At 58.7% G+C, this 55,976-nt stretch carries 59 protein-coding genes and 1 tRNA gene (2 of these 60 cut by a window edge); 44 read left to right on the top strand and 16 right to left on the bottom strand.

What is annotated here, in order from left to right; genetic code table 11:
• The 4 genes in view from IFT47_RS04450 to IFT47_RS04435 are tightly spaced (at most 49 nt apart) and all read right to left on the bottom strand, a layout consistent with a single transcriptional unit that may run on beyond the window.
• Nucleotides 1–211: the beginning of a GlxA family transcriptional regulator gene (locus tag IFT47_RS04450; RefSeq protein ID WP_192170717.1), read on the bottom strand. Its footprint begins 752 nt before the window's first position; 211 of the gene's 963 nt are visible here — the first part of the coding sequence; its start codon is at nt 209–211; its stop codon lies beyond the left edge, outside the window.
• Nucleotide 212: 1 nt separating this feature from the next.
• Nucleotides 213–539 carry a hypothetical protein gene (locus IFT47_RS04445; protein ID WP_163023052.1) on the bottom strand — a complete coding sequence of 109 codons (327 nt, stop codon included), beginning with the start codon at nt 537–539 and terminating at the stop codon, nt 213–215.
• Nucleotides 540–588: 49 nt separating this feature from the next.
• Nucleotides 589–1,050: a GNAT family N-acetyltransferase gene (locus IFT47_RS04440; RefSeq protein ID WP_192170718.1), complete on the bottom strand. Its 462-nt coding sequence runs from the start codon at nt 1,048–1,050 to the stop codon at nt 589–591.
• Nucleotides 1,051–1,091: 41 nt separating this feature from the next.
• Nucleotides 1,092–1,988, bottom strand: a complete 897-nt coding sequence (locus tag IFT47_RS04435; protein ID WP_192170719.1) for a chemotaxis protein CheV — start codon at nt 1,986–1,988, stop codon at nt 1,092–1,094.
• A gap of 288 nt (nt 1,989–2,276) precedes the next feature.
• Between IFT47_RS04435 and hmpA the strand changes: the two genes are divergently transcribed.
• From hmpA to cyoE, 7 genes are all read left to right on the top strand, one after another.
• On the top strand, nt 2,277–3,458 hold the full coding sequence (gene hmpA / locus IFT47_RS04430; RefSeq protein ID WP_192170720.1) for an NO-inducible flavohemoprotein: 1,182 nt from the start codon (nt 2,277–2,279) through the stop codon (nt 3,456–3,458).
• 334 nt (nt 3,459–3,792) lie between these two features.
• Entirely contained in the window at nt 3,793–4,302 is a 510-nt protein-coding gene (locus tag IFT47_RS04425) for a disulfide bond formation protein B (protein WP_192170721.1), read from the top strand.
• A 469-nt stretch (nt 4,303–4,771) separates the two neighbouring features.
• Nucleotides 4,772–5,707 (top strand): ubiquinol oxidase subunit II, encoded by a 936-nt coding sequence (gene cyoA, locus IFT47_RS04420; protein WP_192170722.1) that lies wholly within the window; start codon nt 4,772–4,774, stop codon nt 5,705–5,707.
• Nucleotides 5,708–5,710: 3 nt separating this feature from the next.
• Nucleotides 5,711–7,729, top strand: coding sequence for a cytochrome o ubiquinol oxidase subunit I (cyoB, locus tag IFT47_RS04415; RefSeq protein ID WP_192170723.1), 2,019 nt, complete (start codon nt 5,711–5,713; stop codon nt 7,727–7,729).
• A gap of 3 nt (nt 7,730–7,732) precedes the next feature.
• Nucleotides 7,733–8,365, top strand: a complete 633-nt coding sequence (locus IFT47_RS04410; RefSeq protein WP_074886388.1) for a cytochrome o ubiquinol oxidase subunit III — start codon at nt 7,733–7,735, stop codon at nt 8,363–8,365.
• Nucleotides 8,366–8,713 (top strand): cytochrome o ubiquinol oxidase subunit IV, encoded by a 348-nt coding sequence (gene cyoD / locus IFT47_RS04405; RefSeq protein ID WP_192170724.1) that lies wholly within the window; start codon nt 8,366–8,368, stop codon nt 8,711–8,713.
• 10 nt (nt 8,714–8,723) lie between these two features.
• Nucleotides 8,724–9,614, top strand: coding sequence for a heme o synthase (gene cyoE / locus IFT47_RS04400; protein WP_074886382.1), 891 nt, complete (start codon nt 8,724–8,726; stop codon nt 9,612–9,614).
• A gap of 79 nt (nt 9,615–9,693) precedes the next feature.
• On the opposite strand, the gene IFT47_RS04395 is transcribed toward cyoE, so the two are convergent.
• The 4 genes from IFT47_RS04395 to IFT47_RS04380 form a co-directional block, all read right to left on the bottom strand.
• On the bottom strand, nt 9,694–10,680 hold the full coding sequence (locus IFT47_RS04395) for an ATPase (RefSeq protein WP_192170725.1): 987 nt from the start codon (nt 10,678–10,680) through the stop codon (nt 9,694–9,696).
• Between the two features lie 49 nt (nt 10,681–10,729).
• Nucleotides 10,730–11,515: a transporter substrate-binding domain-containing protein gene (locus IFT47_RS04390; RefSeq protein ID WP_192170726.1), complete on the bottom strand. Its 786-nt coding sequence runs from the start codon at nt 11,513–11,515 to the stop codon at nt 10,730–10,732.
• Between the two features lie 67 nt (nt 11,516–11,582).
• On the bottom strand, nt 11,583–12,206 hold the full coding sequence (locus IFT47_RS04385) for a DedA family protein (RefSeq protein WP_192170727.1): 624 nt from the start codon (nt 12,204–12,206) through the stop codon (nt 11,583–11,585).
• Nucleotides 12,207–12,350: 144 nt separating this feature from the next.
• Nucleotides 12,351–13,238: a LysR family transcriptional regulator gene (locus IFT47_RS04380; protein ID WP_244655826.1), complete on the bottom strand. Its 888-nt coding sequence runs from the start codon at nt 13,236–13,238 to the stop codon at nt 12,351–12,353.
• Nucleotides 13,239–13,371: 133 nt separating this feature from the next.
• Here IFT47_RS04380 and IFT47_RS04375 point away from each other — a divergent pair, with 133 nt between their 5' ends.
• On the top strand, nt 13,372–14,115 hold the full coding sequence (locus tag IFT47_RS04375) for an SDR family oxidoreductase (RefSeq protein ID WP_192170729.1): 744 nt from the start codon (nt 13,372–13,374) through the stop codon (nt 14,113–14,115).
• Between the two features lie 422 nt (nt 14,116–14,537).
• On the opposite strand, the gene IFT47_RS04370 is transcribed toward IFT47_RS04375, so the two are convergent.
• On the bottom strand, nt 14,538–15,314 hold the full coding sequence (locus IFT47_RS04370; protein ID WP_192170730.1) for a DUF5677 domain-containing protein: 777 nt from the start codon (nt 15,312–15,314) through the stop codon (nt 14,538–14,540).
• A 642-nt stretch (nt 15,315–15,956) separates the two neighbouring features.
• Here IFT47_RS04370 and IFT47_RS04365 point away from each other — a divergent pair.
• The 3 genes from IFT47_RS04365 (at nt 15,957) to IFT47_RS04355 (ending at nt 19,405) form a co-directional block, all read left to right on the top strand.
• Nucleotides 15,957–17,417: a hypothetical protein gene (locus IFT47_RS04365; protein ID WP_192170731.1), complete on the top strand. Its 1,461-nt coding sequence runs from the start codon at nt 15,957–15,959 to the stop codon at nt 17,415–17,417.
• A 230-nt stretch (nt 17,418–17,647) separates the two neighbouring features.
• A complete protein-coding gene (locus tag IFT47_RS04360) occupies nt 17,648–18,973 on the top strand; it encodes a hypothetical protein (protein WP_192170732.1) in 1,326 nt (441 codons plus the stop codon).
• Nucleotides 18,974–19,129: 156 nt separating this feature from the next.
• Nucleotides 19,130–19,405: a hypothetical protein gene (locus IFT47_RS04355; RefSeq protein WP_192170733.1), complete on the top strand. Its 276-nt coding sequence runs from the start codon at nt 19,130–19,132 to the stop codon at nt 19,403–19,405.
• 282 nt (nt 19,406–19,687) lie between these two features.
• On the opposite strand, the gene IFT47_RS27515 is transcribed toward IFT47_RS04355, so the two are convergent.
• From IFT47_RS27515 to IFT47_RS04345, 3 genes are all read right to left on the bottom strand, one after another.
• Nucleotides 19,688–20,242 carry a hypothetical protein gene (locus IFT47_RS27515; protein WP_244655827.1) on the bottom strand — a complete coding sequence of 185 codons (555 nt, stop codon included), beginning with the start codon at nt 20,240–20,242 and terminating at the stop codon, nt 19,688–19,690.
• Nucleotides 20,220–20,615: a S49 family peptidase gene (locus IFT47_RS27925; protein ID WP_342345346.1), complete on the bottom strand. Its 396-nt coding sequence runs from the start codon at nt 20,613–20,615 to the stop codon at nt 20,220–20,222. Before IFT47_RS27925 ends, IFT47_RS27515 begins: the two co-directional genes overlap by 23 nt.
• Before the next feature lie 797 nt (nt 20,616–21,412).
• A tRNA-Leu gene (locus tag IFT47_RS04345) sits at nt 21,413–21,497 on the bottom strand.
• A gap of 108 nt (nt 21,498–21,605) precedes the next feature.
• Between IFT47_RS04345 and queA the strand changes: the two genes are divergently transcribed.
• The 6 genes from queA to IFT47_RS04315 all read left to right on the top strand — a co-directional run bounded on the left by queA (nt 21,606) and on the right by IFT47_RS04315 (nt 27,723).
• Entirely contained in the window at nt 21,606–22,685 is a 1,080-nt protein-coding gene (gene queA, locus IFT47_RS04340) for a tRNA preQ1(34) S-adenosylmethionine ribosyltransferase-isomerase QueA (protein ID WP_192170734.1), read from the top strand.
• A 14-nt stretch (nt 22,686–22,699) separates the two neighbouring features.
• A complete protein-coding gene (gene tgt / locus IFT47_RS04335) occupies nt 22,700–23,815 on the top strand; it encodes a tRNA guanosine(34) transglycosylase Tgt (RefSeq protein ID WP_192171046.1) in 1,116 nt (371 codons plus the stop codon).
• Nucleotides 23,816–23,868: 53 nt separating this feature from the next.
• Nucleotides 23,869–24,207: a preprotein translocase subunit YajC gene (yajC, locus tag IFT47_RS04330; RefSeq protein WP_037012510.1), complete on the top strand. Its 339-nt coding sequence runs from the start codon at nt 23,869–23,871 to the stop codon at nt 24,205–24,207.
• A 62-nt stretch (nt 24,208–24,269) separates the two neighbouring features.
• A complete protein-coding gene (secD, locus tag IFT47_RS04325) occupies nt 24,270–26,138 on the top strand; it encodes a protein translocase subunit SecD (protein ID WP_192170735.1) in 1,869 nt (622 codons plus the stop codon).
• 9 nt (nt 26,139–26,147) lie between these two features.
• The gene (gene secF / locus IFT47_RS04320) at nt 26,148–27,059 is read left to right on the top strand and encodes a protein translocase subunit SecF (protein ID WP_192170736.1); all 912 of its coding nucleotides are present in this window, start codon (nt 26,148–26,150) and stop codon (nt 27,057–27,059) included.
• A gap of 118 nt (nt 27,060–27,177) precedes the next feature.
• Nucleotides 27,178–27,723: a glycine zipper 2TM domain-containing protein gene (locus IFT47_RS04315; protein WP_133776208.1), complete on the top strand. Its 546-nt coding sequence runs from the start codon at nt 27,178–27,180 to the stop codon at nt 27,721–27,723.
• Between the two features lie 117 nt (nt 27,724–27,840).
• Here the strand turns inward: IFT47_RS04315 and suhB are convergent, their stop codons facing one another.
• Nucleotides 27,841–28,656: a type III secretion system regulator SuhB gene (suhB, locus tag IFT47_RS04310; protein ID WP_074886357.1), complete on the bottom strand. Its 816-nt coding sequence runs from the start codon at nt 28,654–28,656 to the stop codon at nt 27,841–27,843.
• A 235-nt stretch (nt 28,657–28,891) separates the two neighbouring features.
• On the opposite strand from suhB, the gene trmJ reads away from it, so the two are divergent.
• From trmJ to IFT47_RS04195, 23 genes are all read left to right on the top strand, one after another.
• Nucleotides 28,892–29,665: a tRNA (cytosine(32)/uridine(32)-2'-O)-methyltransferase TrmJ gene (trmJ, locus tag IFT47_RS04305; protein WP_074886355.1), complete on the top strand. Its 774-nt coding sequence runs from the start codon at nt 28,892–28,894 to the stop codon at nt 29,663–29,665.
• Nucleotides 29,665–30,447, top strand: coding sequence for a serine O-acetyltransferase (cysE, locus tag IFT47_RS04300; protein ID WP_192170737.1), 783 nt, complete (start codon nt 29,665–29,667; stop codon nt 30,445–30,447). Before trmJ ends, cysE begins: the two co-directional genes overlap by 1 nt.
• A 168-nt stretch (nt 30,448–30,615) precedes the next feature.
• Nucleotides 30,616–31,107, top strand: coding sequence for a Fe-S cluster assembly transcriptional regulator IscR (gene iscR / locus IFT47_RS04295; RefSeq protein ID WP_172610826.1), 492 nt, complete (start codon nt 30,616–30,618; stop codon nt 31,105–31,107).
• A 44-nt stretch (nt 31,108–31,151) separates the two neighbouring features.
• Nucleotides 31,152–32,366 (top strand): IscS subfamily cysteine desulfurase, encoded by a 1,215-nt coding sequence (locus IFT47_RS04290; protein ID WP_172610828.1) that lies wholly within the window; start codon nt 31,152–31,154, stop codon nt 32,364–32,366.
• A gap of 89 nt (nt 32,367–32,455) precedes the next feature.
• Nucleotides 32,456–32,842, top strand: coding sequence for a Fe-S cluster assembly scaffold IscU (gene iscU / locus IFT47_RS04285; protein WP_062383507.1), 387 nt, complete (start codon nt 32,456–32,458; stop codon nt 32,840–32,842).
• Nucleotides 32,843–32,893: 51 nt separating this feature from the next.
• Nucleotides 32,894–33,217: an iron-sulfur cluster assembly protein IscA gene (gene iscA / locus IFT47_RS04280; protein ID WP_065990022.1), complete on the top strand. Its 324-nt coding sequence runs from the start codon at nt 32,894–32,896 to the stop codon at nt 33,215–33,217.
• Nucleotides 33,218–33,225: 8 nt separating this feature from the next.
• Nucleotides 33,226–33,744: a co-chaperone HscB gene (gene hscB, locus IFT47_RS04275; protein WP_192171047.1), complete on the top strand. Its 519-nt coding sequence runs from the start codon at nt 33,226–33,228 to the stop codon at nt 33,742–33,744.
• Between the two features lie 48 nt (nt 33,745–33,792).
• Entirely contained in the window at nt 33,793–35,655 is a 1,863-nt protein-coding gene (gene hscA, locus IFT47_RS04270; protein ID WP_192170738.1) for a Fe-S protein assembly chaperone HscA, read from the top strand.
• A 3-nt stretch (nt 35,656–35,658) separates the two neighbouring features.
• Nucleotides 35,659–36,000 (top strand): ISC system 2Fe-2S type ferredoxin, encoded by a 342-nt coding sequence (gene fdx, locus IFT47_RS04265; RefSeq protein ID WP_192170739.1) that lies wholly within the window; start codon nt 35,659–35,661, stop codon nt 35,998–36,000.
• Between the two features lie 13 nt (nt 36,001–36,013).
• The gene (iscX, locus tag IFT47_RS04260) at nt 36,014–36,214 is read left to right on the top strand and encodes a Fe-S cluster assembly protein IscX (RefSeq protein WP_074886338.1); all 201 of its coding nucleotides are present in this window, start codon (nt 36,014–36,016) and stop codon (nt 36,212–36,214) included.
• Nucleotides 36,215–36,304: 90 nt separating this feature from the next.
• The gene (ndk, locus tag IFT47_RS04255; RefSeq protein WP_007916882.1) at nt 36,305–36,730 is read left to right on the top strand and encodes a nucleoside-diphosphate kinase; all 426 of its coding nucleotides are present in this window, start codon (nt 36,305–36,307) and stop codon (nt 36,728–36,730) included.
• Nucleotides 36,731–36,757: 27 nt separating this feature from the next.
• Nucleotides 36,758–37,906 (top strand): 23S rRNA (adenine(2503)-C(2))-methyltransferase RlmN, encoded by a 1,149-nt coding sequence (gene rlmN / locus IFT47_RS04250; RefSeq protein WP_192170740.1) that lies wholly within the window; start codon nt 36,758–36,760, stop codon nt 37,904–37,906.
• A 26-nt stretch (nt 37,907–37,932) separates the two neighbouring features.
• Entirely contained in the window at nt 37,933–38,691 is a 759-nt protein-coding gene (pilW, locus tag IFT47_RS04245; RefSeq protein WP_192170741.1) for a type IV pilus biogenesis/stability protein PilW, read from the top strand.
• Complete coding sequence (locus tag IFT47_RS04240; RefSeq protein WP_192170742.1) at nt 38,691–39,725, top strand: RodZ domain-containing protein; 1,035 nt, start codon at nt 38,691–38,693, stop codon at nt 39,723–39,725. The genes pilW and IFT47_RS04240 overlap by 1 nt, the downstream gene beginning before the upstream one ends.
• Before the next feature lie 3 nt (nt 39,726–39,728).
• Nucleotides 39,729–40,838: a flavodoxin-dependent (E)-4-hydroxy-3-methylbut-2-enyl-diphosphate synthase gene (ispG, locus tag IFT47_RS04235; RefSeq protein WP_065990008.1), complete on the top strand. Its 1,110-nt coding sequence runs from the start codon at nt 39,729–39,731 to the stop codon at nt 40,836–40,838.
• A 21-nt stretch (nt 40,839–40,859) separates the two neighbouring features.
• On the top strand, nt 40,860–42,149 hold the full coding sequence (gene hisS / locus IFT47_RS04230) for a histidine--tRNA ligase (protein ID WP_192170743.1): 1,290 nt from the start codon (nt 40,860–40,862) through the stop codon (nt 42,147–42,149).
• 38 nt (nt 42,150–42,187) lie between these two features.
• Entirely contained in the window at nt 42,188–42,829 is a 642-nt protein-coding gene (locus tag IFT47_RS04225; RefSeq protein WP_192170744.1) for a tetratricopeptide repeat protein, read from the top strand.
• Nucleotides 42,822–43,973, top strand: a complete 1,152-nt coding sequence (bamB, locus tag IFT47_RS04220) for an outer membrane protein assembly factor BamB (RefSeq protein ID WP_065990004.1) — start codon at nt 42,822–42,824, stop codon at nt 43,971–43,973. The genes IFT47_RS04225 and bamB overlap by 8 nt, the downstream gene beginning before the upstream one ends.
• A gap of 149 nt (nt 43,974–44,122) precedes the next feature.
• On the top strand, nt 44,123–45,595 hold the full coding sequence (gene der, locus IFT47_RS04215) for a ribosome biogenesis GTPase Der (protein ID WP_065990003.1): 1,473 nt from the start codon (nt 44,123–44,125) through the stop codon (nt 45,593–45,595).
• A 119-nt stretch (nt 45,596–45,714) separates the two neighbouring features.
• Complete coding sequence (locus IFT47_RS04210) at nt 45,715–46,863, top strand: pyridoxal phosphate-dependent aminotransferase (RefSeq protein ID WP_192170745.1); 1,149 nt, start codon at nt 45,715–45,717, stop codon at nt 46,861–46,863.
• On the top strand, nt 46,851–47,642 hold the full coding sequence (locus IFT47_RS04205; RefSeq protein WP_192170746.1) for an amidohydrolase: 792 nt from the start codon (nt 46,851–46,853) through the stop codon (nt 47,640–47,642). Before IFT47_RS04210 ends, IFT47_RS04205 begins: the two co-directional genes overlap by 13 nt.
• Before the next feature lie 58 nt (nt 47,643–47,700).
• Nucleotides 47,701–48,141 carry a hypothetical protein gene (locus IFT47_RS04200; RefSeq protein WP_192170747.1) on the top strand — a complete coding sequence of 147 codons (441 nt, stop codon included), beginning with the start codon at nt 47,701–47,703 and terminating at the stop codon, nt 48,139–48,141.
• A 126-nt stretch (nt 48,142–48,267) separates the two neighbouring features.
• Nucleotides 48,268–48,675, top strand: coding sequence for a hypothetical protein (locus tag IFT47_RS04195; protein ID WP_192170748.1), 408 nt, complete (start codon nt 48,268–48,270; stop codon nt 48,673–48,675).
• Between the two features lie 81 nt (nt 48,676–48,756).
• Here IFT47_RS04195 and leuA read toward each other — a convergent pair whose 3' ends face one another.
• On the bottom strand, nt 48,757–50,439 hold the full coding sequence (gene leuA, locus IFT47_RS04190; protein WP_192170749.1) for a 2-isopropylmalate synthase: 1,683 nt from the start codon (nt 50,437–50,439) through the stop codon (nt 48,757–48,759).
• A gap of 382 nt (nt 50,440–50,821) precedes the next feature.
• Between leuA and IFT47_RS04185 the strand changes: the two genes are divergently transcribed.
• On the top strand, nt 50,822–51,142 hold the full coding sequence (locus IFT47_RS04185; protein WP_192170750.1) for a peptide ABC transporter substrate-binding protein: 321 nt from the start codon (nt 50,822–50,824) through the stop codon (nt 51,140–51,142).
• Between the two features lie 83 nt (nt 51,143–51,225).
• Here IFT47_RS04185 and IFT47_RS04180 read toward each other — a convergent pair whose 3' ends face one another.
• Entirely contained in the window at nt 51,226–52,023 is a 798-nt protein-coding gene (locus IFT47_RS04180; RefSeq protein ID WP_244655834.1) for a peptidoglycan DD-metalloendopeptidase family protein, read from the bottom strand.
• Between the two features lie 48 nt (nt 52,024–52,071).
• Complete coding sequence (xseA, locus tag IFT47_RS04175; protein ID WP_172610852.1) at nt 52,072–53,451, bottom strand: exodeoxyribonuclease VII large subunit; 1,380 nt, start codon at nt 53,449–53,451, stop codon at nt 52,072–52,074.
• A 136-nt stretch (nt 53,452–53,587) separates the two neighbouring features.
• Between xseA and IFT47_RS04170 the strand changes: the two genes are divergently transcribed.
• The 3 genes from IFT47_RS04170 to guaA form a co-directional block, all read left to right on the top strand.
• Nucleotides 53,588–54,136 carry a sugar ABC transporter ATPase gene (locus IFT47_RS04170; protein WP_192170752.1) on the top strand — a complete coding sequence of 183 codons (549 nt, stop codon included), beginning with the start codon at nt 53,588–53,590 and terminating at the stop codon, nt 54,134–54,136.
• A gap of 126 nt (nt 54,137–54,262) precedes the next feature.
• Complete coding sequence (gene guaB, locus IFT47_RS04165) at nt 54,263–55,732, top strand: IMP dehydrogenase (protein ID WP_172610855.1); 1,470 nt, start codon at nt 54,263–54,265, stop codon at nt 55,730–55,732.
• 98 nt (nt 55,733–55,830) lie between these two features.
• Nucleotides 55,831–55,976, top strand: the beginning of a protein-coding gene (gene guaA / locus IFT47_RS04160) for a glutamine-hydrolyzing GMP synthase (protein WP_122535040.1). The gene runs 1,432 nt beyond the window's last position; only the first 146 of its 1,578 coding nucleotides appear in the window; it begins with the start codon at nt 55,831–55,833; its stop codon lies beyond the right edge, outside the window.

Genomic DNA, 55,976 nt, shown 5'->3' with positions numbered 1-55,976 from the left:
CGAACTGCTTCGGCGCGTCCGCCAGGGAATACTGCGCACCCAGTGGCATGCCGTTGGACGCAATGATCGGGTAGGGCGCCGCGCCGAGGGTGATGATCTCGTAGCCATCACCGTCGGGCAGGAAACGGTTGGCTTCGGCGAAGACGTCGAGCGGGCCGGCCACGTCCAGGGCCTGCACGTTGGGAAACAGCACAATCGCGACGCGCTTCATCCTACTTCTTTGGCAACGTGGTGACGTTATCCCACTCGGTAATCAGCGCTTTCTTGTTCTTGCGGTCGTAGAGGCACAGCTCGGTGCCGGTCTTGTTCTTCATGAACGCCTGTTTGTACTGACCTTTGATCAGCAGCGCGTTGAAACCGACGCTGTCATCGAAGGCCGCATCGGCGCCGGCCGGTTTGGCGTTCTTCAGGGAACTGGCGCTGACACAACTGTCGACCAGGGTTTTGTTGAAGGCGGTCCAGGCGTCCGGGCTGGAGGCATTGGCCTGGCCGGCAGCGGCAGCGGTGAGAACGAGCAACAGCGCGGTGTGCATCTTCACGGGTACGCATCTCCATGGCGTGAGCGGGTGAGCGAGGCTCGGCGCAGATTCAGCGCGGTTCGAGTTCGTGGCGCTGAATATATTGCATACCGGCGCGCTCATACAGCCGGCGTGCGGCCAGATTGCTTTCCATCACCTTGAGGTCGACATGACCTTCACCGCGCTGGCGGAAAGCTTTGAACACCTGATTCAGCAGCGTGAGACCCAGGCCTTGACGGTGCGCGCGGGGGGTGACCACCAGATTGCGGATGAACGCGCTGGTCCAGCATTGCGCAACAGCCACCACACCTTCAGCGTCCTCAAGAACGAAACACAGCGCCGGATCAAACTCGGGATCAGTCTCGAAGGCATCGAGCCAAGTGGCATAGTCTGCAACACGACCGCCGCCGTGCTCGCGACCCAGCACCAGCAACTGGTGAACGGCCGGGGCGTTCTGCCCGGTGAATTCAACCTGACGCACGGCGGCGGGCCAGCCCGGATCATGGTGTGCCGGGCCGAGGTCGCGGCGCATCAACCAGTAATGCGCGGTGGAGGCATCGCCTGCGGCCGGTCTCAGATTCCCTGAGCTTCGACCGTGCGGGCGGCTTCGATCAAGCATCGTGTCAGCTCGGGCGAGGAGAACTTGGTCAGAACAGCGTTGGCGCCGGCAGCATCGGCTTTTTCGGCATTCATCGCGCTGTCCAGCGAAGTGTGCAGCAGCACGTACAGTTCCTGGAAGTCCGGCGTCTCCCGAAGCGTGCGGGTGAGCGCGTAGCCGTCCATCTCCGACATCTCGATGTCGGACACCACCACGTTGATCTGCTGTGCGGTGCCCTGCAAATCGAGTAACTGATCAATGGCTTCCCGCGCACTGCGGGCGGTGTGGCATTCGATGCCCAGATTACGCAGGGTAATCACCGATTGTTGCAGCGCCACCTGACTGTCATCGACCACCAGGATGCGCGCCTTCGCCAGCACCTTGGCGTCATCGGCGCTGAGCTCGGCGCGTTCGGCGACGATCCGTGCGGGCGCGATGCCGTGAATGACCTTCTCGATGTCCAGCACCTGAACCAGCGTCCCGTCCACCTGCGTCACGCCGGTGATGAACGACTTGTTGCCGGAGCCAAAGGGCGGCGGACGAATGTCGGTGGTCAGGCAGTGAACGATCTTGCTGACGGCCTGAACATGCAACCCCTGCTTCGACCGGCTGACATCGGTGACGATCAGGCAGCCGCCGTCGGGGTCCACCAACGGGCGCTCGCCAATGGCACGACTCAGGTCAATCACCGACAGCGGGTTGCCACGCAAGGTCGCGACCCCTTTGACGTGTGGGTGGGATTCCGGCAAACGCGTAAGGGGAGGGCAGGGGATGATTTCACTGACCTTGAGCAGGTTGATTGCCATCAGCTTTCCGCTGCGTAACGTGAACAGCAGAAGCGAGAGTGAATCTGCGCGGACGTTCTTGGACATATAAACCTTCTGTGATGCGATGCCTGGCCGCGTGGGTTCGGCCAACAGCTTTCGATGACGGTTTATCGACCTGATGAAGTCAGGCTTTAGCCCTTTCGATTTTACCCGGCCGGCTGGCCTGTCAGCATTGCAGTCAATTTGACCGTACTCAGGTCATTTTGACGCGCGATTCGACGAGGTCATATTGACTGTGCGTTGGCCAGGCCCTTGATTTCAGGCCTTGGGGTCGCTGGCACGATTCCTGAACTACCGAGGTAACGCTTACTCATCAGCTCTCGGGAGTTACTTATGTTGTCCGCATCGGATCGTGCCATCGTCAAGTCAACAGTGCCACTGCTGGAAAGCGGCGGAGAGGCGCTGATTACCCATTTCTACCAAATGCTCCTCGATCGATACCCGCAAGTGCGTCCACTGTTCAACAAGGCGCATCAGGCCAGTGGTGAACAGCCTCGCGCCCTGGCGAACGGGGTGTTGATGTACGCCCGCCACATCGATCAGCTTGATGAACTGGGCGATCTGGTCGCCAAGATCATCAACAAACACGTGGCGCTGCAGATCCTTCCCGAGCACTACCCGCTCGTTGGCGAGTGCCTGCTTGAGTCGATTCGCGAAGTGCTGGGGAAGGAAGTCGCCACTGACGAGGTCATCACTGCGTGGGGCAACGCCTACGGGCAACTGGCCGACATTTTGATCGGCGCGGAAAAAGCCATCTACGACGAGAAAGCCCAGGCAGCAGGCGGCTGGCGTGGTGAGCGTGAATTCAAAGTGGTCGCCAAAACGCCGGAGAGCGCGGAAATCAACTCGTTCTACTTTGCGCCGGCAGATGACCAGCCGATCCTGCAATTCACCGCCGGCCAGTACATCGGCATGCAACTGCACGTGAACGGCGAAGAGATCCGCCGCAATTACTCGTTATCGGCCCTGGCCGGGAACAATCAGTACCGCATCAGCGTGAAACGCGAGCCTGATGGAGTCGCCTCCAATTATCTGCACGATCAGCTGCAGGTCGGCGACAGCATTAATCTGTACCCGCCCTCCGGAGAATTCACCCTGACCGACAGCGACAAACCGCTGGTGCTCATCAGCGGTGGCGTCGGCATCACGCCAACCCTGACCATGCTCGAAGCGGCATTGCCGACTCAGCGGCCGATTTACTTCATCCACTGCGCACGCAACGGCTCAGTCCACGCGTTTCGCGACTGGATCGACAGCCTGGCGAGCAAGCATCCCCAGCTCAAGCGTTTCTATTGCTACGCGGAAGATGATGGCGTCAGCCCGGCGGCCCATGCGACGGGTCTGCTCGATCAGGCGCGCCTGGAGCAATGGCTGCCGGAGAATCGCGACGTCGATGCGTACTTCCTGGGGCCTAAAGGCTTCATGGCGGCGATCAAGCGTCAACTGAAAGCGGCCGGCGTGCCCGATGCACAGGCGCGGTATGAATTCTTTGGTCCTGCGTCAGCATTGGAATAATCGCTGCGACAATTAGACGCATCCTACATATATAGAAGGATTGCGGGCTGTGACCCATTGCTGCGACAAAAAGCCGCACGCCTCTATATATAGGCAGGAAACAGGAGAGCTCACACTAGCGTTTGAATTGGAATGTTAACGCTCGGCTAATGCAGCCGTGTTCACCATTGCGCGGGTTAAGGCGGTGGACCGGGATGCGGTCACGTTCGGTCGCGAATGGCACTGCGTGAACGGGGTGTCGTGACGGTGATAGAATCGCCGCCTTTGCGGGGCGTCCGGGCCGCAACGCTCCACATCCGTCGATCCGGATGACTCCAATTCAAAGGGTATGTGAATGACTGAAGAGATGTTGTACCTGCGGCGTGAAAAGCAGTTTCTGGTGTTGCTGGGCATCATCTGCCTGGCGTTGATCGGCGGCGCCTTGTACATGCAGGTGGTGCTGGGCGAAGCGCCTTGCCCGCTGTGCATCCTGCAGCGGTATGCGCTGTTGTTCATCGCGGTGTTCGCGTTCATCGGCGCGGCAATGCCGGGCCGTCTGAGCCTGACCATCTGCGAAGCGCTGGTGGTGTTGAGCGCCGTGGGCGGGCTGGTTACCGCCGGGCGTCACGTGTACATCCAGACCCACCCGACCGAGAGCTGCGGCATCGATGTGCTGCAGCCGATTGTCGACGGTCTGCCCCTGGCGTCTCTATTTCCGCTAGGCTTTCAGGTAGGTGGTTTCTGCGAGACGCCATATCCGCCAGTTCTCGGTTTGTCTTTGGCGCAATGGGCGTTAGTGGCGTTTGTACTGACTGTTGTGCTGGTTCCTGCGGGAATTATTCGTAACCGGATGAAAGCACGCTGATTACAAAGTGTTGCGTAACAAAGCCCCGGAAATCCTTCAACAGAACCGGGGCTTTGCTCAGTTTCAGGGTGCGGCATAACACCGCATTTTTACCGAACGTGAAATTAACTGTTGCGCAGAAACTTATAGTCAATAAAACTTTACGTATCTACAATCGCCCCCAATTCACGCCCCCCCTCATTTGCGGGACGGTGTAAATCGAGGTTATGGAGCGTCTTTTCGCTCTAGTAGACGCGGTTCGAATGGCCTCCCGAGTCACGTTCTGAATGTCTGCGCCAAGGGATAGGGTCCGCATTAGCGGGTGCCACCATTCGAATAAGAAACCAAAGCTCAACCCGGATTTGTTGTGAGGCCCCATGCTTCCTGACAGGCCCCTTTTCAATCCAAGCATTTGCCAGCACCTGGCAGGGTGAAGTGTTGGCGGTCGAAACCCAACTGCGATGCGAAAGCTGCTTTTAGAGGTCGTGAGATGAGTAAAAAAAGGTACCCCAGGTTTTTTGGCTTCTTGGCCCTTTTCAGCATGCTCCTGCTCAGCGGGTGCGATTACACCCTGCTGGATCCCAAAGGCCATGTGGGCGTTCAAGAGCGTGACCTGATCATCACTGCTACCTTGCTGATGCTGCTGGTGGTGGTGCCGGTCATTTTCATGACCATCATCTTCGCCTGGAAGTATCGCGCTACCAACAAGAGCGCGACGTACACGCCTGACTGGGCGCATTCGACCCGGATTGAGCTGGTGGTCTGGCTGGTTCCATTGGCCATCATCATCGTGCTCGGCTATGTGACCTACAAGTCGACCCACGCGCTGGACCCTTACCGTCCGCTCGAGTCAGACGTCAAGCCGCTGACCATTGAAGTGGTCGCACTGGACTGGAAATGGCTGTTCATCTATCCGGAACAGGGCATCGCCACCGTCAACAAGATCGTGTTCCCGGCCAACACGCCGATCAATTTCCGCATCACTTCCGATTCGGTCATGAACTCGTTCTTCATCCCTGCACTGGGCGGCCAGATCTACGCGATGGCCGGCATGCAGACCAAGCTGCACCTGATCGCCAATGAAAACGGCGAGTTCGATGGTATCTCCGCCAACTACAGCGGCGCAGGTTTCACCGGCATGAAATTTAAGGCGACTGCCACCTCACAGGCTGATTTCGACGCTTGGGTTGCTGACGTCAAGAATTCACCTAAAACACTGGCAACGGCCGAATACGCCGCGCTGGCCAAGCCTAGCGAACGTAACCCCGTTGAACTCTACTCCTCGGTCACTCCGAACCTGTTCCAGATCATCATCGACAAGTATGAAGGTATGAAGCCGGGCAAGATTGTCCATGAGAAGAAAGAAGTAGCAGGTACGGAAGGGATGGACATGGGTAAGCATTCAGCTGCGCAGGCAGAGGAGTAAACGATGTTTGGTAAATTAAGTCTGGACGCGATTCCGTTCCACGAGCCGATAGTCATGATCACGGTCGCCATGATCGCGATCGGTGGTGCGGCATTGCTGGGTCTGATCACGTACTTCAAGAAGTGGACTTACCTCTACACCGAGTGGCTGACGTCTGTCGACCACAAGAAAATCGGTGTCATGTACATCATCATTGCAATGGTCATGCTGCTGCGCGGCTTTGCCGACGCCGTACTGATGCGTTCGCAATTGGCCATGGCCACTGAAGGCTCACCCGGCTACCTGCCGCCTGAGCACTATGACCAGATCTTCACCGCTCACGGTGTGATCATGATCATCTTCATGGCGATGCCGTTCTTCACCGGCCTGATGAACATCGTCGTGCCTCTGCAGATTGGCGCTCGCGACGTTGCCTTCCCGTTCCTGAACTCCTTGAGCCTCTATCTGCTGATCTCCGGCGTGATTCTGGTCAACGTGTCTCTGGGCGTCGGCGAGTTCGCACGTACCGGTTGGGTGGCCTATCCACCGCTGTCGGAACTGGGCTATAGCCCGGGCGTGGGTGTGGATTACTACATCTGGGCACTGCAGCTGTCAGGACTGGGGACAACGTTAACCGGGGTCAACTTCCTGGTCACCGTGCTGAAGATGCGTACCCCTGGCATGAAACTGATGGACATGCCGATCTTCACCTGGACCTGCACCTGGGCCAACGTCCTGATCGTGGCTTCGTTCCCGATCCTGACCGGCACCCTGGCGTTCCTGACCCTCGACCGTTATCTGGACTTCCACATCTTCACGAACGAGTTGGGTGGTAACCCGATGATGTACGTGAACCTGTTCTGGGCGTGGGGTCACCCCGAGGTTTACATCCTGATTCTGCCGGCGTTCGGGGTCTTCTCCGAAGTCATCTCGACGTTCACTGGCAAGCGTCTGTTCGGCCACCACTCGATGATCTACGCCTCCGGTGCGATCTCGATCCTGGGCTTCATGGTCTGGCTGCACCACTTCTTCACCATGGGTTCGGGTGCAAGCGTCAACGCCTTCTTCGGTCTGGCGACGATGCTGATTTCCATCCCGACGGGTGTGAAACTGTTCAACTGGCTGTTCACGATCTACCAGGGACGTCTGCGCTTCACCGCGCCAGTCTTGTGGACTCTGGGCTTCATGGTCACCTTCTCCATCGGTGGTATGACCGGCGTACTGCTGGCTATCCCGGGTGCCGACTTCGTTCTGCACAACAGCCTGTTCGTGATCGCGCACTTCCATAACGTGATCATCGGTGGTGCTGTGTTCGGTTACATCGCCGGCTTCGCGTTCTGGTTCCCTAAAGCGTTCGGCTTCAAGCTGAACGAGAAGTGGGGCAAGGCAGCGTTCTGGTTCTGGATCTCGGGTTTCTACGTCGCCTTCATGCCGCTCTACGCACTGGGCTTCATGGGCATGACCCGTCGTCTGAACACCACTGACAACCCGGACTGGACGCCATACCTGCACGTCGCGTTCGTCGGTGCGTTGCTGATCGCTGTCGGTATCGCCTGCCAGCTGATCCAGATCTTCGTGAGTATCCGTGACCGCGAGCAGAACCGCGATCTGACCGGTGACCCATGGAATGGCCACACCCTGGAATGGTCCACCTCGTCGCCACCGCCTTTCTACAACTTTGCAGAAATGCCGAAAGCCAACGAGATCGACCCGTGGTATGCCGCCAAGCGTGATGGCGAGGCCTACAAGGTTCCGGCCAAGTACTCCGACATCCACATGCCGAACAACACGGCAACGGGCATGGTGATGGGCCTCCTGCTGACCGTCTTCGGTTTCGCGATGATCTGGCACATCTTCTGGCTGGCGGGCGTCAGCCTGATTGGCACGATCGTTTACTTCGTGATTCACGCGGCACGTGACGATCAGGGCTACATGGTTCCTGCATCCGAAGTGGCACGCATAGAAGGCGAGCAACACGCGATCCTGGCTCGTGTTCGCAATGGTCAGACAAACACTCCTGTCAACAAGCTGGAGCAGGCATAAACAATGTCGAACTTAGTATTTGATGGTGCGAAGGGTCACGACCACGGTCATGACCACGAGCACGACCATGGTCACCATGACGCCGGCGAGATGAAGATCTACGGCTTCTGGATCTACCTGATGACCGACTGCATTCTGTTTGCGTCGATCTTCGCCATTTACGCGGTACTGGTTAACAACGTAGCGGGTGGCCCTGCGGGCCACGACATCTTCGAACTGCCTTACGTGCTCGGCGAAACCGCCTGCCTGTTGCTCAGCTCGATCACCTACGGCTTCGCCATGCTGGCGATGCACAAGGGCAACAAGTCGGGCGTTCTGGGTTGGTTGTTCGTGACCTTCCTGTTCGGCCTGGGCTTCATCGGCATGGAGATTAACGAGTTCCACCTGCTGATCTCCGAAGGTTACGGTCCTAACCGCAGCGGCTTCCTGTCGGCGTTCTTCACGCTGGTCGGCACCCACGGTCTGCACGTGACCAGCGGCCTGATCTGGATGGCGATCATGATGTATCAGGTCTCCAAGCACGGTTTGACCGGGACCAACCAGACTCGCCTGAGCATGCTCAGCCTGTTCTGGCACTTCCTGGACGTTGTCTGGATCTGCGTGTTCACCGTTGTCTATCTGATGGGGACCATTTAAATGGCGAATTCACATCACTCCCATGACGCCGCCAGCCATGAACCTGCCGCCCACGGCAGCTTCAAGTCGTACATGGTCGGTTTCGTACTGTCGATCATCCTGACCGCGGTTCCTTTCGGTCTGGTGATGTTCCCGACGATCTCGAAAGTGGCGACGCTGTGGGTCGTTCTGATCTTCGCAGTCGTGCAGGTTCTGGTTCACCTGGTGTACTTCCTGCACCTTGACCGCTCGGCGGCACAGCGCAACAACGTCATCGCGTTTGCCTTCGCTGGCCTTGTGATCGTGCTGCTGGTTGGTTTGAGCACCTGGATCATGTTCAGCATTCACACCGCCATGATGGCGAAGTGAGGAAAACCTGATGTCACTGAAGCACTTTATCCAAATCACCAAACCGGGGATCATTTTCGGTAACGTGCTTTCGGTGGCAGGTGGCTTTTTTCTGGCTTCCAAGGGGCATGTCGATATCGGCTTGTTCCTGGCAGCCGTGATCGGGACTTCACTGGTAGTGGCTTCTGGCTGCGTGTTCAACAACTGCATCGATCGCGATATCGATGTGAAGATGGAGCGCACCAAGAATCGGGTGCTGGTGCAAGGATTGGTGTCAGTGAAACTGGCACTGATCTATGCCACCGTGCTGGGTGTTGTCGGCGTCGGCCTGCTGTACACCAAGGCCAACGCACTGGCGGCACTGTTCGCCGTAATCGGCTTCGTGATCTACGTCGGCTTTTACAGCCTGTACCTGAAGCGCAGGTCGGTTCATGGCACGTTGGTGGGCAGCCTGTCGGGCGCGATGCCTCCGGTCATTGGTTACGTCGCGGTCAGCAACACGTTCGATCTCGCGGCGCTGACCTTGCTGGTGATGTTCAGCCTTTGGCAGATGCCTCATTCGTACGCTATCGCGATTTTCCGCTTCAACGACTATCGGGCTGCCTCGATTCCGGTCCTGCCGGTCAAGCGCGGTATCCGGGTCGCCAAGCGGCACATCCTGATCTACATCCTGGCTTTCCTGCTGGCGACCTTGATGCTGACCTTCGGCGGTTACGCCGGGCTCAATTATCTGGCCGTTGCAGCGGCGATGGGCATGTACTGGTTGTACATGGCCTGGACCGGCTACAAAGCCAAAGACGACACTGTTTGGGCACGCAAGCTGTTCGTGTTCTCCATCTTCACCATCACAGCCTTGAGCGTGGCGATGTCGCTGGATTTTCAGGTAACTAAGGAACTGTTGGTTACATACGCAGCGCCTTAGTTGCTTGAATGAAACGAAAAAAACCCGGTTGCTCGCGAGAGAAACCGGGTTTTTTTTCGAACTGAATAAAGTCTTTGGCTTAGCGGGTTGACCCTTTGGCAGAGGCCTCTTCGGCATCCTTTGCCGGCCCGAGGACAACGGCCAGATGGCGCAAGTCTTCGATCTGCACGCTGACGCTTTTCCCTGAAGGGCTGGCGACCAGTGTGCCCAGGGCGAAGACCGTGAAGAATCGCACCTCATCAGCGTGACTCAGCAGCTCACTGAGGTAGCGGCTGGAGCGGTAGGCCTGCATCTGCGCGGGGGATACGTACAATGTCACCAGCTTGCCTTGCAGGCGATCGAAGAATTTGAATTTGAAGCCGATCCCGTAGCGCTCGACCAGTCCGCCGCCATACAGCACCCGACGCTCGTCTTTCAGCTGAGCAAACTTGATATGGCGGAAATAGGCGCGCAAGGACACCTCGCCCTGACCCGGAACGCGAAGGGTCAACAGCGCGAGTTCTTCCTTGGTCAACGAGGCCTGGGCCTGACGGAAGCTGTCGACCAGCCGCTCCAGATCGCTGGTTCGGTTCTGCTTGTCCTGTCTGGCCTTGAGCGCGTCGGCGGGAGTCGTGGCGTCTTCGGGCTTCTCAGGCGGTTCGGCGTCAGGCTTGTCTGTCGGCGACGTGGATTTTACGCGTTCCTTCGGGGTGGGATCGAAGACGTCGATGTAGTCATCCAGCTTACGCTTGACCTTGCGCAACTCGCTTTCAGCTTCGGTTTCGTTTTCCTGCGCAACCGGCGTCTTGACGAATTCATCCACCCATTCGCAATCGGCGTGATGTTCGTATTTCGGGTTGGCCCGGTAGTGCGCGGCGACGAAGGTCGGGTGCTCCTGAGGCTTCACGTCATAGCGAACCCCAGTGATTTTGACACCCAGAGCGCGGCACGACTCGGACGAACACAGAAAGCTGAAGCGCGCACGGGGTAGCTCTTGAGAAAAATACTCGCGTCGCGCCGCCACGATGGACAGCTCTTGCTGCAGCTCGACGCAGAACGCGCGGGTAATGGTTCTGTTGGTTTTCATGGATACGGCGGGGTCCTGTGCCGAAGTCTTCCGGATGTGCTGCGCACTGTCATTCCGTTGGCATCGCCAGCCATTCGCCGACCACTTTCTTGTAAGCCCCGGTGGCTTTGGATAGGTGCAGCCACTGATCGACATAGGCCTTCCAGGCCACGTCATCCCGGGGCAGCAGATAGGCCTTTTCGCCGTACTGCATGTAGTGCGACGGATTGACCGTGCACAAGCCGGGCATGCGTTTCTGCTGATACAGCGCTTCGGACGCGTCGGTGATCATCACGTCGGCTTGCTTGTCGAGCAGCTGTTGGAAAATGGTTTTGTTGTCGTGGAAGGCCAGGCTGGCATTGGGCAGATAAGCGTGGGCGAAGGCTTCGTTGGTGCCGCCTTGTGGTTCGATCAATCGAACGCCGGGCTGATTGATCTGCTCGAGGGTCTGGTACTTCGACTCGTCTTCGCAGCGCACCAACGGCACTTTGCCGTCGATGTCCAGCGTGCTGCTGAACGCCGCCTTCTTCTGCCGCTCCAGAGTGACCGAGATGCCACCGACGGCGATGTCGCATTTGCCGGCGGTGAAGTCGGGCATCAGGGTTTTCCACGTGGTCGGGACCCACTCAATCTTCACGCCCAGGCTCTGCGCCAGAGACTGAGCCAGCTCGATGTCGATGCCTTCGTACTGGCCGTCGGGCTTGAGAAACGTGTACGGCTTGTAATCGCCGGTCGTGCAAACGGCCAGTTGGCCCTTCTGCATGACGGTGTCCAAATGGGACGGCGCCTCAGCGGCCTGAGCCTGGATGCTGCCGACCATGCTCAACAGCAAACCGGCGGTGATGCGTGTGTTCATCGAGTCGATCCCTCTGCTTCAAATGCCTGTCTGCCGTTATAGAGGCGGTCAGCGCAGATGGGAAGCGTTATCCCGCAGAGGAGGGCGGGACGTCCTTTGCCCGCTTGGCCGCCTGCCTGGCAGGCCGTGTTTTTGCGCGACGATGCCGATACAGCGCGACGGCCGCGCCCACCACTACCACGCCCAGGAAGATCGGCAGCCGATAAGGCTTCAAGTTGCCGAACATAGTCTCAAGAAAGCCCCCCGCCCAGTAGCCGGCCGCGAGAAACAGACTTGCCCAGACTGCGGCGCCAAGCAGGTTGATGATTGCAAAACGAATGGGCGACAAGCGACTCGCGCCGATAACCAGAGGCCCGATCAGACGCATGCCGTAGAGAAAGCGCACCGAGAAAATGGACGCCGTGGGGTAGCGCTTGATCAGGTCGGACACGCGGTCGATGGTCGCTTGCTGGCGGTGCAGGCGCGGCAGCAGGCGTGGCCCGAAGTAGCGCCCGGTCCAGAACAGAATCTGATCGCCGAGCATCCCGCCCGACGTGGCGTAGATGAGCACTTGCTGCCATTGCAGGACGTGCTGGTGCGCCGCCAGCCCGCCGAGGATCAGGATGGTCTCCCCCTCGAGCAGGCAGCCGATGAACACGGCCCAGTACCCGTAGTTTGAAAGCAGATAGTTGAAGTCGATGTGTTCGAACATGGAAGACCGGTGGTTTTCGGTGAATGGGTGGCTGCTTAAACATCTGGCAGCGTGCGCGCCCAGGAGGCGTATCGCACGGCGTTCGACCGAAGCCGGTCGTCATCGGTTCGGTCGCTTTAGGTCGAATCTTCCTGCGCCATGCCGTCAGGGGAAGGTCTGTAGATCGCTCAGGCAGTGGATCAGGTGATCGTAGACAAGACGTACCCTGCTCGGCACCGGCCCTGACTGCGTCCGGTACACGGAAAGGTCCATGGGCGGCGGCGCAGCATTCGGCAACACCTCGATCAGACGCCCGTTGCGCAGGTACGCCTCGGCCAGGTAATGGGGCATCTGCGCAAACGTGACGCCCGCCAGTACGAATTCCAGTTCGGTCTCCGGGTCATCACAACTGAATGCGGGGGAGGGTGGCGAGTAGCTTTGGCCTCCGGACAGAAACCACGGCCAGGGTCGTCCATTGTTGCGATCAATCAGCGTCGACAGCGGCAGCTGTTTAAGGTCTTCCAGCGCGGATGGCATGCCCACTGCCGCGATCAATTCCGGCGACGCGACGATCTTCAACGGCACTTGCGCCACCACTCGCGCGATATAGCGCCGGTCCCGGACCGTGCCAATGCGAATGCCGATATCGATCCTCGAACCGACGGCATCGGTAAGTTGGTCATCCAGGCTCAACTCGATCCGCAGGCCGGGATGTTGCTGCATCAATGGCTGGAGGAAACCGGCCAGATACAGCTTGCCGATCGAGTGAGGCGCGGTGATGCCTACGCGGCCCACCACATCCGCCGCGGGATTTTTCGTGTGGGCCGCGAACAGGCGATCGAACTGGTCGAGGGTCTCACGCGCCTGTCGCGCCACGTCTGCACCGTACGCCGTGACATGAGCCTGTCGCGTGCTGCGATGAAACAACGGCTCGGCGAAGGTTCGCTCGAGTTCCTTGACTGCACGCGTGACCTTTTGTGGCGAGGTGCCGAGGCGCGTTGCGGCTTCCCGAAACGTGGGCGCGTCCACGGCTACCAAAAAGATACGCAGCATTTCCATTCGGTTAAGCATGTGAGGGCCCGCGTTCCAGAAAGTGGAATTCTCAAAGCCTAACTCTTCCATTTTCTGACAGGAATATCCATCGCAAACTGGCCCTATCAACTTCCCACGCTTCAGGAGAACTGCAATGAGCAATGGCATCCAAGGCAAAGTCGTCGTCATCACTGGCGCCAGCAGCGGACTCGGCGAGGCCACCGCGCGGCACCTGGCAAAACTGGGCGCCAAGGTCGTCCTCGGCGCACGCCGTCAGGAGCGTATGGACGTCATCGTCCGCGACATCAAGTCTACCGGCGGCGAGGCATCGGCCTACACCGTTGACGTCACTCGCCGAGACGACCTGTCGGCACTCGTCGAAAATGCTGTTCGCGACTTCGGCCGCATCGACGTCATGATCAACAACGCCGGCCTCATGGCCATCGCGCCGATCGCCGAACTGCGCGTCGACGAATGGGACCGCATGATCGACATCAACATCAAAGGTGTCCTTTACGGCATCGCCGCCGCACTGCCGAAGTTCGAAGCCCAAGGCTCCGGCCACTTCATCAACATCTCGTCGGTGGCCGGCATCAAAGTCTTCAGCCCGGGCGGCTCCGTCTACAGTGGCACCAAGTACGCCGTCCGCGCGATCTCCGACGGCCTGCGCCACGAAGTCGGCGGCAAGATCCGCACCACCACCATCGAACCCGGTGCCGTGGATTCCGAGTTGAAATTGGGCAGCGGCCATCAGCCGAGCGCGGATGTGGTCAAGGAGTTCTACAAGCAAGCGATCCCGGCCGAATCCGTCGCCCGCGCCATTGCCTACGCGATCGAACAGCCGGGTGATGTGGATATTAACGAGATTGTGCTGCGGCCTACTTCGCAGGATTTTTAAGGGGGAGGGTATTGCGGCGTGACCCCCGGCGCATTCCCGGCTAAAACCAGTCCGACTGAATGTACGCATAGTAGGACCGACTTCAGCCGGGAAGGGGCCGGTTTGAGCGCCATCAGATTTGCAGCGAACGCATACCGCTTTCTGCGGCGCCCGTGATGAGTAAACGGCATAGTTGATTGGCCCGCGACTCTCGGCCCTCACCAAATCCCGCCCACAAAAAAACCGGCTCAAATCTGGCCGGTTTTTTTGTGCTTCAAGTCACGTAACCACTTGAAGGTGTTGCTGTTTGGTGCCCCGAGGGAGACTCGAACAGTAGGGGAGAGCGCCTCTATTATCGGGGTCTATCCAGTACGCAGTCGGCTACATACTCATATATCTACTCATATTTGAGCGGGCGTATTGATGACCATCGAGGGGACGTTTTAAACTACTGCGACGACCGGCATTTTTGCGAAGCGGTCGCTGAGTACGGCGAATTCTTGATTGAGATCAGAAAAATCTAGCAGCTCCGTCATACCGATGCTTAACGCCAGCACAGCTGAAATCGCATGATAAAGCGTAGGTTCGTTTTCTGCAGCCGAGCCAGGCTCCATACGATAGCGCCAACCTTCTCCAACCTTCTGGACGTGCCGGTTTAAGGACTTGAGCGAGATGTGGGCCGAGTCTTCTGATAGTCGCTGGTAAACGAGGTACTGTTTGAGCAGCACGCCTTTGCCTGCCAAGCCTTTCGGGCTCATGAACTCAAATTTGCCTGGCTTTTCGATCACTTTGATGAGCTTGGCAATGGTCTCTTTGTCCGCCACTAGATTTTGATCTTTGATGAACCGAGCCTGCTGTATTCGGCTTTTTTCGAGATCGTCTTTCAACACCTCAATTAAGGGCCCTGGATTCTTTAAAAGGGCCGCAACAGCGAACGCCCCCTCGAGCACGCTTCTGGTGAGGGTGCGCGCTTCTGATGTCATCCCACGCTCCGTGAGTAGAAGCGCGCCTTGATACATTCCTGCGGTTCTCATGAGAATGCGGACTCCAACGACCAGCGGGTCCATTGAAGTGCCCTTGATTTGGTTCTCCGCGAGGTCAACGAGGCGCCTCAACGCCACGTTGACGTCCTCGGCAAGGCTGAACCAGATCGCCGATTCGCTCCTGATTTTCCGCATCACATCTTCAAATACCGGACCCTCAAACGTGGAATTTGTCATGGACACTCTCTGATAAGGCGTCGCGGTTTGCGGACCTAGGTCGAGTCGAAAGATTACACCACTGCGTTTTGGCCCGCCGCTACTCTGCTCTCTTGACCAGCTATGATCTTAGCCATGTTGGCGCATATAAAATTACGGGAGGGTTGTCATGGGTTGGAATGATCACGTCGATTGGGAACTGAACGCTCAAATCGAGGATTTGGTGGACAGTGGCCTACTGGATGTAGATTCCGCGGCGCATGGCATTGCCAGGCAGGTAATCGATAGGGGGATTGAGTCTCTATCAGATGCCCAGCGGCGCGTGTGGGATGAGCATGTGTGGAAGCCTCTGAGTGACCGGCATAAGGCTTTAGAAGTCCAGCGGATCATTGATTCAAACCCTGAATGGGATGTGCGGCCCGGGTGCTGGGCATGGATTGATGGGAGACTCGATCACTACTGTGTCTGTCCCTTTGTCAGTCTAGGTCCTATGGGGCCGGCAAAAATGGTGCGATTATTGGAGGATACGCTGGCTAGCTCTCCGACGACGAACCCACCCAGGGAGATGAACCTAGTGGCTGTCCTAAACCTAGTTCACATCGCATTTTTTGTCGCCCGCGCAGTGCACGCCTCGCCTAGCCCCAGATGCCCTTTGGAATGCCCATGCCCCAAGAACTAACAGGTCTGTTTATCGGCGCTGGCGCCTCTTATGATGCGGGGATGCCTCTAGTGTGGGAGTTAACCACCTATCTTAAATCCTGGCTCACACCCGAGAAATTTAGGGATTTTAATCGGGGGTGGGCGATCCAGGGTGAGGGTTATCCGAGTGAAGTTGTTGAGGACTTTCTAGCAGCTTGGGCTACGCCAGAGCTTCACTATGAGAGTGTGTTAGGGTTTCTCGAAGTTCAATCCAAGAGAAGCAGGAATGGCTTCTCGCAGCACTATTACGGACTTTACTCCTGGTTGGTGCAGATGATTTCGTACAAGTTGTATGGCGATCATTTCCGTAACAAAGAACAAATACTGAAATGCTTAGATTTGTATCAAGGCCTAGAGTGGCTGACCAAGCAGAATCGTCCCCTTTGGGTTTTCTCTCTAAACCATGATTCCATCGTCGAGACAGTTGCGGCCCATTTCAATATTCCTGTTTATTCCGGGTTTGATCGTAGCAAAACAATGAAGTTTCCCAGAAGGACGATAGACGGGACCATTTGTGGAATAGTTGAGGGAGAAACGATAAGTCGTGAAGTCCTAGACAAAGGTGCCATGCATTTCCCTAACCCTGCTGAGAAAGGTATCTATCTACTCAAGATCCACGGCGCGCTTGATATGTTCGTTTACAACGACGCTGGGGATATGGTCAAGATGATTCCCGAATCCCAAGCCCCGGCTGATGTGATAGACGTTCTCCGCATTGCAAATGAGGAACTGATTTACGCTCATCCCGGTGCCCCTGGCGGGATTGTCAGAGCCAGCAATGAAATTGCATATGCGGATTTTGACGGTCAGATGAATTTTCTGCGCAGGACGCTTTTATCGGGCGCTCAGAAATTTCACGAGCACGGAACTCAGGTTCTGCCTAAAAGTATGCTGAAGCACTTCAAGTCTAATCTGAATTTTCTAGACCGCTTGATATGTATCGGGTATGGGTTCGGCGACCATCATGTCAATGATTCGATAGCCAGTTGGCTGTCTTTCTCGGATCATAGAAAGCTTGAAATTGTAGGTCCCGGCGTCGCTGCTGTTCCAGCGTCCCTCCTGCACTTGGCTAGGCAAGTAGAACTAGTCGATAGCGGAGCGACTGAGTACTTAGACGATATTGCAGGAATAAAAAGGTCGGAACTTAGTAATCTGGAAAGGAGGCTGCGCCAGGTTCAGCGGCGAATGGGAGCTGAACGAAGCCACACACTTACTGAGGAGTTTAGAGTCATTGAAGAAAATCGCTTCCATGATCTATTAAAGGAGAAATTCCAAGCACTCGTGCTAGACGGGCGAATTGAAGATGCCGAAGCTGTTGCGGAACTCGCAGAGCAGCTGAAGGCGGAAATTCCTAACTCTCCAGAAGAGATGTTGATGCACCTGATTGAGTTCCTCGTTTCTAAAACTACGCAGCAACTGAAGTGACGCGGCAGATGCCAGCTAAATTTTGTACTCTGCGTAGATCCCGCGCCAACCTATGCTTCCATGATGATTTTTACCGATGACCACCCTACGTGGGTGGTAAAGCAAACGGGTCAGTGTGGCTAGACCAAGATTGCCAGGGCGTAGAGGGTGGATGCCGGATACCAACGAAACATCCGGCTTGAAAGTTGAGTTTAAATTGGCGCCAACATCGGACTATCGAAGGACTGATTATGTTTGACCAGAAGACGATCGATTCCATAGCAGAGCGTGCAGCTACCATCGAGTGTTTCAACATCACGCTTACCCAGAACACGCCAACCGCACCCCTAGTTTTCAATGGCCCAGGTTGCCTATTCTTTGACGCTAGCAAGGCCTTGAAAGTAAAGGTTTATTCAGCCTCGACAACATCGGACTCGAGCGGAATGATGGCCTTCTTCTGGAGTGATCACGTAGGCATAGTCCCAGATGAAAGATATTTCACGCTTGAGGCGGAGGACACTTCTGGTAAAATCTGGAAAAACCCTCGCGTATTAGTTGAAAGAGGCATCGATACATATCCCACTGGCTCAGTTTTAGAGGTTAACCTCAATAACGCCCGATCGCTTTCAGAGCTCAGTCATACGGCGGAAGGCGGCAGCGCATTTATTACCGTTAACGGCCGGTACCAGATGCCCTTTAATGAGTTTATCGATAATGGCAATGGGTCGAACGAGCTCGCAAAACTGTCCTTCTCGCAAGGGACGAGAACCGTTGAAATCGTTCAAAAAATTACTAAGCTCGAGATCAACATTGTAGATAGTAAAGGCGCAGTGGCGCTGGATTCGCTGTTTTATTTCCTAGAAGGAATCAGCATTGCCATCGGCCAGCTTCTAGAAGCTTCATTCATAATTACAAGGAATGGAACAGCTTACGAGACTTACATCATGGGGGCGGCGGCTGAAGATACATACACACTAGCAGAATCTATAGTCGATTTATTCCCAAGAAAAGAAACTGGCCTGAATGCTTTTTTGCAAATGTATATGAAAGCAAGGCCAAAAGGTCTTCATCATTTAGCGAACTACTGGCACCGCCTGAGAGATATATCCAAGGCAAATACTGAAGCCGCGGCGTTAGTGCTATGCGTAAATATAGAAGGAATGATAAAAAATTACTTCTCAACAAATATCGACCTAGACCAGAAAACGCTGATGGAGATTTCTGACACCCGGGCTTTCATCAAGGCTTCGGGGGCGAATATTCCAAAGATCGGAGCAGATGCGATCCTAGGCTTTTTGGGCGGGCTAAAAACAAAGACGGTATCAGCCATTCTCTCGGACATGGGCACGTCGGGTGAAGTTGATAAAGTACATGTCAAAAGTTGGAAAGATCTCCGGCACACTCTAGCGCATGCAGATAATGCAGTGATTTCTTCGAACAACTTCGAGAGGTTTGTTTTTGATCTCCACAACTGCTTAGCCCTGTTCGGTAAACTTGTTGAATTGTGCGTGGCGCGCCTAAGTGACGATAGTGTTACGACGTCTTTAGCGCTAGAGGCCTCAAAAAAATTGGAGTAAATAAGGGTTCAAATCACCTAGCCTCCACCACGCGAGCGTTGCAGATCAAACACTTAGCACCTAGCGCAGGTTCTGTTTGCATTTTGAGCCGGTTTTGGCTCGATAATGCCCCCACCATGACAGCTTTCCACGCTAAACCCCGATGAGACATACCACATGATCAAGACTCTGCATTACCACTTCGAGCTATACCAAGACTCGTTCCTCAACGACCCTGTATGGAGCGTCGAGGCTCTCTCTCCCTTCCCGGCGCTATCAACAGGCGACCGGTTCGAGCACAGGGGGCTGGCACTTGCATGGGACGACCTCCCAACTGTCGATGAAGAGTTCAGGGTCAAAGACGTACAGCATTTGTATTGGGAACTGGATAAAGAGCTCGGCCATAAACTGATGGTGCAGCTCGAAATTGTCCCGCAGACTCCCGATTGCTGAAGTCCGTTTATGTGAATGGCCTCATGGCGCTCGAGCTCGCCCGCACGCGCTTGGGGGGCCCGCTAGTGCGCTCCGCCTCCATCTGATCCCCATCAGCTCTGCGTACGTGCTCCATTGCTTGGCCACCACCACGGCGATCGGCTTCCATCGCCGTACCGCGATTGCGGCCTCTGCCTCGATCTGCTGGCCAAGGCGCCGGCGCGTCTCTTCATTTGTCATGTGGTGTTGTCCAGGTATTCGGTGATAAAGCAACCGGCTCGGTTGAATGGTGGCAATGGCGGGCTATCGTTTAGGCCGTCTGTTTTTCCAGATGGCGCCGGTGAAAAACTCCTCATGACGCGCGGCGGGCTGCTTCAACGTAGCGGCCGCTGCCCCACTTACAGAAGCGGAATGCGCATATGTAATCGGGAATAGCCGAAGCGCGGTTGCATCAACCGAAAGCCCTTCGGCTATTGCTGCATTGATATGCGCGTCATACCCCGTGCCCGGTGCGGCCAGCGCCATGATCCCAGCGATGCGGGCTTTTTCCGCGGCTCCGTTCAGGGACGCTACTTTTTGCCTGACCGGCGCGGCTACTGAACCGCCGCCCTTCGACAGGTTTGCGATCAGCCCTTCCAGCGAGCCCAGGCGGCGAACAAGGCCGGATTTCATTGCCGCCGAACCGACCACTAAACCACCATGGCCGCCCATTGCGGGCACCCGACTAGGTGCTACGCCCAGATTGCGGGCGACTTTGTTTTCAAACACAGCGGCCCTCTCGTCAACCGTTTCGCCCAGCTTTGCCCGACCCTGTTCAGTCGCCAGATCCGGCCGCTTATTTGGCGCATTGCGACTCACGATTTCGTACCGTTTTGCCCCCCTTCCCAGTGTCGGCATCCACCGAGACCTCGACCACCACGCCAATGCTGCCGACCATGGCAGTGTCATCAACGACAACCTCATGCGCGGCCGAGGCGATCCAATAACCTGCACTGGCGCCCGTCCCGCCTACATAGGCGACGATGCGTTTCTGACTCCTGCCGGCATAAATCATATCCGCCAGCTCGTTGATCCCACTGGCCACGCCCCCAGGGCTGTCCATGTTCAGCTCAATGGCTTTCACCGCGGGGCTATCAAGGGCCTGCCGGATATAGGTGGCGAGGATCTGTGTGCTGGTGGCGCGACTGATCTCGGTCAACATGTTGGCGTAGCGAAAAATTGGGCCGGTCACGGGAGCGATGCTAATTGATAGGCTTCTGAGCTGCTTGTCTGACATTGCCTACAGAGAAGACGGCTAAGTGCGGGAGCATTTACGTGAGGCGCAGGAAAGAGGCGCTATAAATTCCCTCAGTTTTGAGGTGTGGAACCTGGGCGCGTTCCCGGCTAAAGCCAGTCCTACCAAGCGCACGCGTTGTGTCAGTGGGGACCGGCTTTAGCCGGGAAGAGGCCGGTTTGCCAACGCGCAAGAAACAATCACGCTGATGGGGGTAAAACAAGGCTGCTATCAGCCTTTAGTAGGGGGCTTTTTTTCACCATGCTCAAAATCCAGGCGAAAAAACTCGCCTTTTGCACGCCTGCAGTTGGGCAGGCCCCTACCCGTTAGGCAGGACGTGTGGCGAGTGTGTTGCGAGCAGGCTAACGGGGGCTATCCGCCGGGTCAACCCGCTTGAGGGGGCAGGGTCATTTCGTGCCATTTCAGTACGACTGGCTTCAGCCCGGAAGAGGCCGATATGAGCGCGTTCAGCTTTGCGGCGCGCCACCCGACGCGTTCCCGGCTAAAGCCAGTCCTACTAAGCGCACGCGTTGTGTCAGTGGGACCGGCTTCAGCCGGGAAGGGGCCGGTTTGAGCGCCATCAGATTTGCAGCGAACGCATACCGCTTTCTGCGGCGCCCGTGATGAGTAAACGGCATAGTTGATTGGCCCGCGACTCTCGGCCCTCACCAAATCCCGCCCACAGAAAAACCGGCTCAAATATGGCCGGTTTTTTTGTGCTTCAAGTCACGTAACCACTTGAAGGTGTTGCTGTTTGGTGCCCCGAGGGAGAATCGAACTCCCACTTCTTTCGAAAACGGATTTTGAATCCGCCGCGTCTACCAATTCCGCCATCAGGGCTCAATGGCGGCGAAGTATAGAGATGAGCCTACCGTTGGTCAATCATGTTTCATGGTCAATTTTCACTTATTCGGCTAAACTTCCCGGCCCTGCTAGACGAACCCCATCATGCGTGTCGCTGACTTTACCTTCGAGCTCCCGGATTCATTGATCGCTCGCCATCCTTTGGCGGAGCGACGCAGCAGCCGTTTGCTGACCCTCGACGGGCCAAGCGGCGCGCTGGGACACCGCCAATTCACTGATTTGCTGGAGCATTTGCGCCCTGGCGATCTGATGGTCTTCAACAATACCCGGGTGATTCCGGCGCGGCTGTTCGGGCAGAAAGCCTCTGGCGGCAAGCTGGAAATTTTGGTCGAGCGCGTTCTCGATCAGCACCGTGTGCTGGCCCATGTGCGCTCCAGCAAGTCGCCCAAGCCGGGCTCGACGATCCTCATCGATGGGGGTGGCGAGGCCGAAATGGTCGCGCGCCATGATGCGTTGTTCGAACTGCGCTTTGCCGAGCTGGTACTGCCGCTGCTCGAGCGCGTCGGGCACATGCCATTGCCTCCTTATATAGACCGCCCGGATGACGATGCCGACCGCGAGCGTTATCAGACCGTGTATGCCCAGCGCGCCGGTGCGGTAGCAGCACCGACGGCAGGTCTGCATTTCGATCAGACCATGATGGACGCGATTGCCGAGAAGGGCGTCGAGACCGCATTCGTGACGCTGCACGTCGGCGCGGGCACCTTCCAGCCGGTGCGTGTCGAGCGCATCGAAGACCACCACATGCACAACGAGTGGCTTGAAGTTACTCAGGAAGTGGTCGACGCCGTGGCGGCCTGTCGCGCACGCGGCGGTCGGGTCATCGCCGTGGGCACGACCAGCGTGCGTTCGCTGGAAAGTGCCGCACGCGATGGCGTGCTCAAGCCCTTCAGCGGTGACACCGATATCTTTATCTACCCGGGCCGACCTTTTCATGTGGTCGACGCGCTGGTCACCAACTTCCATTTGCCGGAATCGACGCTGTTAATGCTGGTCTCGGCATTCGCCGGTTATCCCGAAACCATGGCGGCCTATGCGGCTGCGGTGGAGCACGGTTACCGCTTCTTCAGTTACGGGGATGCCATGTTCATCACCCGCAATCCCGCGCCGACCGCTCCCGGGGAATCCACCCCGACGGACTCGGCCCCAGAGGATCACGCATGAGTCGCACCTGTCGTATGTCTTTCGAGCTGCTGGCCACTGATGGCAAAGCACGTCGCGGTCGTTTGACCTTTCCTCGCGGCGTTGTCGAAACGCCTGCGTTCATGCCGGTCGGCACGTATGGCACGGTCAAGGGCATGCTGCCTCGGGACATCGAGGCCACCGGCGCTCAGATGATCCTCGGCAACACCTTCCACCTGTGGCTGCGTCCGGGCACTGAAGTCATCAAGGGCCACGGCGACCTTCACGATTTCATGCAGTGGAAAGGCCCGATTCTGACCGATTCCGGCGGTTTCCAGGTGTTCAGCCTGGGCGCGATGCGCAAGATCAAGGAGGAAGGCGTGACCTTCGCCTCTCCGGTTGACGGCGCAAAAGTGTTCATGGGGCCTGAAGAGTCGATGCAGGTTCAGCGCGACCTCGGTTCCGACGTCGTGATGATCTTTGACGAATGCACGCCGTATCCTGCGGACGAAGAGGTTGCGCGCACCTCCATGGAGTTGTCGCTGCGCTGGGCCAAGCGCTCCAAGATCGCTCACGGCGAGAACACCGCGGCGCTGTTCGGCATCGTTCAGGGCGGCATGCACGAGAACCTGCGCATGCGCTCCCTCGAAGGCCTGAACGAACTCGACTTTGACGGCCTGGCGATTGGCGGCCTGTCGGTCGGCGAGCCCAAGGACGAGATGATCAAGGTGCTGGACTATCTGCCGGGCCGCATGCCGGCTGACAAACCTCGTTACCTTATGGGTGTAGGCAAGCCCGAGGACCTGGTTGAAGGTGTCCGCCGCGGCGTCGACATGTTCGACTGCGTGATGCCTACGCGCAATGCGCGCAACGGTCATCTGTTCATCGACACCGGTGTGCTGAAAATCCGTAATGCGTTTCATCGTTACGATGAGTCGCCGCTGGATCCGACCTGCGACTGCTACACCTGCAAAAACTTCTCCCGCGCCTATCTGCATCACCTGGACAAGTGCGGCGAAATGCTGGGTAGCATGCTTAATACGATCCACAATTTGCGCCATTACCAGCTGCTTATGGCTGGTTTGCGCGAGGCTATTCAACAAGGTACATTGGCCGCCTTTGTCGACACGTTCTATGCCAAACGCGGGCTTGTGACGCCGTTACTGGACTGAGCGACATCCGGTCTTTCGCTTCCTATTATTAAAATATGCAACTGGAGTGTTAAATGAGCTTTTTCATCTCTTCCGCTTTCGCGGATGCGGCTGCCCCTGCTGCTGCAGGCCCTATGGGCGGCGGCTTCGAGTGGATTTTCCTGGTCGGCTTCCTGGTCATCTTCTATCTGATGATCTGGCGTCCACAGGCCAAGCGCGCCAAAGAGCAAAAGAACTTGCTGGGTAACTTGCAGAAGGGTGATGAAGTCGTCACTACCGGCGGTATCGCGGGCAAGATCAATAAAGTGACTGATGACTTCGTTGTTATCGAAGTGTCCGACACCGTAGAGCTGAAGATCCAGAAGGGCGCAATCGCTGCCACCCTGCCCAAGGGCACTCTGAAAGCCATCTGATTCCAGTCTTTTACCAATCGACGGGGCGCGCAAGGCGCCCCGCGTTATAAGCAGGCGGCGTGATGTTGAACAAATACCCTCTGTGGAAATACATCCTGATCCTGGCAGTGCTGGTGATCGGTTTTATTTATTCCGCACCCAATCTCTACCCTGATGACCCGGCTATCCAAGTCAGTGGCGCAAGCACTGCGCTGCAGGTCAACCAGGCTGATCTGGATCGCGTAAGCAAGGCGCTTACCGATGCTGGCATCGCGGTCAAGGGCGCGTCTCTGGCCGAGAATGGCAAGGGCGGTTTGTTGCGTCTGACCAAACAGGAAGACCAGCTGCCAGCCAAAGATGTCGCACGCAAGGCGCTGGGCGATGACTACGTTGTTGCGCTCAACCTGGCTCAGACTACGCCGAAATGGCTTCGCAGCATTGGCGCTACGCCGATGAAGCTGGGTCTCGACCTGTCCGGTGGCGTGCACTTCCTGCTTGAAGTCGACATGGACAAGGCGCTCAGTGCGCGTCTGAATGTCTACGAAGGCGAAGTGAAGAGCCTGCTGCGCAAGGAAAAAGTGCGTTATCGCAGCCTTCCGCAAGATAACGGCGCCGTCCAGCTGGGCTTCAGCGATGCTGATACCCGCGAACAGGCCCGTGCGCTGATCCGCAAGGACTACACCGATTTCGATATCACCACGAGCGATCGCGGCGAGATGCCGATCCTGCGCCTGGCCATGACCCCAGCCAAGATCGCTGAAATCCGCGAATACTCGATCAAGCAAAACCTGACCACCGTGCGTAACCGGGTCAACGAGCTGGGCGTCGCCGAACCGCTGGTTCAGCGTCAGGGCGCCAACCGCATCGTGGTTGAGCTGCCAGGTGTTCAAGACACCGCCGAAGCCAAGCGTATTCTCGGCAAGACCGCCAACCTTGAGTTCCGTCTGGGCGCAGGTCCCGACGACAACAAAGCCACTACCGAGATGTTCGAGTTCCGCGAAGGCGGTCGTCCTGCGGCGCCGGTCGAGCGTGGTCTGATCATCACCGGTGACCAAGTGACTGACGCCAAGGCCGGCTTTGACGAGCACGGCCGTCCTCAGGTGAACATCAAGCTGGACGGCCATGGTGGTGATCTGATGAGCCGCGCCACCCGCGCGAATGTCGGTCGCAGCATGGCGGTGATCTTCATCGAGCAGAAGCCGACCACCACCTACACCAAGCAAGTGGTCAACGGCGTTGAAAAAGACGTGCCGGTTCAGACCTTCAAGGAAGATAAGAAGATCATCAGCCTGGCGACCATTCAGTCGCCGCTGGGTGCTCAATTCCGTATCACCGGCCTGAATGGCGCGGGTGAGTCTTCCGAGCTGGCGCTGTTGCTGCGTGCCGGTGGTCTGGCTGCTCCGATGTACTTCGCTGAAGAGCGCACCATTGGCCCGAGCCTGGGTGCCGACAACATCACCAAGGGTATCGATGCATCCCTGTGGGGCATGCTGTTCGTCTCGCTGTTCATCCTCGCCATCTACCGTTTCTTCGGTCTGATCGCGACGGTGGCGCTGGCCTTCAACATGGTCATGCTGCTGGCACTGATGTCGCTGCTGGGTGCAACGCTGACCCTGCCAGGCATCGCCGGTATCGTCTTGACGATGGGTATGGCGGTCGATGCGAACGTGCTGATCTTCTCGCGGATTCGTGAAGAGATCGCCAACGGCATGACGGTCCAGCGTGCGATCAACGAAGGCTTCGACCGCGCGTATACCGCGATCCTCGACGCCAACCTGACGACGCTGCTGGTCGGCGGCATTCTCTTCGCGATGGGCACGGGCCCGGTGAAGGGTTTTGCGGTCACCATGTCCCTCGGGATCTTTACCTCGATGTTCACAGCCATCATGGTGACCCGCGCAATGGTCAACCTGATCTTTGGCGGTCGTGACTTCAAGAAGTTGTGGATTTAAGGGGCTGCCATGAAACGTACGATCAACTTCATGGGCGTTCGCAACATTGCGTTCGCCATTACCATGCTTCTTACCGTTCTGGCGTTGTTCAGCTGGTTCTATAAAGGGCTGAACTTCGGTCTGGATTTCACTGGCGGCACGCTGATCGAGCTGACCTACGAGCGTCCGGCCGATCTGCACAAAGTGCGCGAAGAGCTGGTTGCGTCGGGTTACACCGAAGCCGTCGTGCAAAGCTTCGGTGCGACCACCGATCTGCTCGTTCGTATGCCGGGTGAAGATCCGCAGCTGGGCAGCCAGGTTGCCGAAGCGCTGCGCAAGACAGGTGCCGATAACCCGGTTACCGTCAAGCGCGTCGAGTTCGTCGGTCCGCAAGTGGGTGAAGAGCTTCGCGACCAGGGCGGCCTCGGCATGCTGCTGGCGCTGGGCGGCGTTCTCATCTACCTCGCCTTCCGCTTCCAGTGGAAGTTCGCAGTGGGTGCCATCGTCTCGCTGATTCACGACGTGGTGGTGACGATGGGTATCCTGTCGTTCTTCCAGGTGACCTTCGATCTGACTGTACTGGCTGCAGTGCTGGCGATCATCGGTTACTCGCTTAACGACACCATTGTGGTATTCGACCGGGTTCGCGAGAACTTCCGTCTGCTGCGCAAGGCTTCTCTGATCGAGAACATCAACATCTCCACCACGCAGACGCTGCTGCGGACCATGGCCACCTCGATCTCCACCTTGCTGGCGATCGTCGCGCTGTGGATCTTCGGCGGCGATAGCCTGCACGGGTTCTCGGTGGCGCTGTTCATTGGTGTTCTGGCGGGTACTTACTCGTCTATCTACATCGCCAACGTGGTGCTGATCTGGCTGAACCTGCGTAGCGAAGACTTGCTGCCACCGGTCACCGTCGACAAGGTGGATGACCGTCCGTAACCGATACTGGTAACCGGCCATCACCTAAAAAGGCGCGAGTGTGAACTCGCGCCTTTTTTTATGCTCCAAGGCTGGGAGTAGCGCGAGCAATCGCGCTGAATATCGTCAGGAGGTTCACGTGAACAAGTCGTTGCTTATTGGTGCAGTATTGGGTGCTGTCGGTGTAACCGCCGGTGGTGCTTTGGCCACCTATAGCCTCGTAAAACAAAGCGGCCCAGAGTACGCAGACGTACTTGCCGTCGAGCCTGTGAAAGAACAAATCAAAACCCCGCGCCAAGTCTGCAAGGACGTTGCCGTCACTCACCGCGCGCCGGTGAAGGACGAGCATCAGATCGTGGGGAGTGTCATCGGTGCCGTAGCGGGTGGCCTGCTTGGCAACCAGGTGGGTGGCGGTACTGGCAAGAAGATCGCCACGGTCGCCGGTGCGGTCGGTGGTGGTTACGCCGGTAACAAGGTTCAGGAAGGCATGCAGAACCGCGATACCTACACAACGACCGAGTCGCGCTGCAACACCGTCAACGACATCAGCGACAAGGTGGTTGGCTACAACGTGAAGTACAAGCTTAACGACAAAGTTGGGCAGGTTCGTATGGACCGTGATCCAGGTAGCCAGATCCCCGTCAACAAGGACGGTCAGCTGGAGCTGAGTCAAGCGGGCCAGTAATAGCCTGTAGAGCTAATCAAAAAAAGCACCTTCGGGTGCTTTTTTGTTGCCCAGAGCACAGGCGTTCGGGCACAAAAAAACCGGCACATGGCCGGTTTTTTGTACAGCGTGCTCGGCTTAGCGCTTCAGCGAAGCCGGCACGAACGGAGCGATCGAGGTGAGGACCGCTTTGAAGCATTTGGTGTTGCCGGCAACGATGTGGCCTTTTTCAAGGAAGTCGTGACCGCCGTTGAAATCGCTGACCAGACCGCCTGCTTCCTGAATGAGCAGAGCGCCTGCGGCCATGTCCCACTCCGACAGACCCGATTCCCAGAACGCATCGAAACGGCCTGCAGCCACGTAGGCCAGATCGAGGCTCGCAGCGCCGGCGCGACGGATACCGGCAGTCTGGCCCACCAGCGAACGGAACATGTTCATGTAGTTGTCGAGGTTATCGAGCTGGTTCTCGCGGAACGGGAAACCAGTGCCGAGCAGTGCGCCTTCAAGGCTCTTGCGCGGGCTGACACGCAGACGACGGCCGTTCAGGGCAGCGCCACGACCGCGGCTTGCGGTGAACTCTTCCTGGCGGACCGGATCCAGAACAACAGCGTGTTCAAGGCGGCCGCGGTATTTGCACGCGATGCTGACAGCAAAGTGAGGAACGCCACGCACGAAGTTGGTGGTGCCGTCGAGCGGATCGATGATCCAGAGGTAGTCGGTGCCTTCGCCGCTGCCTTCATGCAGGCCGCTTTCTTCGCCAAGGATGCCGTGGGTTGGATACGCCTTGCGCAATGCAGTGATGATGCTCTGCTCGGCGGCGCGATCGATTTCGGTTACGTAATCTTTCGCGTCTTTTTCGTCGACCTTGATGGTATCCAGGCGCTCGATGGAGCGGAAAATCAATTCGCTGGCGCTGCGGGCGGCGCGCAGCGCGATATTCAGCATGGGCTGCATGGATGGATCACCTAGGTCGTTAAAGAGAGCCGGCCATTCTATTGGTTCTCTTGGATGATTTCCAGCGCGAGTGCAGACTTTGCCGCGCGTCCGGTCGGCTTGGCGTGCGCAGGTCAGCGGTGCCCTGTCACCTTTTAGTGGCGCATCCCGTGCGTGAGGCGCAAGGTTCGTGGCGCCGATGGAAGCGCTTCTGTAACATTCGTCCCCCTTTTCACCTGCTAGCGAGACTTCACCAGTGCTGCAAAATATTCGTGTCGTCCTGGTCGGTACCAGTCATCCCGGAAATATCGGTGGCGCCGCGCGTGCCATGAAAAACATGGGCCTTTCCCGTCTGGTGCTGGTTGATCCCGCCATGTTTCCCCACCATGAAGCCGATGCAAGGGCGTCTGGCGCGGGCGACATCCTGGAAGGCGCGCAGGTCGTGGCGACGCTGGAAGATGCGTTGGCAGGCTGCAACCTGGTATTGGGCACCAGCGCCCGAGATCGCCGCATTCCCTGGCCGCTGCTCGACCCTCGCGAAGCGGGCGTCAAGACCGTGGAGCACGCCGCGCTGGGCGAAGAGATCGCACTGGTGTTCGGCCGTGAATACGCCGGCCTCACCAATGAAGAGCTGCAGCGCTGCCATTACCACGTGCACATTCCTTCGGACCCGGAATTCAGTTCGTTGAATCTGGCTGCCGCCGTGCAGGTGTTGAGTTACGAAACCCGCATGGCCTGGCTCGCGGCTGACGGGCAGGCAAGCAAGGTGGAGAAGTTCGAGGTCAACTCGGTGCGCAGTACCGAGCTGGCGACCATGGATGAGATGGAGAAATTCTATGAGCATCTTCAGTCCACGCTGGTCACCATCGGCTTCCTTGATCCCGAGAAGCCGCGCCATCTGATGGCCCGGCTGCGTCGTCTGTACGGGCGCTCTGCGGTCAATCGATCCGAGATGAGCATCTTGCGCGGCATCCTCACCGAGACCCAGAAAGCGGCCAACGGCGAACCCTATAAGCGGAAGGATCAGTGATGTTCGAGCGTCTGCGGGAAGACATCCAAAGCGTGTTTCATCGTGACCCGGCGGCACGAAATGCCTTTGAAGTGCTCACCTGCTATCCCGGCATGCACGCGATCTGGCTGCATCGGCTGTCCGGCTGGCTGTGGCGCAACGATCTGAAGTGGCCAGCGCGCATGGTTTCCAACTTCGGTCGCTGGCTGACCGGCATCGAAATCCATCCCGGCGCTAAAGTCGGCCGGCGTTTTTTCATCGATCACGGTATGGGCATCGTCATCGGCGAGACCGCCGAGATCGGCGATGACGTGACCCTTTATCAGGGCGTAACGCTGGGCGGCACCAGCTGGAACAAAGGCAAACGCCATCCGACTCTGGAGTCCGGTGTTGTGGTGGGCGCGGGTGCGAAGGTACTCGGGCCATTCACAGTGGGTGCCGGGGCGAAGGTCGGTTCCAACGCGGTGGTGACCAAGCCCGTGCCGGCGGGTGCGACTGTGGTGGGCATTCCCGGACGAATCATCGTCAAGTCTGACGACGAGGCCGAAGCCAAGCGCAAGGCGATCGCCGAAAAGCTCGGCTTCGATGCCTATGGCGTCAGCGAGGACATGCCTGATCCAGTGGCGCGCGCGATCGGGCAGTTGCTCGATCACCTGCAAGCGATGGACGTTCGTGTGGAAGACATGGGCAAGGCATTGAAGAGCCTGGGCGGCGAATATCGCGAGAAGGAATTGCCGGAGTTGCGTCAGGAAGTCTTCGACTGCATGAAAGAGCCTCGCCAGGCTGATGCTCCCCGGAAATGAAGCAGCGGCGCGGTTGCAGGCGGCACATGTGCCAATCCCCGCCGCGTTTTGCTATGATGCGGCCGCGATTTTGCGGGTAATCCCGACTGTTCCACTAGGTCTTATAGTTGACTTAAATACTCGGGAATAGCATACTCGCCCTCATTCCGAACCTCCGCGGTACACGCCATGCGACTGACTACAAAAGGCCGATACGCTGTCACTGCCATGCTCGATCTGGCATTGCATGCGCAGCATGGGCCAGTGTCCCTGGCCGATATCTCCGAGCGGCAAGGGATTTCACTTTCCTACCTCGAGCAACTGTTCGCCAAGCTGCGCCGCGGCAACCTTGTTTCCAGCGTACGCGGTCCCGGCGGCGGTTATCAGTTGTCCCGCGACATGCAGGGCATTCAGGTGGCGCAGGTGATCGACGCGGTCAACGAATCGGTTGACGCGACGCGCTGCCAGGGGCTCGGTGATTGCCATGCTGGCGACACCTGTCTGACCCACCACTTGTGGTGCGACCTCAGTCAGCAGATTCACGAATTTCTAAGCGGTATCAGCCTGGCCGACCTCGTCACTCGCCGTGAAGTGCAAGAAGTCGCCCAACGTCAGGATCTGCGCCGTTGCGGTAGCAAGACGCAGCCACTGGACAAGATTGAAACATCCGCCGTTGAGTGAACGCAGATGAACGCGCGGCGCGCCTGCCCGATAGGAGATATTCAATGAGATTGCCGATTTACCTCGATTATTCCGCAACCACCCCGGTCGATCCGCGTGTTGCGCAGAAAATGAGCGACTGTTTGCTGGTAGATGGCAACTTCGGTAACCCGGCGTCGCGCTCCCACGTCTTTGGCTGGAAGGCTGAAGAGGCGGTAGAGAACGCGCGTCGTCAGGTCGCTGATCTGGTCAATGCCGACCCGCGCGAAATCGTATGGACTTCCGGTGCAACCGAGTCCAACAACCTCGCGATCAAGGGTGCTGCGCATTTCTATGCCTCCAAAGGCAAGCACCTGATCACCAGCAAAATCGAACACAAAGCCGTGCTCGACACCATGCGTCAGCTTGAGCGTGAAGGCTTTGAAGTCACCTACCTCGAGCCGACCGAAGATGGCCTGATCACTCCGGCCATGATCGAAGCTGTCCTGCGCGACGACACCGTTCTGGTCTCGATCATGCACGTCAACAACGAGATCGGTACGGTCAACGACATCGCAGCGATTGGCGAGATGACCCGTTCCCGCGGTGTTCTCTTTCACGTCGACGCAGCGCAGGCCACCGGCAAGGTTGAAATTGACCTGGCCAACCTCAAAGTTGATCTGATGTCGTTCTCGGCCCACAAGACCTACGGTCCTAAAGGCATTGGCGCACTGTGGGTCAGCCGCAAGCCACGTGTTCGCATCGAAGCCGAAATGCACGGTGGCGGTCACGAGCGTGGCATGCGTTCCGGTACGCTGGCGACGCACCAGATCGTTGGCATGGGCGAAGCGTTCCGTGTTGCCAAGGAAGACATGGCTGCCGAGAACGTTCGCATCAAAGCCTTGAGTGATCGCTTCTATCAGCAGGTTGCGCATCTGGAAGAGTTGTACGTCAACGGCAGCATGACTGCCCGTGTGCCGCACAATCTCAACCTGAGCTTCAACTATGTGGAAGGCGAGTCGCTGATCATGGCGCTTAAGGATCTGGCGGTATCGTCCGGCTCCGCATGCACCTCGGCTTCGCTCGAACCTTCCTACGTGCTGCGCGCTCTCGGTCGTAACGATGAGCTGGCACACAGCTCGATCCGTTTCACCTTCGGTCGCTTCACCACTGAAGAAGAGATCGACTACGCCGCGCAGAAAGTCTGCGAGGCTGTCACCAAGCTGCGCGCCTTGTCGCCGCTGTGGGACATGTTCAAAGACGGCGTCGACATCTCCAAGATCGAGTGGGCGGCGCACTAATTCAAAGTCGCCATTTCATGCGGCACTTTGAAAACCGGGTTTTCCAAGTGTCGTGAGAGCGACGTGTTGTATCTGATGAGGATTGCACCATGGCTTACAGCGAAAAGGTCATCGACCACTACGAAAATCCCCGCAACGTCGGCAAGATGAATGCGGAAGACCCTGATGTCGGCACCGGCATGGTCGGCGCGCCGGCATGCGGCGACGTCATGCGTCTGCAGATCAAGGTCAACGAACAAGGCATCATTGAGGACGCCAAGTTCAAGACCTACGGTTGCGGCTCTGCCATCGCGTCGAGCTCCCTGGCCACCGAGTGGATGAAGGGCAAGACTCTGGATGAAGCAGAGACCATCAAGAACACTCAGCTGGCTGAAGAACTGGCCCTGCCGCCAGTGAAAATCCACTGCTCCGTGCTCGCTGAAGACGCCATCAAGGCGGCCGTTCGCGACTACAAGCAGAAGAAAGGCCTGCTCTAAGCAGAGTCTGTTCCGCTGCGTTAAGTAACTTGCGTGAGGTAAGGAGTTCCGATGGCTATCAGCATGACCGAAGCGGCCGCCAACCATGTACGCCGCTCCCTCGATGGGCGTGGCAAGGGTGACGGCATTCGTCTGGGCGTTCGCACGACCGGTTGTTCAGGCCTTGCCTACGTGCTCGAGTTCGTCGATGAGCCGGAAAGCGAAGACACGGTGTTCGAGTACCACGGCGTCAAGGTGATCATCGATCCCAAGAGCCTGGTCTATCTTGACGGCACCGAGCTCGATTTCGTCAAGGAAGGGTTGAACGAAGGCTTCAAGTTCAACAATCCCAACTCGCGCGGTGAATGTGGCTGCGGCGAAAGCTTCAACGTCTGAGGCTTATTGTGGGTACTCCTTGTCACTTTGCTTTATTCGACCTGCAGCCGGGCTTCAATCTGGATCTCGACCTGCTGGCGACGCGTTACCGTGAGCTTGCCCGGAGCGTGCACCCCGACCGTTTTGCCGACGCCCCCGAGGCTGAGCAACGGGTTGCGCTGGAGCGCTCTGCCAGTCTGAACGACGCCTACCAAACGCTGAAGAATGCGCCCAAAAGGGCGCGCTACCTGCTCGCGCTGAAGGGCGAAGTTCCGCTGGAAGTCACCGTCCAGGATCCCGAGTTTCTGATGCAGCAGATGCAGTGGCGCGAAGAGCTCGAAGATCTTCAGGACGACGCGGATCTGGCGGGTGTCGCGGTATTCAAGCGCCGGCTTAAGGCTGCCCAGGAAGAACTGAACGAAAGCTTCGCGGCTTGTTGGGACGATGCTGCACAGCGAGACCAGGCCGAAAGGCTGATGCGTCGCATGCAGTTCCTCGACAAGCTCTCCTACGAAGTGCGCCAGCTCGAAGAGCGCCTCGACGATTAACCCCGCGCCGTCCTTCTGGGGCGGCACGCCAGTGATATCAGAAAAGCAATGGCTCTACTGCAGATCGCCGAACCCGGCCAAGCTCCAAAACCTCATCAGCGTCGCCTGGCTGTCGGGATTGACCTCGGCACCACCAATTCGCTGGTGGCTGCCCTGCGCAGCGGCATCAGTGAGCCGCTTCCCGACGCAAACGGTCAGGTCATCCTGCCGTCTGCCGTTCGCTATCACGCCGAGCGCGTCGAAGTGGGCCAGTCGGCCAAGGACGCTGCGGCGACCGATCCGCTGAACACCATCATTTCCGTCAAGCGCCTCATGGGTCGCGGGATCTCCGATGTGAAGCATTTGGGTGGGCAGTTGCCCTACCGTTTCACCGGTGGCGAGTCGCATATGCCGTTCATTGAGACGGTGCAGGGCCCGAAGAGCCCGGTTGAAGTGTCGGCTGACATCCTCAAGGTGCTGCGTCAGCGCGCTGAAGAAACACTGGGTGGCGAGCTGGTCGGCGCGGTCATCACCGTTCCTGCCTATTTCGATGACGCTCAGCGTCAGGCCACCAAAGACGCCGCGAAGCTGGCGGGTCTGACCGTCCTGCGCCTGCTCAACGAACCCACTGCAGCTGCCGTGGCGTATGGCCTGGATCAGAACGCCGAAGGCGTGGTCGCCATTTACGATCTGGGCGGCGGCACATTCGACATCTCGATCCTGCGCCTGACCGGCGGCGTGTTTGAAGTCATGGCCACTGGCGGCGACAGCGCGCTGGGCGGTGATGATTTCGACCACGCCATCGCGACCTGGATCATTGCTGAAGCCGGTCTGTCCGATGACCTCGATCCGGCTGCCCAGCGCCGTTTGATGCAGACGGCGTGCGCGGCGAAAGAATCCCTGACTGACGCCGATTCGGTTGAAGTCGTCCATGGCGACTGGCAGGGCCTACTCACCCGCGCCGCATTCGATGCCCTTATCGAGCCGATGATCGCCCGCAGTCTCAAAGCGTGCCGTCGTGCCGTTCGCGATTGCGGCATCGAGCTGGATGAAGTCGAAGCCGTGGTCATGGTGGGCGGTTCCACCCGTGTCCCGCGTGTTCGCGAAGCCGTTGCCGAGCTGTTCGGCCGTCAGCCGTTGACCGAGATCGACCCGGATCAGGTAGTCGCCATCGGCGCTGCAATCCAGGCCGATACGCTGGCAGGCAACAAGCGTGATGGCGGCGAGTTGCTGCTGCTCGACGTGATCCCGTTGTCCCTGGGGCTGGAGACCATGGGCGGCCTGATGGAGAAGGTCATTCCGCGCAACACCACGATCCCGGTGGCCCGCGCCCAGGAATTCACCACTTACAAAGACGGCCAGTCGGCCATGATGATCCACGTGCTGCAAGGCGAGCGTGAACTGATCAGCGACTGCCGTTCTCTGGCACGCTTCGACCTGCGTGGCATTCCCGCGATGGTCGCCGGCGCTGCGAAAATCCGCGTCACCTTCCAGGTCGACGCCGACGGCTTGCTCAGTGTGTCCGCCCGCGAGCTGGCCTCGGGCGTGGAATCGAGCATTCAGGTCAAGCCTTCGTATGGCCTGACTGATGGCGAAATCACCCGCATGCTCAAGGATTCGTTCCAGTACGCCAGTGATGACATGGTGGCTCGCGCGCTGCGTGAACAGCAGGTCGACGCTCAGCGTTTGCTCGAGGCGGTCGAAGGCGCGTTGCAGGCTGATGGCGAGCGCTTGCTCGATGCCGAAGAGCGCATGGTCATCGACCTGCAGATGGAAGAACTTCGTGAATTGATGAAGGGCAATGACGGCCCGGCCATCGAGCAGCAGACCAAGCGTTTGTCGCAGGTGACCGATGCGTTCGCCGCCCGCCGCCTTGACTCGACGGTGAAAGCCGCGCTGTCAGGGCGCAACCTGAATGAGATTGAGGAATAACTGATGCCGCAGGTTACATTTCTGCCACACGCCGAGCATTGCCCGGACGGGATGGTTGTCGAGGCTGAAGTCGGCAAGTCGATTCTGGAACTCGCCCACGATCACCACATCGAGATCGAAAGCGCATGCGGCGGCGTCTGCGCCTGCACCACCTGTCACTGCATCATTCGTGTGGGGTTCAACTCCCTCGAGGAAGCGGACGAGCTGGAAGAGGACTATCTTGATCGTGCGTGGGGTCTGGAAGCGCAGTCTCGCCTGGCCTGCCAGGCTAAGGTCGGTACGGAAGACCTGACTGTCGAGATCCCGAAATATTCGCTTAACCACGCTGCCGAAGCGCCGCACTGATCGAGAAGCTGTCATGAGTTACGGTTGGAATGACGTACAACGCATCGCTGAAGAACTCGCCGAGGCTCATCCCGGCGTTGACCCTTATTCAGTAGGGTTTACCAAGCTGCAACTGATGATCAAGCAACTGCCGGATTTCGACGACACCTCTGGCCGCGTCGGCGAAAAAGTGCTCGAGGCGGTCCAGACGCTCTGGGCCGACGAAATCGACTGATCAGATTTGCACGTTAGGCAATAACATCAAACCCGCGTATAATTCGCGGGTTTAATTTTTCGCAATAATCACTGCTTCTGGAGTTACACCATGGCTGTTCAACGTACTTTCTCGATCATCAAGCCTGATGCTGTTGCCAAAAACGTCATCGGCGAGATCACCACTCGTTTCGAAAAAGCCGGTCTGCGCGTTGTCGCTTCGAAACTGAAGCAACTGTCCAAAGCCGAAGCAGAAGGTTTCTACGCTGAGCACAGCGCTCGTGGTTTCTTCGGTGATCTGGTTGCATTCATGATCTCCGGCCCGGTTGTCGTGCAGGTTCTGGAAGGCGAAAACGCTATCGCTCTGAACCGCGAACTGATGGGCGCTACCAACCCTAAAGAAGCCGCTGCCGGCACCATCCGTGCTGACTTCGCTGATTCCATCGACGCCAACGCTGTTCACGGCTCCGACTCCGAAGCCGCTGCTGCTCGTGAAATCTCGTACTTCTTCGCTGCTACCGAGGTAACCACTCGCTAAGCTATTGCTGCGAGTGAGGGTGAATCCATGACTGAATCAACTGGCAAAATCAACCTGTTGGGTCTGACCCGGCTGGAAATGGAAAAATTCTTCGAGTCTATCGGGGAGAAACGCTTCCGCGCCGGTCAGGTCATGAAGTGGATTCACCACTTTGGCGTCGATAACTTCGACGCCATGACGAACGTCGGCAAGGCCCTGCGCGAAAAGCTGCAGAGCCGCGCCGAAATTCGGGGTCCTGAAGTCGTCAGCGAGGACATCTCCACCGACGGCACCCGCAAATGGGTCGTCCGTGTCGAGTCCGGCAGCTGCGTCGAGACCGTTTACATTCCGCAAGGCAAGCGCGGCACCCTGTGTGTCTCGTCCCAGGCGGGTTGTGCGCTGGATTGCAGTTTCTGCTCCACCGGCAAACAAGGCTTCAACAGCAACCTCACCGCCGCCGAAGTCATCGGTCAGGTGTGGATTGCCAACAAATCTTTCGGCAGTGTCCCGGCTACCGTCGACCGTGCCATCACCAACGTGGTGATGATGGGGATGGGCGAGCCATTGCTGAACTTCGACAATGTCGTTGCCGCCATGCATCTGATGATGGATGACCTGGGGTACGGCATTTCCAAGCGCCGGGTGACCCTGTCCACCTCCGGCGTGGTGCCGATGATCGATGAGCTGTCCAAGCACATCGACGTCTCGCTGGCCCTTTCGCTGCACGCGCCCAATGACGCGCTGCGCAACCAGCTGGTGCCGATCAATAAAAAGTACCCCCTGAAAATGCTCCTCGAGTCCTGCCGCAACTACATGTCTGCGTTGGGCGAAAAGCGTGTGCTGACCATCGAGTACACGCTGCTCAAGGACATCAACGACAAGCCTGAGCACGCCATCGAGATGATCGAGCTGCTCAAGGACACGCCCTGCAAGGTCAACCTGATCCCGTTCAATCCGTTTCCGCATTCGGGCTATGAGCGCCCCAGCAACAACGCGATCCGTCGTTTCCAGGATCTGCTGCATCAAGCCGGCTTCAACGTCACTGTGCGTACCACGCGCGGTGAAGACATCGATGCTGCCTGCGGCCAGTTGGTCGGGCAGGTCATGGACCGCACCCGTCGCAGCGAGCGCTATATCGCCGTGCGGGAGCTCAGTGCCGATGCCGACGTGGTGCAGGTCGCTTCCGCTCGCAATTGAATGCGAATTTGACTGAGAGGATCTCTATGTCCCTGCGCGTTGCGCTGCTGCTCTGTTTTGCCACGCTGCTGGTCGGTTGTGTGTCCACCGGCAACGTCGATCCGCTGAGTACCAGCAAGGGACGTGACGAGGCTCGTCAAGCTTATGTGCAGTTGGGGTTGGGCTATCTTCAGCAAGGCCAGATGGAACGAGCCAAGGCGCCTCTGAAAAAAGCGCTCGAGCTAAACGGCTCCGATGCGGACGCCAATGCCGCGCTGGCTCTGGTGTTTCAGGCCGAGATGGAACCGGAACTGGCGAACCAGTATTACGAAAAAGCGTTGTCGGCACGTTCCAAAGACGCGCGAATCCTTAACAATTACGGCAGTTTTCTCTACCAGCAAAAGCGTTACAAGGAAGCTTACGAGCGCTTCGAGCAGGCCGCTGAAGATAACCTCTACGCCGAGCGCGCCCGGGTGTTCGAAAACCTCGGCATGACGGCTGTGATGCTCGGCAATCGCGACGCCGCCCGTGAGCATTTCGACAAAGCGCTGCGTCTGGATCGTCAGCAGCCACGCGCGTTGCTGGAAATGGCTGAGTTGTCGTACGAAGACAGGCATTATGTGCCGGCGCGCGATTACTACGAGCGTTTCAGCCAGTTGAGCGAGCAGAATGCGCGAAGCCTCTTGCTCGGCACGCGGCTGGCGAAGGTGTTTGATGATCGCAACAAGGCAGCCAGTTACGGCTTGCTTCTAAAAAGACTCTATCCCGGTACGCCGGAATATCAGCAATACCTGTCGGAGCAATGATGAAAGCGGCGCATCCCGAAGTTGTAGCAGCCACTCGCACGAACCCAGGCGAAACATTGCGACAGGCCCGCGAGAGCAAGAACTGGTCGCTGCCAGATGTGGCGTTGAGGCTCAACCTCACCGTGACTTCCCTGACTCATCTGGAAGCAGGCGATTTCGACAAGCTCCCCGGTCATACCTTTGCCCGCGGCTATGTCCGTGCCTACGCCAAGCTGCTGGACCTTGATCAAGCTGCATTGGTCAGTGCGTTCGATCAGTACACCGGCACCGACGGCAAGGGCAGCAGCGTTCATGCGCTGGGCCGAATCGAAGAGCCGGTGCGCCTGTCCCACAATATCCTGCGCATCGTCAGCCTCTTGCTGCTCATCGCGTTGATCGGCGGCGGCTTCGTGTGGTGGCAGGATCAAGCCACCCTGCGCGGCAAGGAGCCGACCAATCTGGGCATGGAGCACGTCGAAGTCGAAAGCGCCGACGGCACCACCCAGATCCATCCGCTCGACGAGCCGGAAGATCAAGCTGTGGCTCAAGGTCAGACCGCGCTGCCGTTGAATAACGCCGAGCCTGCGTCCGCGCCTGAAGCGCCTGCTTCATCCAGCACCGCGTCCAGCAGCACGGGCACCGTTGCAGGCGCTGTTGTTCCCCACAGCACATCAACCACCGCTCCGGTAACGCCTGCGCATACCGCGTCGACGCCAACCGCGCCGGTCACGACCGTAGCGCCAACGCCTGCGACAACCGCGCCCGTCAACAGCGCCCCGAGCGCAACCGCTGACGCCGCGACAGTACCGGCAGGTGCCGGCCGCGTGCAGGTTCAGTTTGTGAATGATTGCTGGACCCAGGTCACCGACGGCAATGGCAAAGTGCTGATGAGCGGTCTCAAGAAAAAAGGCGACAGCCTCGACGTCAATGGCAAGCCGCCGCTGACCCTGCGCCTGGGCTTCGCTCGCGGCGCGCAAGTGAGCTACAACGGTCAGCCGGTTGATGTGGCACCTTTCACCAGTGGCGAAACTGCTCGCCTGAAGCTAGGGCAATAAGTCATGCACGGCGAATCTCCGATCAAACGTCGCGAATCTCGTAAAATCTGGGTCGGCTCGGTGCCGGTCGGTGGCGATGCCCCGATTGCAGTGCAGAGCATGACCAACAGCGACACCAATGACGTCGCGGCCACGGTGGCGCAGATCAACCGTCTGGAAGCCGCCGGCGTGGACATCGTCCGCGTCTCGGTGCCGGACATGGACGCGGCCGAGGCGTTTGGCCGCATCAAGCAGTTGGTCAAGGTCCCGCTGGTCGCGGACATCCACTTCGATTATCGAATCGCCCTGCGCGTTGCCGAGCTGGGCGTCGATTGCCTGCGCATCAATCCGGGCAACATCGGCCGCGAAGACCGCGTCCGTGCGGTGGTTGAAGCGGCCCGTGATCGCGGCATTCCGATCCGCATCGGCGTCAACGCCGGTTCGCTGGAAAAAGACCTGCAGAAGAAGTACGGCGAGCCAACGCCGGCGGCTTTGGTCGAGTCCGCGCTGCGTCATGTCGAGCATCTGGACCGTCTGGATTTCCAGGACTTCAAGGTCAGCGTCAAGGCCTCCGATGTGTTTATGGCGGTCGAGGCTTATCGCCTCCTTGCCAAACAAATCATCCAGCCGTTGCACCTGGGTATCACTGAAGCGGGCGGTTTGCGCTCAGGCACAGTGAAATCGGCCGTCGGCCTAGGTATGCTGCTGGCCGAAGGGATCGGCGATACCATTCGGATTTCTCTGGCTGCCGATCCGGTTGAAGAAGTGAAGGTCGGTTACGACATCCTCAAGTCGCTGCGTCTGCGTTCCCGTGGCATCAACTTCATCGCCTGCCCGAGCTGCTCACGGCAGAACTTCGATGTGGTCAAGACCATGAACGAGCTGGAAGGGCGCCTTGAAGATTTGCTGGTCCCGCTGGATGTTGCGGTGATCGGTTGCGTGGTGAACGGTCCCGGCGAGGCGAAAGAAGCCCACGTCGGTCTGACCGGAGGCACGCCGAACCTGATCTACATCGATGGCAAGCCGGCGCAAAAGCTGACAAATGACAATCTGGTGGAACAGCTTGAACGCTTGATCCGCCAGAGAGCGGCCGAAAAGGTCGAGGCCGACGCAGCGCTGATCGCGCGCGGCTAACCCAGTTTCCAAGGAATATTTGTGAGTAAGTCTCTGCAAGCCATTCGTGGCATGAACGACATCCTGCCGGATCAAACGCCGCTGTGGCGCTACTTCGAAGGCACCGTATCGCGTTTACTGGATAACTACGGTTATCGCCAGATCCGCATGCCGATCGTCGAGTTCACCGACCTGTTCAAACGCTCCATCGGCGAAGTCACCGACATCGTCGAAAAAGAGATGTACACCTTCGCCGACCGCAATGGCGATTCGCTGACCCTGCGCCCTGAAGGCACGGCGGCCTGCGTGCGTGCGGTCCTCGAACACGGCATCACCGGCGGCGGTCAGGTGCAGAAGCTTTGGTACATCGGCCCGATGTTTCGCCACGAGCGTCCGCAGAAAGGCCGTTATCGTCAGTTTCACCAGATCGGTGTCGAGGTGTTCAACCTCGATGGTCCGGACATCGACGCCGAGCTGATCGTCCTGACCTGGCGCCTGTGGGGCCTGCTGGGCATCCGCAATGCCGTCAAACTGGAACTCAACAGCCTGGGCACCAGTGAAGCCCGCGGCCGTTATCGTGAAGCGCTGGTCGAGTATCTCTCGGCGCGTCACGAGCAACTGGACGAAGACAGCCAACGCCGTCTGAAAACCAACCCGCTGCGCGTGCTCGATACCAAACACCCTGAAACCCAGGCTGTGCTGGTCGATGCACCCAAACTGGCAGATTATCTTGACGACGAATCCCGGGTTCACTTCGAAGGCCTGAAGGCGCGTCTCGACGCGGCGGGCATTCCGTACGTGATCAACCCGAAGCTGGTTCGCGGCCTGGATTACTACAGTAAAACCGTATTCGAGTGGGTCACTGACCAGCTCGGCGCTCAGGGCACTGTCTGCGCGGGCGGCCGTTACGACGGACTGGTTGAGCAGATGGGCGGCAAACCGACGTCGGGCGTGGGCTTTGCGATGGGCATCGAACGTCTGGTGCTGCTGCTGGAAACCCTTGAGCAGATTCCCGAAGAGATCGCCCGTACGGTCGACGTTTACGTCTGCGCGTTCGGCGAGGCCGCCGAGCTGGCAGCGCTGACGCTGTCCGAGCGCTTGCGCGATCTGGCGCCGAACCTGCGTCTGCAAGTCAATGCCGGGGCTGGTAGCTTCAAGAGCCAGTTCAAGAAGGCCGACAAGAGCGGCGCGTTGTACGCGCTGATCCTTGGTGACGAAGAGCTGGCGCGCAAGGAAGTGGGCGTCAAGCCGCTGCGCGGTCAGGGCGAACAACAAAATATTGCCTGGGATGCTCTGTCCGAGCACCTGGCCACCTGCATCTCGCAGGGTTGAAGCAGATAAAAGCCGATTTAGCGAATAGGAGTATTGGGGTGTCGAGTACCGATGATGATGAGCTGGTTGCCGTAAAGGACTGGTGGCAGCGTAACGGCAAGCCTCTGGTGACCGGCGGCCTGCTGGCGGTGATCGTGGTGTTGGGCTGGCAAGGCTGGCAGCGCTATCAGAACAACCAGGCCCAAGGTGCTTCGGCGCTGTATCAGCAATTGCTGGAAACCGCACTGACGCCAAGCGGCCAGGCTGACGCAGGCCGTGTAGCCGAGATCGCCGGCAAGCTGAAAAGCGATTTCGGCGGCACCGCGTATGCGCAGTACGGCAGCCTGTTCGTGGCCAAAGTGGCTGTGGACACCGGCAAGCTGGATGACGCTGCGAACGAGCTCAAATCCGTGACCGACAAGCCGGCCAACGCGACCCTGGGTGAAATCGCCCGTCAGCGTCTGGCTCGTGTGCTCGCTGCACAGAACAAGGCCGAAGACGCGCTGAAGCTGCTCGACGGTCAGGCCGACACGTCGTTCGCGGCCAGCCGAGAAGAGCTGCGCGGTGACCTGCTGGTTCAGCTGGGTCGTACCGATGATGCCTACGCTGCATACAAGAAGGCCAAGGCGGCGCTTTCCGAAGAAGCGGCTGTTGGCGGTCTGCAAATGAAGCTCGACGATCTGGCGAAAGGGGATGCGTGACGTGATTCGTTGGAAACATGCAGCATTGCTGGCTCTGGCCATTCTGGCCGCGGGTTGCAGCAGCAACAGCAAAAAAGAGCTGCCTCCGGCAGAGCTCGTCGACTTCAAACAGGAAGTGACCCTGCAGAAGTTGTGGAGCCGGTCCGTCGGTGACGGTCAGGGCGACATCTACAACATGCTGGTTCCGGCCATCGACGGCGAGAACATCTACGCTGCCGATGCGAACGGTCTGGTCATGGCGATCAATCGCAGCAACGGCGACGTCGTCTGGAAAAAAGAGCTTGAGCAACCAGTTTCCGGCGCCGTCGGCGTAGGTTTCGGTCTGGTCATGCTCGGCACGTTGCGCGGCGAAGTCATCGTCCTCGATGAGGCCACCGGCGAGCAGAAGTGGAAAGCCAAGGCGACCAGCGAAGTGCTGTCCGCTCCGGCCACCAACGGCAGTGTCGTGGTTGCCCAGACTCAGGATGACCGGGTTATCGGTTATGACGCCATCACTGGCGATCAGCGCTGGATCTACGAAAGCAGCCCGGCTGTTCTGACGCTGCGTGGCACCGGTGCGCCGATCGCGACCTCGTCGCTGGCCATCGCAGGCTTGTCCACCGGCAAGGTTGTGGCGCTGGACATCAACAACGGCGTCCCGGCCTGGGAGCAGCGCGTTGCCGTTCCGACAGGTCGTTCCGAGCTGGATCGGGTGGTCGACATCGACGGCGGCTTGCTGCTTTCAGGCAACACGCTGTACGTCGCAACCTATCAGGGTCGTGTAGCCGGTCTGGAACTGCAGAGCGGCCGCGTGCTGTGGCAGCGTGATGCCTCGAGCTATTCGGGTGTGGCGCAAGGCTTCGGCAGCGTCTACGTCTCGCTGGCCAACGGCACCGTGGAAGGCATCGATGAGCGCTCTTCCACCGGTCTGTGGAGCAACGACTCGCTGGCCCGTCGCCAACTCGGCGCGCCGGAAGTGTTCTCCAGCTACGTCGCGGTCGGCGACATGGAAGGCTATCTGCACCTGCTGAGTCAGGTCGACGGCCATTTCGTCGCCCGTGAAAAGATTGACAGCGATGGCTTGCGTGCACGCCCGCTGGTCTCCGGCAGCACCATTTACGTCTTTGGCAACAGCGGCAAGCTGGAAGCCCTGACGATCAAGTAATGGCTGCCTATGCTTGAGGAGGTCGTTTTTCGGCTTCCCCAGGCGGCCCCGGTTTGATGGGGCCTGCGACGCTTCGGTGTCGCTCCGAACTCCGGCCGCTGCCTTGCAGCGGCTTTTGTATTTTCTGAAATAACGAAGTGGAGAGCCGCATGGTTCCCGTAATCGCCCTGGTGGGTCGACCGAACGTCGGCAAGTCCACCTTGTTCAACCGCCTGACCAGGACTCGCGACGCCATCGTCGGCGACTTGTCCGGTCTGACCCGTGATCGCCAATACGGTGAGGCCAAGTGGCAAGGGCGCTCCTACATCCTGATCGACACCGGCGGTATCTCCGGTGATGAACACGGCATGGACGAAAAGATGGCCGAGCAGTCGCTGCTGGCCATCGAAGAGGCCGATGTCGTTTTGTTCCTCGTTGACGCCAAAGCAGGATTTACTGCCGCCGACCAGATGATTGGCGAGCACCTGCGCAAGCGCAACAAGACCTCTTACGTCGTTGCCAACAAGGTCGACAACATCGACCCTGACATGGCCCGCGCGGAGTTTGCACCGCTGGGTATGGGTGACGCGATTCCGGTTGCCGGCGCTCACGGTCGCGGCATCACGCAGATGCTCGAAATCGCCCTTCGCGATTTCCCGAAAGACGCTGACGAAGTCGAAGAAGGCGAAGAAGAGGAAGTCGTCGCTGAGGGTCAGGAAGCCAAGCGCATTCCCGGCCCGAGCGAGAAGGATGGCATCAAGATCGCCATCATCGGTCGTCCGAACGTCGGCAAATCGACGCTGGTCAATCGCATGCTCGGTGAAGACCGCGTTATCGTCTACGACGAGCCCGGCACCACCCGCGACAGCATCTACATCCCGTTCGAACGCAACGAGGAAAAGTACACGCTGATCGACACCGCCGGTGTGCGCAAGCGCGGCAAGATCCACGAAGAAGTCGAAAAGTTCTCCGTGGTCAAAACCCTGCAGGCGATCAAAGACGCCAACGTGGTGATCTTCGTGATGGACGCCCGCGAAGGCGTTGTCGACCACGACCTCAACCTGCTGGGCTTTGCCCTTGAATCCGGTCGGGCCTTGGTCATCGCACTGAACAAGTGGGATGGAATGGTGCCGAGCGAGCGCGACTACGTGAAGGTCGAGCTGGAGCGTCGGTTGTTCTTCGTCGACTTCGCCGACATCCACTTCATCTCGGCGCTGCATGGCACGGGCGTGGGTAACCTGTATCAGTCGGTGCAGAACTCGTTCAAATCCGCTGTGACCCGTTGGCCAACCAGTCGCCTGACCCAGATTCTGGAAGACGCGGTCAGCGAGCACGCACCGCCGATGGTCGGCAGCCGCCGCATCAAGCTGCGTTATGCCCACTTGGGTGGCGCGAACCCGCCGTTGATCGTGATCCACGGTAACCAGGTCGAAAAAGTGCCGAAGTCGTACGTCCGGTACCTTGAGAACACCTATCGCCGTGTGCTCAAGCTGGTCGGTACGCCTATCCGCATCGAGTTCAAGGGCGGCGAGAACCCGTACGAAGGCAACAAGAACACGCTGACCGACCGCCAGGTCAACAAGAAGCGTCGGATGATGTCGCACCACAAGAAAGCCGACAAGAAGCGCCGCGACAAGCGCTGATCGTGTAACGGTCTTTCTCGGAAAAGGCGCCAGCGGCGCCTTTTTTTGTGCGCGACATCTGGGCTATCCTGCGAGTCCCCGAGCCCTTCAGGTGTCGGGAGTGGAGCAGGAAAACCCCCATGATCACCAGCAAACTGCCGAACGTTGGCACCACCATTTTTACTGTGATGTCTCAGCTTGCCGCCGAAACCGGGGCGATCAATCTGTCTCAGGGTTTTCCCGATTTCGATGGGCCTGACGCACTGCGTGAAGCCCTCTGCCGCCGCGTCATGGACGGCAACAACCAATACGCGCCAATGGCCGGCCTGCCTGCGTTGCGCGAGCAAGTCGCGGCCAAGATCGCTCGCTGCTACGGCCGTCAGGTCGGCATCGACAGCGAAATCACCATCACCCCCGGCGCCACCCACGCCATCTTCTGCGCGATCCAGACCATTGTGAGCGCTGGCGATGAAGTGATCGTCTTCGACCCGTGCTACGACAGCTATGCGCCGTCGGTGGAACTGGCCGGCGGGCGCACCGTGCATGTGCAGCTCAAAGACGGCGATTTCGCCATCGACTGGGAAAAGCTCGGCGCAGCGTTGAGCCCTCGCACCCGGATGATCGTCATCAACACGCCGCACAACCCCAGCGGTGCGCTCATCACCCGCGACGAACTGGATCGCCTGGCGGCACTGATCCGTGACCGGGACATTTACGTGCTCAGCGACGAGGTCTATGAACACCTGGTGTTCGACGGCCTGCAACACGCCAGCGTGCTGGCCCATGACGAACTCTATCAGCGCGCGTTTGTGGTCAGTTCGTTCGGCAAGACCTACCACGTCACCGGCTGGAAAACCGGCTACCTCGTTGCGCCGCCTGCACTGACCGCCGAAGCACGGAAGATCCATCAGTTCGTCGCATTCTGTGGCGTCACGCCGTTGCAATGGGCGTTGGCCGATTTCATGGCGGCGCATCCCGAGCACGTCGACGAACTGCCGGCGTTCTATCAGGCCAAACGCGACTATTTCTGCGATCGCCTGGAAGCCTCGCGTTTCACCTTCACGCGCGCCAGCGGCACGTACTTTCAGCTCGTTGATTATTCGCAGATCCGTCCGGACCTCAACGATGTGGACATGTCGCTGTGGATGACACGCGAGCACGGCGTGGCAAGCATCCCCATTTCGGTTTTCTATCAGAATCCGCCCGAAGGCCAGCGCCTGATCCGGCTGTGCTTTCCCAAGCGCGAGGAGACGCTGCGTCTGGCAGCGGAAAAACTATGCGCGATCTGACCACGCTGCCCAACTTGAATATCGCGCTGGTTCAGACCACGCTGGTCTGGCACGACGCCCCGGCGAACCATGCGCATTTTGAAGAACTGCTGGCCCAGGCCAGGGGCGCAGATCTGGTGATCCTGCCGGAGATGTTCACCACCGGGTTTTCCATGGAATCCGAGACGCTGGCCGAGCCCGAAGACGGCCCGACCGCTCAGTGGATACTGGCCCAGGCCAGGCAACTGAATGCGGTGGTGACCGGCAGCGTGATCATTCGCGCCGCGGACGGCAGCCATCGCAACCGCCTGCTGTGGGCGCGGCCGGACGGCGAGCTGCTGCATTACGACAAGCGCCATCTGTTCAGAATGGCCGGCGAGCACGAGCACTACAGCCCGGGCGAGCGTCAGGTGCAGTTCGAACTCAACGGCTGGCGAATTCGTCCGCTGATCTGCTACGACCTGCGTTTTCCGGTGTGGAGCCGTGATGCGCACAACACCGATCTGTTGCTCTATACCGCCAACTGGCCGGGCGCGCGACGTCTGCATTGGAACCGTCTGCTGCCGGCGCGTGCGATCGAGAACTTGTGTTACGTCGCTGCGGTGAATCGCGTGGGAATCGATGGCAAGGGCTTTGCCTACACCGGCGACAGTCAGGTGCTGGATTTCCAGGGCGAGAGCCTGCTCAACATCGGCGAGGCGGATGGCGTGTTCCAGGTCAGCCTGTCAGCGCAGAGTCTGGCGGCGTACCGCGAGAAATTCCCGGCCTGTCTCGACGCTGATACATTCGAGATACAGTAACGTCATAGAGTTAACGGACGGGTGGTCGATAGCGGTTGTACCCAGACAGGAGATCGGTATGACCACCATCAGCACATCCTCATTGAGTTCGTATTCCACCAGTTTCACCGTTGCGGTCAAAAAAGACCCCACAACAACGGCGGCTGACAGCGACACCTCCACCACCACAGATGCCACGTCGGCGTCTGCATCGACCACAGCCACAGCGGCAGGTGGCGCTGGCGGTGCTGGCGGTGCGGGTGGGGCGTCTGATTCTTCCAGCACCAGCGAGCAGGCCATCGCGAAGCTGGAAGAGCAGATCAAGGAAACCCAGAAGCGCTTGCAGGAACAGCAACAGCAACTCGCTGCCGCCCAGGCCAGCTCTGGCACCGACGAGGAGAAGTCGGCGCGGGTGATGGCCATTCAGGGACAGATCTCGTCGACGACCGCCAGCCTGTCGACGGAACAGGCGGCACTCTTGCAACTGCAGAAGTCCGGCAGCATTAACACCACCGCCTGATTCACTGATTCAGAGACAAAACCGCTCCATGACCTCGGTCGTGGGGCGTTTTTGCGTCTGCAATAAATTGGACTTCAGATGTTTGTACGCTGGCCGATACAAAGTGCACCTCATAAGGAGTTCATCATGACCACCATCAACACCAGTTCGTTGGGTGCTTACTCCAGCGTGTTCACGGCCGCCGTCAAAACCGACGACTCCACCAAGAGCGACGCCAAGACCGCCAGCGTCGAGCTGCGTGGCAATGTGTACGGCGACTCCAAGGCGGCAGGCGCCAGTGAGTCAGCCGAAGCGCCGAGCATGAAGGAGGAGATGATCAAACAGTTGCAGGAGCAGATTGAGCAAACCCAGAAAATGCTCCAGCAGCAGCAAGCTCAGTTAGCCGCTGTCCAGGCCAGCAAGACGCCCGATGAGTTGAAGGCCACGCAGGTCATGGCGATTCAGCAGCAGATTTCCGGGACCATGGCTCAGTTGGGCGCACTGCAGGCGTCCCTGTTGAACTTGATGAAAGTCAAAGTCGACACCACGGCCTGATTATCCAGCGCTCAAACAAAAGGCCCTGAAGTTTGCACTTCAGGGCCTTTTTTATCGGGCGCAGCTTTCTATCCCGAAGCGTTAAGCCGCTTTCGTCGCATCAGCCTGGAGCAGGCCACGATTGAGGGCGCTGAACAGTGCCTTGAAGCTGGCCGTGGTGATGTTCTCATCGATGCCGACGCCGTGTACCGCGCGATCGCCATCCACACGCAGCTCGATGTAGGCAGCGGCTTTGGCCGTGGTGCCCGCGCCGATGGCGTGTTCGTTGTAGTCCATGATCTCGGCCGACACCGGGAGGCCGGCCACCAACGCTTCCAGTGCGCCGTTGCCGGTGCCTTTCCAGCGCAGATTGCTCTCGCTGTCGCCCATGCCGGTCACGACTACTTCAACAGCGCTGTTGCCGTTCTCTTCCTGCAAGCGATGGCTGACCAGTGCATACGGCTTGTTGGCCTGCAGGTATTCACGCTTGAACAGCGAGTAGATCTGCTGCGCGGTCATCTCCAGGCCAAGACGATCGGTCTCGCCCTGAACCACCTGGCTGAACTCGATCTGCATGCGACGCGGCAGGGAGATGCCATATTCCTGTTCCAGCAGGTAAGTAATCCCGCCTTTGCCGGACTGGCTGTTGACGCGGATGACCGCCTCATAGCTGCGGCCGATGTCGGCTGGATCGATTGGCAGGTACGGCACTTCCCACAGCGTGCCTTCCTTCTGCTGAGTGAAGCCCTTGCGGATCGCGTCCTGGTGAGAGCCGGAAAACGCAGTGTGTACCAGGTCGCCGACGTACGGGTGACGCGGGTGCACCGGAATCTGGTTGCACTCCTCGACCACCTTGCGCACACCGTCGATGTCGGAGAAGTCCAGTTGCGGATTCAGGCCCTGGGTATACATGTTCAGCGCGACGGTCACGAGGTCGACGTTGCCGGTGCGCTCGCCGTTGCCGAACAGGCAGCCTTCAACCCGATCCGCGCCCGCCATCAGGCCCAGTTCGGTCGCCGCGACGCCGGTGCCACGGTCGTTGTGGGTGTGCAGGCTGATGATCACGCTGTCACGACGGGAAATGTTGCGGCAGAACCATTCGATCTGGTCGGCGTAAATGTTCGGGGTGGCGACTTCGACGGTGGCTGGCAGATTGAGGATCACCTTGTTCTGCGGCGTCGCGTTCCACACTTCGATGACGGCGTCGCAGACTTCCTTGGCGAACTCCAGCTCGGTGGCGCTGAACGTCTCAGGCGAGTACTCGAACTGCCACTGGGTTTCTGGCTGCAGGGCGGCGTATTTGACGAACAGCTGAGCAGCATTCACGGCGATGGCTTTCACGCCCGCTTTGTCCTGGTTGAAGACGATGCGGCGGAAGGACGGGCAGGTGGCGTTGTAAAGATGGACGATGGCTTTTTTCGCACCGCGCAGGGACTCAAACGTCCGCGCGATCAGGTCTTCGCGGGCCTGAGTCAGCACCTGAATCGTGGTGTCGTCCGGGATATGGCCGTCTTCGATCAGCGTGCGCACGAAGTCGAAATCGGTTTGCGACGCGGAAGGGAAGGAGGCTTCGATTTCCTTCACGCCGACTTGAACGAGGGTCTTCCAGAAACGCAGCTTTTTGACCGCATCCATGGGCTCGATCAGCGACTGGTTACCGTCACGCAAGTCGGAACTGCACCAGATCGGCGCCGCAGTGATGGTCTTGGAAGGCCAGGTGCGGTCAGGCAGGTCGATGACAGGAAAGGCGCGGTACTTGGTCGAGGGATCTTTGAGCATGGTCATGTGAATAATCCTTGTTGTACTCAGGGCCGAAAGAAGGCGGCCAGCCGGTTGATGCGAGAGTAGCACTGCGGGTGAGCGTCGAGGCACCGCGTTCAGCTTTGCAGTCGTGCACTGACGAGGCAGAGGCAGCGATGTTGACGCATCAGAATGAGGGTGTGAGAGGTTTTCATGTCGCCAAACGTAACCAATGGGGTGAAAGCTGGCAAGCGGTTGCGGAAAATTGATGAATAATCTCGCGTAACTGCATTAGCCGGGTTTTAATCGCGATTTTCTCCAGTTTGTCGCTGGTCCGTTGCTCATGCCGTTGACTCCACGCAACGCGTAGCTCCCAATTGCACTCCCACACTCGATCACCACAACAACCCGTGTAGAGGGCCATCCCATGAAAGAAGCAGACTGGAAAATTCTCAGCCGACTAAGACCTCTAGCCGTGGAGCGCCTTTACGAGCGTATCTGGCAGGACATTCTGAAAAAAACAGCGCTAACGGACAAAGATGCTCGAGACCGCGTCCAAGGTGTCAGGGATGTGGCTAACAAGGGCGATAAACTTGTGGCCAAAGTGTTCGATTCCACCAACTTTTCAAGAAGTAATTTCAGTTTTCACCTCTATGCGCTGGTCGCGGAGGATCTGATTACTGATGAGGAGCTGCGGCAGTTCAGCGATGAAGTCCAGGATCGGCTAAAACTGTGGCGCGAGGGGTGAAGCAGAGCTGACTTCATCCCTGTTCGCATGCGGTTCGGTTTGCGTACCTGATGGCACGCCGCTAAGAGTCCCGTCAAAAGGTGTTACGGCTGAAACGCATTGATGAAAATCGCCGGATCTACCCGCGCGTCATTCAGGCTGACGTTCCAGTGCATGTGCGGCCCCGTTGCGCGACCGGTCGAACCCACGCGCCCGACCACACCACCGCGCGGCACAGCATCGCCGACCTTCACGTCGATCTTCGACATATGGCAGAACATGCTGATGAAGCCCTGCCCGTGATCGACGAACACCGTGTTGCCGTTGAAGAAATAGTTGCCGATCAGAATCACCTTGCCCGCAGCCGGGGACTTGATAGGCGTACCGGCCGGAACCGCGAAATCCAGTCCGGCGTGAGGATTCCGCTCCTCACCGTTGAAGAAGCGTCGCACGCCGAACTTGCTGGAGAGCGGCCCGTCCACCGGCTTGTCCAGCAACAGGTTGCTCGGCGTCACGGGACTGAACGTACGGTAAGCGCGAACCTGCACCTCGAGTTCCTGCTCGATGCGCTTGAGGTCGTCCGGGTTCGGATTGACCTGACGCTGATTCTTCAGGGTGATGCGCTGCTCCGGGTACTTCTTGTTGCCCACCACGAAAGGCAGGTTGCGGCCGCCGCTGCTGACCTGCTGCGCAGTGCCTGGCTTGACGCTCAGCGGAATGCCGACGATGGCCAGCCAGCGCGCGTCCTGATCCTTGACCACCAGCACGGGTTTGCCCTGCCACGTGGCTTTGGGCGCTTGTGCTGCAGGGCCGAGATCGACCACCGCTACGCCGCCCGGTACGGGCTTGTTGAGCAGGCGGGAAATGTAGCTGTCAGCGTAGGCGGGCAGGGCGGCACACATGACCAATGCAGCAGTTGCCAACGAACGGGTTAGAAAAGAACGCATTGATCAATCCAGAAGTGAAAGGGTGACAGGCGTCAGATGGTTGTCTTCGACGCGCACTTGCAGCTCGCCGTCCGCCAGCTTTGCCGTCAGGCGCTGACCCTGATGTGTTTGCTCGGCAGCGCGAACGGCCCTGCCGCGTTCATCCAGCAAAATACTGTAACCACGGCCAAGGGTCGCCAGCGGGCTAACCACATTGAGCGTCTGCACCTGACTTTGCAGCTGCAAGCGACGGCTCTTGAGGTTCTCCTTGATCGCACGGGGCAGCCGCTCGGCCAATACCGCCAGGCGCTGCCGCAGAAACATCAGCGTGCGTCCCGGATGTTGCGCGGCCAGGCGACTTTCCAGATGGCTCATGCGCACCTGGCGCTTGTGCATCTGCTGCTCGAAGGCCCGGCGCATGCGCATGTCCAGATCGTCGAGGCGCTGGGCGCGCTGGCGTAACCGTTCACCGGGGTGACGCAAGCGGCGGGAAATCCCGTCCAGACGCAATTGCTCGCGCATCAACCGGTCCTGCATGCGGCTGATCAGTCGGCGCTCCAGGCTGTCGACCCGACGGTGCAGATCGCTTGAATCCGGCGCCAGCAGTTCAGCGGCGGCGGAGGGCGTCGGCGCGCGCACGTCGGCGACGAAGTCACTGATCGACACATCCGTCTCATGCCCGACTGCGCTGACGATCGGCGTCACGCACGCATCAATGGCGCGGGCAACGGCTTCTTCGTTGAAGCACCACAGGTCCTCCAGCGAGCCGCCGCCCCGGGCGAGGATCAACGCATCAAAGCCGCGGCCGTCGGCGAGCTTCAACGCGCGCACGATCTGGCCAATGGCTTCGCGGCCCTGCACGGCGGTTGGGATCAGGGTGAGTTCAACCTGGGGCGCGCGACGGCGAAACACGCTGATGATGTCGCGAATCACCGCACCGGTCGGGGAACTGATGATGCCGATGCGCTTAGGGTGCAGCGGCAGGGCGACCTTGCGCTCGGCGCTGAACATGCCTTCGGCGCTGAGCTTTTCCTTCAACGCATCGAAGGCCAGACGCAGCGCGCCATCGCCAGCAGGCTCGACGGTGTCGAGAATCAGCTGATAGTCGCCGCGACCTTCAAACAGCGAGACCTTGCCGCGTACCTTGACCGCCAGGCCGTCCTTCAACGCCTGACGTACCCGCGCTGCGTTGCTGCGAAACAACGCGCAACGCACCTGGGCGCCGGAGTCCTTCAGCGTGAAGTAAACGTGCCCTGAGGCGGGACGCGAGAGGTTGGAAATCTCGCCCTCGACCCAGATGCTGGAAAACACATCCTCCAGCAGCACGCGTGCGCGGCCGTTGAGCTGGCTGACAGTGAGGACGTCCCGGTCAAGGCCGAGTCTTGCGAAGGGGTCTTTGATCATGGCGGCATCATAAAGGCATTGGGGCACGGGTCACCACATCAGATCGCTGACGGCCGGCGCATCGACGGCCATACTTGACGTCACCGACAGCGCGATTAAGCTGCCGCCCCCCGATTACTCGTCAGACAGGCCCTTCATGGACACCCAAAGCATCATCGTCCCGCAAATCTCCAGCTTCCCTGCGCACGAAGCGAAGGCGCGGGCGATCCTGCGCTGGCTGGTGAAGCTGAACGTCGTCGAAGAATCACTGACCACCTGCGGCCGCAGCTTCAATCGCATGGCTTACGCGATTGCGCCCGGCGCGCGACGCTTCGTTGAAAACCCTGACGCCTTGCCGTTCGGTCTGCCGGTCAACGGTCTGGAAATCGTCCTCAAGCGCTGCATCTATACGCCGCAGCAGGGCTTCAAGGAGGAGGCCGGTTGCCCTGGATGCCGGCGCGAGATCGGCGAAGCCCTGTTCGACAGCCTGGAAGACTGGATGCCGGGCCACACCGACAACTTCATGTGCCCCGAATGCCGCCATGAAGATGACATAAACGGATTCCTGTTTCTGGAGCCGTGCGGGTTCTCGAATCTGGGATTCATATTTAATAACTGGCTGGACGCCGGCTTTAAAAGCAGCTTTATCGAGGCGTTTGCCGAGCGCATGGACCGTCCGGTGTCCCATGTCAGAGTCAGGATGTAGATCTTCGCCGCCGTGATTGGGCGCATTAATCCGGTTCATTAGTAAATAGCCTGATCTTTACATTGAGATACTGCAGGTGTCTGGGTACAATGGCGCGCTTCCATTTTCCCGCTCGGGAGCCCAGCGATGCTGCGTATCAGCCAAGAAGCCCTTACATTCGACGACATTCTCCTTGTGCCCGGTTATTCCGAGGTGCTTCCCAACGAAGTCAGTCTGAAAACACGATTGACCCGTGGCATCGAACTCAACATCCCCCTCGTTTCCGCCGCTATGGACACCGTCACTGAAGCCCGTCTGGCAATCGCCATGGCTCAGGAAGGCGGCATCGGCATCATCCACAAGAACATGACCGTCGAGCAGCAAGCTGCCGAAGTGCGCAAGGTCAAGAAGTTCGAAGCGGGTGTGGTCAAGGATCCGATCACCATCGAGGCTGACGCCACCGTTCGCGACCTGTTCGAACTGACCCGTCAACACAACATCTCCGGTGTTCCGGTCCTGCATGACGGCGAGCTCGTCGGCATCGTTACTTCCCGCGACGTCCGCTTTGAAACCCGCCTCGATATCCCTGTCCGCGAAGTGATGACGCCGAAAGAGCGTCTGGTCACCGTCCGTGAAGGCGCCGACAAGTACGAAGTGCGCGATCTGCTGCACAAGCACCGCCTGGAAAAAGTCCTGATCGTCGACGACAAGTTCGCGCTCAAGGGCATGATGACCGTCAAGGACATCGAGAAATCCAAAGCCTGGCCTCTGGCGAGCAAGGACGACCAGGGTCGTCTGCGTGTCGGCGCTGCAGTCGGTACCGGTAAAGACACCGGCGAACGCGTCAGCGCACTGGTTGCTGCGGGCGTGGACGTCATCGTTGTCGACACTGCACACGGCCACTCCAAAGGCGTGATCGACCGCGTCCGCTGGGTCAAACAGAATTTCCCCGACGTGCAGGTCATCGGCGGCAACATCGCCACCGGCGCCGCTGCACGGGCACTGGTCGAAGCCGGCGCTGACGGCGTCAAGGTCGGCATCGGTCCTGGCTCCATCTGCACCACCCGTATCGTCGCTGGCGTGGGCGTCCCGCAGATCAGCGCCATTGCCAACGTGGCCTCGGCACTGGAAGGCACAGACGTTCCCCTGATCGCCGACGGCGGCATCCGTTTCTCGGGTGACCTGTCCAAGGCCATCGTTGCCGGTGCGTACTGCGTGATGATGGGTTCGATGTTTGCCGGTACCGAAGAAGCACCGGGCGAGATCGAGCTGTTCCAGGGCCGCTCGTACAAGGCGTATCGCGGCATGGGTTCGCTGGGCGCAATGTCCCAGGCCCAGGGCTCGTCGGACCGCTACTTCCAGGACTCGTCCGACGGCGCGGAAAAACTCGTACCGGAAGGTATCGAAGGCCGCGTTGCGTACAAGGGTTCGCTGACTGCCATCGTTCACCAGTTGATGGGCGGCCTGCGCTCGTCGATGGGTTACACCGGCAGCGCTGACATCCACGAAATGCGCACCAAGCCTGAATTTGTGCGCATCACCGGTGCCGGCATGGCCGAATCTCACGTTCACGACGTGCAGATCACCAAGGAAGCGCCGAACTACCGCGTAGGTTGATCGGAACGCGCCTAATGACTCAGGCGCGCTTCACGAATTGTTTACCGGGGCTGTTCATGACAGCCCCGTCTTGTTTCTGATTTTCGACGAGAATGACTATGGCCCTCGACATTCACGCCCACCGCATCCTGATCCTGGACTTCGGTTCCCAGTACACCCAGCTGATCGCCCGTCGCGTTCGCGAAATCGGCGTGTACTGCGAGCTGCACCCGTTCGACATGTCGGACGAAGCGATCCGCGAATT

This window comes from Pseudomonas sp. CFBP 13711 (genome assembly GCF_014842265.1).
Classification (GTDB): domain Bacteria; phylum Pseudomonadota; class Gammaproteobacteria; order Pseudomonadales; family Pseudomonadaceae; genus Aquipseudomonas.
The sequence above is the reverse complement of the archived record's forward strand: the minus strand, read 5'-3'. Positions and strand labels throughout refer to the sequence as shown.

Excerpts from the sequence above, each read along its gene's own strand:
- IFT47_RS04440 (WP_192170718.1), bottom strand. The coding sequence starts at position 1,050 with ATGCGCCGCGACCTCGGCCCGGCACACCATGATCCGGGCTGGCCCGCC.
- IFT47_RS04435 (WP_192170719.1), bottom strand. The coding sequence starts at position 1,988 with ATGTCCAAGAACGTCCGCGCAGATTCACTCTCGCTTCTGCTGTTCACG.
- hmpA (WP_192170720.1), top strand. The coding sequence starts at position 2,277 with ATGTTGTCCGCATCGGATCGTGCCATCGTCAAGTCAACAGTGCCACTG.
- IFT47_RS04425 (WP_192170721.1), top strand. The coding sequence starts at position 3,793 with ATGACTGAAGAGATGTTGTACCTGCGGCGTGAAAAGCAGTTTCTGGTG.
- cyoA (WP_192170722.1), top strand. The coding sequence starts at position 4,772 with ATGAGTAAAAAAAGGTACCCCAGGTTTTTTGGCTTCTTGGCCCTTTTC.
- cyoB (WP_192170723.1), top strand. The coding sequence starts at position 5,711 with ATGTTTGGTAAATTAAGTCTGGACGCGATTCCGTTCCACGAGCCGATA.
- IFT47_RS04410 (WP_074886388.1), top strand. The coding sequence starts at position 7,733 with ATGTCGAACTTAGTATTTGATGGTGCGAAGGGTCACGACCACGGTCAT.
- cyoD (WP_192170724.1), top strand. The coding sequence starts at position 8,366 with ATGGCGAATTCACATCACTCCCATGACGCCGCCAGCCATGAACCTGCC.
- cyoE (WP_074886382.1), top strand. The coding sequence starts at position 8,724 with ATGTCACTGAAGCACTTTATCCAAATCACCAAACCGGGGATCATTTTC.
- IFT47_RS04395 (WP_192170725.1), bottom strand. The coding sequence starts at position 10,680 with ATGAAAACCAACAGAACCATTACCCGCGCGTTCTGCGTCGAGCTGCAG.
- IFT47_RS04390 (WP_192170726.1), bottom strand. The coding sequence starts at position 11,515 with ATGAACACACGCATCACCGCCGGTTTGCTGTTGAGCATGGTCGGCAGC.
- IFT47_RS04385 (WP_192170727.1), bottom strand. The coding sequence starts at position 12,206 with ATGTTCGAACACATCGACTTCAACTATCTGCTTTCAAACTACGGGTAC.
- IFT47_RS04380 (WP_244655826.1), bottom strand. The coding sequence starts at position 13,238 with ATGCTGCGTATCTTTTTGGTAGCCGTGGACGCGCCCACGTTTCGGGAA.
- IFT47_RS04375 (WP_192170729.1), top strand. The coding sequence starts at position 13,372 with ATGAGCAATGGCATCCAAGGCAAAGTCGTCGTCATCACTGGCGCCAGC.
- IFT47_RS04370 (WP_192170730.1), bottom strand. The coding sequence starts at position 15,314 with ATGACAAATTCCACGTTTGAGGGTCCGGTATTTGAAGATGTGATGCGG.
- IFT47_RS04365 (WP_192170731.1), top strand. The coding sequence starts at position 15,957 with ATGCCCCAAGAACTAACAGGTCTGTTTATCGGCGCTGGCGCCTCTTAT.
- IFT47_RS04360 (WP_192170732.1), top strand. The coding sequence starts at position 17,648 with ATGTTTGACCAGAAGACGATCGATTCCATAGCAGAGCGTGCAGCTACC.
- IFT47_RS04355 (WP_192170733.1), top strand. The coding sequence starts at position 19,130 with ATGATCAAGACTCTGCATTACCACTTCGAGCTATACCAAGACTCGTTC.
- queA (WP_192170734.1), top strand. The coding sequence starts at position 21,606 with ATGCGTGTCGCTGACTTTACCTTCGAGCTCCCGGATTCATTGATCGCT.
- tgt (WP_192171046.1), top strand. The coding sequence starts at position 22,700 with ATGTCTTTCGAGCTGCTGGCCACTGATGGCAAAGCACGTCGCGGTCGT.
- yajC (WP_037012510.1), top strand. The coding sequence starts at position 23,869 with ATGAGCTTTTTCATCTCTTCCGCTTTCGCGGATGCGGCTGCCCCTGCT.
- secD (WP_192170735.1), top strand. The coding sequence starts at position 24,270 with ATGTTGAACAAATACCCTCTGTGGAAATACATCCTGATCCTGGCAGTG.
- secF (WP_192170736.1), top strand. The coding sequence starts at position 26,148 with ATGAAACGTACGATCAACTTCATGGGCGTTCGCAACATTGCGTTCGCC.
- suhB (WP_074886357.1), bottom strand. The coding sequence starts at position 28,656 with ATGCAGCCCATGCTGAATATCGCGCTGCGCGCCGCCCGCAGCGCCAGC.
- cysE (WP_192170737.1), top strand. The coding sequence starts at position 29,665 with ATGTTCGAGCGTCTGCGGGAAGACATCCAAAGCGTGTTTCATCGTGAC.
- iscR (WP_172610826.1), top strand. The coding sequence starts at position 30,616 with ATGCGACTGACTACAAAAGGCCGATACGCTGTCACTGCCATGCTCGAT.
- IFT47_RS04290 (WP_172610828.1), top strand. The coding sequence starts at position 31,152 with ATGAGATTGCCGATTTACCTCGATTATTCCGCAACCACCCCGGTCGAT.
- iscU (WP_062383507.1), top strand. The coding sequence starts at position 32,456 with ATGGCTTACAGCGAAAAGGTCATCGACCACTACGAAAATCCCCGCAAC.
- iscA (WP_065990022.1), top strand. The coding sequence starts at position 32,894 with ATGGCTATCAGCATGACCGAAGCGGCCGCCAACCATGTACGCCGCTCC.
- hscA (WP_192170738.1), top strand. The coding sequence starts at position 33,793 with ATGGCTCTACTGCAGATCGCCGAACCCGGCCAAGCTCCAAAACCTCAT.
- fdx (WP_192170739.1), top strand. The coding sequence starts at position 35,659 with ATGCCGCAGGTTACATTTCTGCCACACGCCGAGCATTGCCCGGACGGG.
- iscX (WP_074886338.1), top strand. The coding sequence starts at position 36,014 with ATGAGTTACGGTTGGAATGACGTACAACGCATCGCTGAAGAACTCGCC.
- ndk (WP_007916882.1), top strand. The coding sequence starts at position 36,305 with ATGGCTGTTCAACGTACTTTCTCGATCATCAAGCCTGATGCTGTTGCC.
- rlmN (WP_192170740.1), top strand. The coding sequence starts at position 36,758 with ATGACTGAATCAACTGGCAAAATCAACCTGTTGGGTCTGACCCGGCTG.
- pilW (WP_192170741.1), top strand. The coding sequence starts at position 37,933 with ATGTCCCTGCGCGTTGCGCTGCTGCTCTGTTTTGCCACGCTGCTGGTC.
- IFT47_RS04240 (WP_192170742.1), top strand. The coding sequence starts at position 38,691 with ATGAAAGCGGCGCATCCCGAAGTTGTAGCAGCCACTCGCACGAACCCA.
- ispG (WP_065990008.1), top strand. The coding sequence starts at position 39,729 with ATGCACGGCGAATCTCCGATCAAACGTCGCGAATCTCGTAAAATCTGG.
- bamB (WP_065990004.1), top strand. The coding sequence starts at position 42,822 with ATGCGTGACGTGATTCGTTGGAAACATGCAGCATTGCTGGCTCTGGCC.
- der (WP_065990003.1), top strand. The coding sequence starts at position 44,123 with ATGGTTCCCGTAATCGCCCTGGTGGGTCGACCGAACGTCGGCAAGTCC.
- IFT47_RS04210 (WP_192170745.1), top strand. The coding sequence starts at position 45,715 with ATGATCACCAGCAAACTGCCGAACGTTGGCACCACCATTTTTACTGTG.
- IFT47_RS04205 (WP_192170746.1), top strand. The coding sequence starts at position 46,851 with ATGCGCGATCTGACCACGCTGCCCAACTTGAATATCGCGCTGGTTCAG.
- IFT47_RS04200 (WP_192170747.1), top strand. The coding sequence starts at position 47,701 with ATGACCACCATCAGCACATCCTCATTGAGTTCGTATTCCACCAGTTTC.
- IFT47_RS04195 (WP_192170748.1), top strand. The coding sequence starts at position 48,268 with ATGACCACCATCAACACCAGTTCGTTGGGTGCTTACTCCAGCGTGTTC.
- leuA (WP_192170749.1), bottom strand. The coding sequence starts at position 50,439 with ATGACCATGCTCAAAGATCCCTCGACCAAGTACCGCGCCTTTCCTGTC.
- IFT47_RS04185 (WP_192170750.1), top strand. The coding sequence starts at position 50,822 with ATGAAAGAAGCAGACTGGAAAATTCTCAGCCGACTAAGACCTCTAGCC.
- IFT47_RS04180 (WP_244655834.1), bottom strand. The coding sequence starts at position 52,023 with ATGTGTGCCGCCCTGCCCGCCTACGCTGACAGCTACATTTCCCGCCTG.
- xseA (WP_172610852.1), bottom strand. The coding sequence starts at position 53,451 with ATGATCAAAGACCCCTTCGCAAGACTCGGCCTTGACCGGGACGTCCTC.
- IFT47_RS04170 (WP_192170752.1), top strand. The coding sequence starts at position 53,588 with ATGGACACCCAAAGCATCATCGTCCCGCAAATCTCCAGCTTCCCTGCG.
- guaB (WP_172610855.1), top strand. The coding sequence starts at position 54,263 with ATGCTGCGTATCAGCCAAGAAGCCCTTACATTCGACGACATTCTCCTT.